This is a genomic window from Paenibacillus sp. FSL R7-0273, from assembly GCF_000758625.1.
Classification (GTDB): domain Bacteria; phylum Bacillota; class Bacilli; order Paenibacillales; family Paenibacillaceae; genus Paenibacillus_AQ.
This window is the reverse complement of record NZ_CP009283.1, coordinates 7,229,215-7,286,885: the sequence shown is the minus strand read 5'-3', so window position 1 is coordinate 7,286,885 and position 57,671 is coordinate 7,229,215. Positions and strand designations below refer to the sequence as shown.

Annotated in this window: 56 protein-coding genes and 1 tRNA gene (2 of these 57 only partly in view); 52 read left to right on the top strand and 5 right to left on the bottom strand. The window is 50.0% G+C overall.

Translation table 11 applies throughout. From position 1 onward, the window contains the following. The 10 genes from R70723_RS31330 to R70723_RS31285 form a co-directional block, all read left to right on the top strand. Positions 1-388, top strand: partial view of a YidC/Oxa1 family membrane protein insertase gene (locus tag R70723_RS31330; protein WP_039878049.1) — the 3' end only. Its footprint begins 515 nt before the window's first position; 388 of the gene's 903 nt are visible here — the last part of the coding sequence; its start codon lies off the left edge, out of view; the stop codon is at positions 386-388. After that, the gene (gene jag / locus R70723_RS31325) at positions 385-1,119 is read left to right on the top strand and encodes an RNA-binding cell elongation regulator Jag/EloR (protein WP_039878048.1); all 735 of its coding nucleotides are present in this window, start codon (positions 385-387) and stop codon (positions 1,117-1,119) included. The genes R70723_RS31330 and jag overlap by 4 nt, the downstream gene beginning before the upstream one ends. A 114-nt stretch (positions 1,120-1,233) precedes the next feature. Continuing rightward, positions 1,234-2,610, top strand: coding sequence for a tRNA uridine-5-carboxymethylaminomethyl(34) synthesis GTPase MnmE (mnmE, locus tag R70723_RS31320; RefSeq protein ID WP_039878047.1), 1,377 nt, complete (start codon positions 1,234-1,236; stop codon positions 2,608-2,610). 55 nt (positions 2,611-2,665) lie between these two features. Beyond that, on the top strand, positions 2,666-4,552 hold the full coding sequence (gene mnmG, locus R70723_RS31315; RefSeq protein ID WP_039878046.1) for a tRNA uridine-5-carboxymethylaminomethyl(34) synthesis enzyme MnmG: 1,887 nt from the start codon (positions 2,666-2,668) through the stop codon (positions 4,550-4,552). A 3-nt stretch (positions 4,553-4,555) separates the two neighbouring features. Next, positions 4,556-5,278: a 16S rRNA (guanine(527)-N(7))-methyltransferase RsmG gene (rsmG, locus tag R70723_RS31310; RefSeq protein WP_039878044.1), complete on the top strand. Its 723-nt coding sequence runs from the start codon at positions 4,556-4,558 to the stop codon at positions 5,276-5,278. A 273-nt stretch (positions 5,279-5,551) separates the two neighbouring features. After that, positions 5,552-6,370 carry a nucleoid occlusion protein gene (gene noc / locus R70723_RS31305; protein WP_039879581.1) on the top strand — a complete coding sequence of 273 codons (819 nt, stop codon included), beginning with the start codon at positions 5,552-5,554 and terminating at the stop codon, positions 6,368-6,370. A 198-nt stretch (positions 6,371-6,568) separates the two neighbouring features. Beyond that, positions 6,569-7,330: a ParA family protein gene (locus R70723_RS31300; protein WP_039878043.1), complete on the top strand. Its 762-nt coding sequence runs from the start codon at positions 6,569-6,571 to the stop codon at positions 7,328-7,330. Next, a complete protein-coding gene (locus R70723_RS31295) occupies positions 7,323-8,165 on the top strand; it encodes a ParB/RepB/Spo0J family partition protein (RefSeq protein WP_039878041.1) in 843 nt (280 codons plus the stop codon). The genes R70723_RS31300 and R70723_RS31295 overlap by 8 nt, the downstream gene beginning before the upstream one ends. 92 nt (positions 8,166-8,257) lie before the next feature. After that, on the top strand, positions 8,258-9,424 hold the full coding sequence (locus R70723_RS31290; protein WP_039878039.1) for an aminotransferase class V-fold PLP-dependent enzyme: 1,167 nt from the start codon (positions 8,258-8,260) through the stop codon (positions 9,422-9,424). Between the two features lie 21 nt (positions 9,425-9,445). Beyond that, positions 9,446-9,946 carry a DUF4446 family protein gene (locus R70723_RS31285; protein WP_039878038.1) on the top strand — a complete coding sequence of 167 codons (501 nt, stop codon included), beginning with the start codon at positions 9,446-9,448 and terminating at the stop codon, positions 9,944-9,946. Here the strand turns inward: R70723_RS31285 and yyaC are convergent. After that, positions 9,918-10,526 (bottom strand): spore protease YyaC, encoded by a 609-nt coding sequence (gene yyaC / locus R70723_RS31280; protein ID WP_039878037.1) that lies wholly within the window; start codon positions 10,524-10,526, stop codon positions 9,918-9,920. The two genes, R70723_RS31285 and yyaC, sit on opposite strands and share 29 nt — an antisense overlap. A 161-nt stretch (positions 10,527-10,687) precedes the next feature. On the opposite strand from yyaC, the gene R70723_RS31275 reads away from it, so the two are divergent. The 4 genes from R70723_RS31275 to R70723_RS31260 all read left to right on the top strand — a co-directional run bounded on the left by R70723_RS31275 (position 10,688) and on the right by R70723_RS31260 (position 12,351). Beyond that, positions 10,688-10,945 carry a putative Se/S carrier protein gene (locus R70723_RS31275; RefSeq protein ID WP_039878036.1) on the top strand — a complete coding sequence of 86 codons (258 nt, stop codon included), beginning with the start codon at positions 10,688-10,690 and terminating at the stop codon, positions 10,943-10,945. A gap of 19 nt (positions 10,946-10,964) precedes the next feature. Then, positions 10,965-11,993 (top strand): mechanosensitive ion channel family protein, encoded by a 1,029-nt coding sequence (locus R70723_RS31270; RefSeq protein ID WP_039878035.1) that lies wholly within the window; start codon positions 10,965-10,967, stop codon positions 11,991-11,993. After that, the gene (locus tag R70723_RS31265) at positions 11,993-12,217 is read left to right on the top strand and encodes a DUF951 domain-containing protein (RefSeq protein WP_039878034.1); all 225 of its coding nucleotides are present in this window, start codon (positions 11,993-11,995) and stop codon (positions 12,215-12,217) included. Before R70723_RS31270 ends, R70723_RS31265 begins: the two co-directional genes overlap by 1 nt. Positions 12,218-12,260: 43 nt before the next feature. Continuing rightward, positions 12,261-12,351 (top strand) — tRNA-Ser (locus R70723_RS31260). Between the two features lie 471 nt (positions 12,352-12,822). Here the strand turns inward: R70723_RS31260 and R70723_RS31255 are convergent. Further along, entirely contained in the window at positions 12,823-13,020 is a 198-nt protein-coding gene (locus tag R70723_RS31255; protein ID WP_039878033.1) for a YjzC family protein, read from the bottom strand. A 216-nt stretch (positions 13,021-13,236) separates the two neighbouring features. Between R70723_RS31255 and rpsF the strand changes: the two genes are divergently transcribed. The 21 genes from rpsF (at position 13,237) to R70723_RS31150 (ending at position 36,419) form a co-directional block, all read left to right on the top strand. Continuing rightward, positions 13,237-13,521 carry a 30S ribosomal protein S6 gene (rpsF, locus tag R70723_RS31250; RefSeq protein WP_025706808.1) on the top strand — a complete coding sequence of 95 codons (285 nt, stop codon included), beginning with the start codon at positions 13,237-13,239 and terminating at the stop codon, positions 13,519-13,521. 48 nt (positions 13,522-13,569) lie between these two features. Beyond that, positions 13,570-14,076, top strand: a complete 507-nt coding sequence (gene ssb, locus R70723_RS31245) for a single-stranded DNA-binding protein (protein ID WP_039878032.1) — start codon at positions 13,570-13,572, stop codon at positions 14,074-14,076. A gap of 21 nt (positions 14,077-14,097) precedes the next feature. Beyond that, positions 14,098-14,370, top strand: coding sequence for a 30S ribosomal protein S18 (gene rpsR, locus R70723_RS31240; RefSeq protein WP_019914552.1), 273 nt, complete (start codon positions 14,098-14,100; stop codon positions 14,368-14,370). 126 nt (positions 14,371-14,496) lie between these two features. Beyond that, positions 14,497-14,871, top strand: coding sequence for a VOC family protein (locus tag R70723_RS31235; RefSeq protein ID WP_039878031.1), 375 nt, complete (start codon positions 14,497-14,499; stop codon positions 14,869-14,871). A gap of 442 nt (positions 14,872-15,313) precedes the next feature. Beyond that, the gene (locus R70723_RS31230) at positions 15,314-17,272 is read left to right on the top strand and encodes an endonuclease MutS2 (protein WP_039878030.1); all 1,959 of its coding nucleotides are present in this window, start codon (positions 15,314-15,316) and stop codon (positions 17,270-17,272) included. Positions 17,273-17,553: 281 nt separating this feature from the next. Next, the gene (gene opp4A / locus R70723_RS31225; RefSeq protein ID WP_039878029.1) at positions 17,554-19,272 is read left to right on the top strand and encodes an oligopeptide ABC transporter substrate-binding protein; all 1,719 of its coding nucleotides are present in this window, start codon (positions 17,554-17,556) and stop codon (positions 19,270-19,272) included. Positions 19,273-19,670: 398 nt separating this feature from the next. Continuing rightward, positions 19,671-20,708, top strand: coding sequence for an LCP family protein (locus R70723_RS31220; protein WP_047171284.1), 1,038 nt, complete (start codon positions 19,671-19,673; stop codon positions 20,706-20,708). A 176-nt stretch (positions 20,709-20,884) separates the two neighbouring features. Next, positions 20,885-21,316 carry a CBS domain-containing protein gene (locus R70723_RS31215; RefSeq protein ID WP_039878028.1) on the top strand — a complete coding sequence of 144 codons (432 nt, stop codon included), beginning with the start codon at positions 20,885-20,887 and terminating at the stop codon, positions 21,314-21,316. Between the two features lie 201 nt (positions 21,317-21,517). Further along, positions 21,518-21,829 (top strand): MazG-like family protein, encoded by a 312-nt coding sequence (locus R70723_RS31210; protein ID WP_039878027.1) that lies wholly within the window; start codon positions 21,518-21,520, stop codon positions 21,827-21,829. Positions 21,830-21,835: 6 nt separating this feature from the next. Beyond that, positions 21,836-22,753, top strand: a complete 918-nt coding sequence (locus tag R70723_RS31205) for a DUF2232 domain-containing protein (protein ID WP_039878026.1) — start codon at positions 21,836-21,838, stop codon at positions 22,751-22,753. Between the two features lie 11 nt (positions 22,754-22,764). Then, the gene (locus R70723_RS31200; RefSeq protein WP_039878025.1) at positions 22,765-24,774 is read left to right on the top strand and encodes a DHH family phosphoesterase; all 2,010 of its coding nucleotides are present in this window, start codon (positions 22,765-22,767) and stop codon (positions 24,772-24,774) included. Continuing rightward, positions 24,771-25,217 (top strand): 50S ribosomal protein L9, encoded by a 447-nt coding sequence (gene rplI, locus R70723_RS31195; RefSeq protein ID WP_039878024.1) that lies wholly within the window; start codon positions 24,771-24,773, stop codon positions 25,215-25,217. The genes R70723_RS31200 and rplI overlap by 4 nt, the downstream gene beginning before the upstream one ends. Before the next feature lies 1 nt (position 25,218). Continuing rightward, on the top strand, positions 25,219-26,580 hold the full coding sequence (gene dnaB, locus R70723_RS31190; protein WP_039878022.1) for a replicative DNA helicase: 1,362 nt from the start codon (positions 25,219-25,221) through the stop codon (positions 26,578-26,580). 213 nt (positions 26,581-26,793) lie between these two features. After that, on the top strand, positions 26,794-28,080 hold the full coding sequence (locus R70723_RS31185) for an adenylosuccinate synthase (protein ID WP_039878020.1): 1,287 nt from the start codon (positions 26,794-26,796) through the stop codon (positions 28,078-28,080). A 219-nt stretch (positions 28,081-28,299) separates the two neighbouring features. Further along, positions 28,300-28,932 carry a hypothetical protein gene (locus tag R70723_RS31180; RefSeq protein WP_039878019.1) on the top strand — a complete coding sequence of 211 codons (633 nt, stop codon included), beginning with the start codon at positions 28,300-28,302 and terminating at the stop codon, positions 28,930-28,932. Between the two features lie 340 nt (positions 28,933-29,272). Further along, a complete protein-coding gene (locus tag R70723_RS31175) occupies positions 29,273-30,820 on the top strand; it encodes a peptidoglycan DD-metalloendopeptidase family protein (protein WP_039878018.1) in 1,548 nt (515 codons plus the stop codon). Between the two features lie 137 nt (positions 30,821-30,957). Beyond that, positions 30,958-31,689 (top strand): response regulator YycF, encoded by a 732-nt coding sequence (gene yycF, locus R70723_RS31170; protein WP_039878017.1) that lies wholly within the window; start codon positions 30,958-30,960, stop codon positions 31,687-31,689. Further along, positions 31,689-33,527 carry a cell wall metabolism sensor histidine kinase WalK gene (gene walK, locus R70723_RS31165; protein ID WP_039878016.1) on the top strand — a complete coding sequence of 613 codons (1,839 nt, stop codon included), beginning with the start codon at positions 31,689-31,691 and terminating at the stop codon, positions 33,525-33,527. Before yycF ends, walK begins: the two co-directional genes overlap by 1 nt. After that, the gene (locus R70723_RS31160; protein WP_039878015.1) at positions 33,524-34,801 is read left to right on the top strand and encodes a YycH family regulatory protein; all 1,278 of its coding nucleotides are present in this window, start codon (positions 33,524-33,526) and stop codon (positions 34,799-34,801) included. The genes walK and R70723_RS31160 overlap by 4 nt, the downstream gene beginning before the upstream one ends. Positions 34,802-34,842: 41 nt before the next feature. Then, positions 34,843-35,598 (top strand): two-component system regulatory protein YycI, encoded by a 756-nt coding sequence (gene yycI, locus R70723_RS31155; protein ID WP_039878014.1) that lies wholly within the window; start codon positions 34,843-34,845, stop codon positions 35,596-35,598. Between the two features lie 14 nt (positions 35,599-35,612). Continuing rightward, complete coding sequence (locus tag R70723_RS31150; protein ID WP_039878013.1) at positions 35,613-36,419, top strand: MBL fold metallo-hydrolase; 807 nt, start codon at positions 35,613-35,615, stop codon at positions 36,417-36,419. Here R70723_RS31150 and R70723_RS31145 read toward each other — a convergent pair. After that, positions 36,388-36,594, bottom strand: a complete 207-nt coding sequence (locus tag R70723_RS31145) for a hypothetical protein (protein WP_039878012.1) — start codon at positions 36,592-36,594, stop codon at positions 36,388-36,390. The two genes, R70723_RS31150 and R70723_RS31145, sit on opposite strands and share 32 nt — an antisense overlap. 377 nt (positions 36,595-36,971) lie before the next feature. Here R70723_RS31145 and R70723_RS31140 point away from each other — a divergent pair, with 377 nt between their 5' ends. The 7 genes from R70723_RS31140 (at position 36,972) to cydC (ending at position 45,452) form a co-directional block, all read left to right on the top strand. Continuing rightward, positions 36,972-38,222, top strand: coding sequence for a S1C family serine protease (locus R70723_RS31140; RefSeq protein WP_039878011.1), 1,251 nt, complete (start codon positions 36,972-36,974; stop codon positions 38,220-38,222). Positions 38,223-38,622: 400 nt separating this feature from the next. Further along, the gene (locus R70723_RS31135; protein WP_039878010.1) at positions 38,623-38,823 is read left to right on the top strand and encodes a cold-shock protein; all 201 of its coding nucleotides are present in this window, start codon (positions 38,623-38,625) and stop codon (positions 38,821-38,823) included. 218 nt (positions 38,824-39,041) lie between these two features. Further along, entirely contained in the window at positions 39,042-39,272 is a 231-nt protein-coding gene (locus tag R70723_RS31130) for a cold-shock protein (protein WP_039878009.1), read from the top strand. Positions 39,273-39,495: 223 nt separating this feature from the next. Beyond that, a complete protein-coding gene (locus R70723_RS31125; protein WP_039878008.1) occupies positions 39,496-40,902 on the top strand; it encodes a cytochrome ubiquinol oxidase subunit I in 1,407 nt (468 codons plus the stop codon). Further along, complete coding sequence (gene cydB / locus R70723_RS31120; RefSeq protein ID WP_039878007.1) at positions 40,889-41,905, top strand: cytochrome d ubiquinol oxidase subunit II; 1,017 nt, start codon at positions 40,889-40,891, stop codon at positions 41,903-41,905. Before R70723_RS31125 ends, cydB begins: the two co-directional genes overlap by 14 nt. Further along, entirely contained in the window at positions 41,905-43,662 is a 1,758-nt protein-coding gene (gene cydD / locus R70723_RS31115; protein WP_039878006.1) for a thiol reductant ABC exporter subunit CydD, read from the top strand. The genes cydB and cydD overlap by 1 nt, the downstream gene beginning before the upstream one ends. After that, complete coding sequence (cydC, locus tag R70723_RS31110) at positions 43,659-45,452, top strand: thiol reductant ABC exporter subunit CydC (RefSeq protein WP_039878005.1); 1,794 nt, start codon at positions 43,659-43,661, stop codon at positions 45,450-45,452. The genes cydD and cydC overlap by 4 nt, the downstream gene beginning before the upstream one ends. A gap of 73 nt (positions 45,453-45,525) precedes the next feature. On the opposite strand, the gene R70723_RS31105 is transcribed toward cydC, so the two are convergent. Then, on the bottom strand, positions 45,526-46,863 hold the full coding sequence (locus R70723_RS31105) for a DUF2252 domain-containing protein (protein ID WP_039878004.1): 1,338 nt from the start codon (positions 46,861-46,863) through the stop codon (positions 45,526-45,528). Positions 46,864-47,032: 169 nt separating this feature from the next. On the opposite strand from R70723_RS31105, the gene R70723_RS31100 reads away from it, so the two are divergent. Further along, complete coding sequence (locus tag R70723_RS31100; RefSeq protein WP_039878003.1) at positions 47,033-48,811, top strand: M3 family oligoendopeptidase; 1,779 nt, start codon at positions 47,033-47,035, stop codon at positions 48,809-48,811. Between the two features lie 103 nt (positions 48,812-48,914). After that, complete coding sequence (locus tag R70723_RS32665; protein ID WP_063837781.1) at positions 48,915-49,082, top strand: CxxH/CxxC protein; 168 nt, start codon at positions 48,915-48,917, stop codon at positions 49,080-49,082. A 117-nt stretch (positions 49,083-49,199) separates the two neighbouring features. On the opposite strand, the gene R70723_RS31095 is transcribed toward R70723_RS32665, so the two are convergent. Then, positions 49,200-50,639, bottom strand: coding sequence for an MFS transporter (locus tag R70723_RS31095; protein WP_081957540.1), 1,440 nt, complete (start codon positions 50,637-50,639; stop codon positions 49,200-49,202). A gap of 137 nt (positions 50,640-50,776) precedes the next feature. Here R70723_RS31095 and R70723_RS31090 point away from each other — a divergent pair, with 137 nt between their 5' ends. The 8 genes from R70723_RS31090 to R70723_RS32660 form a co-directional block, all read left to right on the top strand. Then, positions 50,777-51,121, top strand: coding sequence for an ArsR/SmtB family transcription factor (locus tag R70723_RS31090; protein ID WP_039878001.1), 345 nt, complete (start codon positions 50,777-50,779; stop codon positions 51,119-51,121). Positions 51,122-51,968: 847 nt separating this feature from the next. Beyond that, the gene (rlmH, locus tag R70723_RS31085; RefSeq protein ID WP_039878000.1) at positions 51,969-52,448 is read left to right on the top strand and encodes a 23S rRNA (pseudouridine(1915)-N(3))-methyltransferase RlmH; all 480 of its coding nucleotides are present in this window, start codon (positions 51,969-51,971) and stop codon (positions 52,446-52,448) included. A 91-nt stretch (positions 52,449-52,539) separates the two neighbouring features. Then, positions 52,540-54,294, top strand: a complete 1,755-nt coding sequence (locus R70723_RS31080) for a sensor histidine kinase (protein WP_039877998.1) — start codon at positions 52,540-52,542, stop codon at positions 54,292-54,294. Between the two features lie 8 nt (positions 54,295-54,302). After that, positions 54,303-54,740: a response regulator gene (locus tag R70723_RS32495; RefSeq protein ID WP_052421535.1), complete on the top strand. Its 438-nt coding sequence runs from the start codon at positions 54,303-54,305 to the stop codon at positions 54,738-54,740. Positions 54,741-54,746: 6 nt separating this feature from the next. Continuing rightward, complete coding sequence (locus R70723_RS31070; protein ID WP_039877997.1) at positions 54,747-55,367, top strand: hypothetical protein; 621 nt, start codon at positions 54,747-54,749, stop codon at positions 55,365-55,367. 219 nt (positions 55,368-55,586) lie between these two features. Beyond that, positions 55,587-56,366, top strand: coding sequence for a hypothetical protein (locus R70723_RS31065; protein WP_039877995.1), 780 nt, complete (start codon positions 55,587-55,589; stop codon positions 56,364-56,366). Between the two features lie 13 nt (positions 56,367-56,379). Then, entirely contained in the window at positions 56,380-56,913 is a 534-nt protein-coding gene (locus R70723_RS31060) for a P-loop nucleotide/nucleoside kinase family protein (protein ID WP_039877994.1), read from the top strand. Between the two features lie 37 nt (positions 56,914-56,950). Then, positions 56,951-57,671, top strand: the beginning of a protein-coding gene (locus R70723_RS32660) for a copper amine oxidase N-terminal domain-containing protein (protein WP_063837780.1). The gene runs 944 nt beyond the window's last position; 721 of the gene's 1,665 nt are visible here — the first part of the coding sequence; its start codon is at positions 56,951-56,953; the stop codon falls past the right edge of the window.

The following is a 57,671-nucleotide window of genomic DNA, read 5'->3' as shown; positions in this document are numbered from 1 at the left end:
CGGGGAACCGGACAAGCTGTTTATCCTGCCGCTGCTAGCTGCGGCTACAACGTTCCTTCAGACCCGGATGATGACCAAGATGAACCCGATTCAGCAGCAGGGTCCGATGCAGTTCATGATGATGGTGTACCCGGTTCTGATTTTCATCATGTCTTACAATTTCCCGGCAGCACTGCCTCTATACTGGGTTTACAGTAACGTGTACACTATCATTCAGAACTACTTCTTATACCGCAACAACGATAAGACCAAATTGGCTGTCGCAGGTGCCGGTACCAGCAAAGAAGTCAATCTTGTGAAGGGCAAGGATTCAGGCGCTCGCAAGGATGTTACTCCCGCTGCAAAAGGCAATAGCGGCAAAGCGAAGGGAGCCAAAAAGTCAAAATGAGCAAAGTCGTCGCAACAGGGAAAACTATTGAAGAAGCTGTAGAACGTGGCCTGAGCCAGCTTGGAGTTCAAAAGGACCGGGTAACGGTCAACGTACTGGAACAGCCGTCAAAAGGATTCCTTGGATTGATCGGTGCGAAAGGCGCCAAGGTAGAGCTTACCTTGATTCCTGAAGCCGCACCGGCATCAGCGGCGAGTGCTCCGTCACTGCCTCAGCAGTCAACACGAGAGAGCAAGCAGGAGGCTGGCGGCGGTGTGCCGCGCCAAGATTCCGGACAACCGGCAGAGGAAGCTTACCAACAGGCCGTTCATTTCATTATCGATGTCGCCAAAAGCATGGGGCTTACAGTAGAAGTGGAAATCGTTCATACCAAGGAATCGACCATTCTGCAAATTTCCGGTCCGGATCTGGGACTTCTGATTGGCAGAAGAGGACAAACTCTCGATGCTTTGCAGTACTTGGCTAATATTGTGGCCAACCGTTATTCTGACAGCTTTGTCCGTCTGGTGCTGGATGCGGAGAATTTCCGTGAGCGCCGTAAGAAGACACTGGAGGAGCTGGCAGACCGTCTGGCCGGCCGTGTGGTCAGAACCCGCAAGGAGGTTGTGCTTGAACCGATGTCCCCGCAGGAGCGTAAGATCATTCACTCCAGGCTGCAGGATCATCGTCAGGTTAATACACTCAGCAAGGGCGAAGAACCAAACCGGCGTGTTGTTATAACATTGAAGTAGACATTAAATAGGCTGCAATGACTCCTTGTCCAATGTAAGGGGTCATTGCTTTTTTTTGAAAGAGAATAAGTTCTTTCTTGAGATATTAAACATTATATTGAGGTGAGAAACAGCATGCTTAGTGATACCATTGCTGCCGTATCGACGGCACTGGGTGAGGGAGGAATTGCGATTGTCCGGGTAAGCGGACCGGAGGCGATTTCCGAGGTTGCCCCTTTATTCCGCGGCGCCAAGCCGCTTATAGAGGTTGCTTCCCATACCGTCCACTACGGTCATATAATAAATCCTGCGGACGGGGAACGGATGGAGGAGGTACTGGTCACAGTAATGAAAGGCCCCCGCTCTTTTACTACAGAGGATGTGGTGGAGATCAGCGCCCACGGAGGGGTTATATCAGTCAGAAGAGTAATGGATCTGCTGCTGCAGCAGGATATCCGTCTGGCCGAGCCGGGGGAATTCACCAAGCGCGCCTTTTTGGGCGGCCGGATTGATCTTTCCCAGGCGGAGGCGGTTATCGATCTGATCCGCTCCAAGTCTGACCGTGCCTTCTCTGTTGCCCTTAAGCAGGTCAGCGGCTCATTATCAGAGCGGATCAAGTCCTTGCGGCACACTCTGATTGAAACACTGGCGCATATTGAAGTGAATATTGATTATCCCGAGCATGACGTTGAAGCACTGACTGCAGAGTTTATTAAAAAGAAAAGCAGTGAGGTTATGTCAGGCATTGATAAGCTGCTGAAGACTGCCAATGAGGGTAAGATTCTGCGTGAGGGTATTACGACAGCGATTGTCGGCCGGCCCAATGTGGGTAAATCCTCCTTGCTTAATGCGCTTGCCCGTGACAATAAAGCGATTGTAACCGATATTCCGGGAACAACGCGTGATGTAATAGAGGAGTATGTAACCATTAATAATATTCCGCTGAAGCTGCTCGATACCGCCGGTATCCGGGAAACAATGGATGTGGTTGAGCGGATCGGTGTTGAGCGGTCCAAGGCTGCATTCAGCGATGCTGACCTGATTTTGCTTGTTCTGAATGCAAATGAAGAGCTGCATGAGGACGAGCTGGCACTAATGGAACAAATCCACGGTAGACAAGCTTTGGTTATCATGAATAAAATGGACTTACCGCCGCATCTGGATAAAGGCAAGCTGCTTACCTTTTTTGAAGAGTCCAGCATTGTGCCGATGTCCGTACTGGAGGAAGAGGGACTCGATAAGCTGGAGGAGGCTATCTCGGAGCTGTTCTTCGGCGGCAAGCTGGAATCCGGCGATTTGACCTACGTTAGTAATGTACGGCATATTGCCCTGCTCAAAAAAGCGCACAGATCACTGCAGGATGCCTATGAGGCTGCCGACATGCTGGTGCCGATTGATATGATTCAGATTGATGTGCGTCTGGCCTGGGAACAGCTTGGTGAGATCATCGGAGATACAGCTGCCGATTCCCTGCTTGATCAGATTTTCTCGCAATTCTGTCTTGGTAAATAAACGGTTCATCATTATATAATAACTGCTTTTGGATTAGCAGTGAGGAGGAGTAGAAATGGGTTATGAAGGAGGCAGCTATGACGTAGTGGTCATAGGCGCCGGACATGCCGGCTGCGAAGCTGCACTGGCTGCAGCCCGGATGGGCTGCAATACTTTAATGATTACGATCAACCTGGATATGGTGGCATTTATGCCGTGTAATCCTTCGATTGGCGGCCCCGCTAAGGGACATGTCGTCCGTGAAATTGATGCGCTGGGTGGAGAAATGGGACGGAATATTGATAAGACCTTTATCCAGCTGCGTATGCTTAATACAGGCAAAGGACCGGCGGTTCATGCACTGCGCGCTCAGGCGGATAAATTTCTCTATCAGCACGCTATGAAAGAAACAATGGAGAAGACGCCTAACCTGACGCTTCGCCAGGGTATGGTTGAAGAGCTGATTGTGGAGGACGGAAAATGCGCAGGCGTAATTACTAAGACAGGCACAATCTACCGCAGTAAAACGGTTATCCTGACTACAGGCACCTATCTGCGCGGTAAGGTTATCATGGGTGAGCTGACGTATGAGAGCGGCCCGAATAATCAGCAGCCTTCCGTTCGTCTGTCCGAAAACCTGCGTGAGCTCGGCTTTGAGCTGGTCCGCTTTAAGACAGGAACACCTCCGCGTGTACACAGGGATACTATTGATTTCTCCAAAACAGAGATTCAGCCGGGTGATGATAAGCCTAAGTTCTTCTCGTTTGAAACCAAGTCATCGGACAATGAGCAGCTGCCTTGCTGGCTGACCTATACACAGCCGGTTACTCATCAGATTATTAACGACAACCTGCACCGTGCCCCGATGTTTACCGGAATTATTGAAGGAACAGGCCCGCGATATTGCCCGTCTATTGAAGACAAGGTAGTGCGGTTCAGTGACAAGTCCCAGCACCAGATTTTTCTTGAACCGGAAGGAAAAAACACTTCCGAGTATTACGTACAGGGTCTTTCCACCAGTCTGCCGGAAGATGTACAGTTAGCCGTGCTGCGCTCCATTCCCGGGATGGAGAAGGTTGAAATGATGCGTAACGGCTATGCAATTGAATATGATGCCATGGTGCCTACCCAGCTCTGGCCTTCACTTGAAACCAAGCGTCTGCCTGGGCTGTTTACCGCCGGACAGATTAATGGTACCTCTGGATACGAGGAAGCAGCAGGACAGGGTGTAATGGCTGGCATCAATGCAGCCCGTAAGGTACAGGATAAAGAGCCTGTAGTGCTTGACCGTTCCCAGGGGTATATCGGTGTATTAATCGATGACTTGGTGACTAAGGGTACGAATGAGCCTTACCGTCTGCTTACCTCACGTGCCGAGTACCGTCTGCTGCTCCGCCATGACAATGCTGATCTGCGCCTTACTCCTATCGGCTATGACATTGGGCTTATTCCGCAGCAGCGTTATGATGCATTTATGCATAAAAAGGAAACGGTTGACCGTGAGATTGTCCGCCTTCAGGAAACAAAGGTTAAGCCTGTAGAGGTTAATGAAGCTCTGGCTGCTTATTCTTCAGCTCCTATTGTTGATGGATCTAATCTGCTTGTGCTGATGCGCCGCCCTGAGGTCGCCTATAGCTTCGTGGATCAGATTTCTCCTTCTCCTGATGAGCTGGATGAAGAAATGAAAGAGCAGGTAGAGATTCAGATCAAATATGCCGGCTATATCGAAAAGCAGCTTGCCCATGTAGAGAAGCTGCAGAAGATGGAAAAGAAAAAGATTCCTGACGACATTGATTATAATCAAATTCACGGACTTGCAATGGAGGCCCGTCAGAAGCTGACGAAGATTGCTCCGATCTCTATTGGTCAGGCTTCACGGATTGCCGGAGTTACCCCGGCTGATATTTCGATTCTGCTTGTACACTTAGAGCATTATAACCGTGTGACGGCGGCGAAAGGATAATATATGGACAGCACAACAGCACAGTTTGTTGCTCTATTGCAGGAGAAGGGGATTGAGCTTGCACCCCGTCAGCTGGAGCAGTTTGAGCTTTACTACCAGGAGCTGGTATCGTGGAATGAGAAGATGAACCTGACAGGCATTACCGAGCGCGACCAGGTTTATACCAAGCATTTTTACGATTCGTTATCACTTGCCTTCTATATTAATATTAATGAAGTGAACAGTCTCGCTGATATCGGATCCGGTGCAGGGTTTCCTGGTATTCCATTAAAAATATGCTTTCCGCACATCAAGCTGACTATCGTCGATTCTTTAAGTAAAAGAATAACTTTTCTGCAGCACATCTGCGATACACTGGGGCTAAGCGGAGTACAGCTGATCCATGGACGAGCAGAAGATATTTCCAGACAGTTTGTGCACCGTGATGCTTATGATGTAGTTACTGCCCGTGCAGTTGCCCGTCTATCACTGCTGAATGAGTTCTGCCTGCCGTTTACCCGTAAGGATGGCATCTTCGCAGCCATGAAGGGAAATGACCCGGGTGAAGAACTGGCGGAGGCAGGCCGTAGCTTTAAGGAATTACGGGCCGAGCTAAATAAAGTAGAATCCTTTAGTCTGCCGGTAGAGGAATCAGCCCGGCACATTGTTTTGATCCGCAAGACAGGTGCCACACCTGCCAAGTATCCGCGCAAGGCGGGAATGCCTGCAAAGGCGCCGCTGATTTAAATGTTTCACGTGAAACATTTTTATCCATTTTAGATTACCGAATCAATAAAAAGCCCTTAGCTGCTAAGGGCTTTTTATTTTGCGGATAAGGCCAATATCATTTCAATTATTTTAAAAGGCAGGAAAAATAGGTCTTTATGGAGAATAGGATTATCAGCGGAAAAGTGATAGAATGATATAGTATCGCTTATTAGCGAAGGCTGTACGATGGGCTTTTTGCCAGGTCAGGTTAAGAGGATCGTACTATATTGAAACTAGGTGGTTATGAACGGAATGAAAGAACAATTCACCAAGCTTTTTGGATTTAGCGAGCGGAGCAGCGGAGAAGAGGTCAAACAAATCCCGGTTCATGAGGTTATCAGCAGTCCTTATCAGCCCCGGACGATTTTTGATGATGAGAAGATAGACGAGCTCTGTCAGACTATCAAAACTCACGGAGTGATTCAACCGATTGTTGTACGCATGCGTGATTCCCAGTATGAAATCATTGCTGGAGAACGCCGTTGGCGTGCAGTTAAGAAGCTCGGATTGGATACGGTTCCGGCTATCGTTCGTGAGTTTAATGACTCTCAGGCTGCATCTATTGCGTTAATCGAAAATTTGCAGCGGGAAGGCCTGACTTCCATTGAAGAAGCTATTGCCTATCAGAAGCTAATTGATCTTCATCAATTAACCCAGGAGAGCCTGGCACAGCGTCTTGGCAAAAGCCAGTCTACTATCGCTAACAAGATCCGCCTCCTGCAGCTGCCCGAAGAGGTAAAAACAGCGCTGATGGAGCGCCAAATTACAGAACGGCACGCACGGTCCCTGCTTTCTTTGGATAGTGTGGAAATGCAGCTAAAGGTACTTGCTGAGATTATTTCCAAGGAACTTAATGTTAAGCAGACTGAGGCACGCATTGCATTCTACAAGGCACTTAGCCAGACTGCCAAAAAATCAAAACGGGTTTCCTACACTAAGGATGTTCGTCTAGCTCTTAATACAATTCGTCAATCGATTGATATGGTAACAGGCTCAGGAATGGAGATTAAAACCTCGGAGAATGACCGCGGTGACCATTATGAGATTGTGATTCAGATCCCTAAACGATAAATTGTTTCAAAAGCTGAAGGCGGCCCTGAGGTGATCGGCCGCCTTTTCTGTGACTACAGGCGGAATCTGTCGCTATAAGCCATTAGATTAACTTTCACTTGTATATTTGTCTATTTTCTCGCAAACATTGATGCCGTTCTAACGTTACAACTTCACGAACTACAAGATGATTCTTTCTAACAATTCGAGGTGAAATAAGTGTCCAAGATTATTGCCATAGCAAATCAAAAAGGCGGAGTCGGAAAAACGACAACCTCTGTCAACCTGGGTGCCAGCATGGCTACAATGGGGAAGAGAGTGCTTCTTGTCGATATTGACCCGCAAGGCAACACTACAAGCGGCGTTGGCGTCAACAAAGCGGATGTAGCAAATTGCATTTATGATATTCTTATTAATGAGGTAAATCCGCAGGATACTATTCAGCATACCCAGATTGACGGGTTGGATATTATTCCGGCTACAATTCAGCTGGCAGGTGCCGAGATCGAATTGGTATCGACAATCTCCAGAGAGCTTAAGCTGAAGAAGGCGCTCAACACGGTTAAAGGCAATTACGATTACATCATTATTGATTGCCCGCCGTCACTCGGAATTCTTACTATTAATTCACTGACTGCAGCTGACTCGGTGATTATTCCAATTCAATGTGAATATTATGCGCTTGAAGGATTAAGCCAGCTGCTCAACACTGTGCGTCTTGTTCAAAAAAATCTCAACCCCCACTTAAGCATTGAAGGAGTTCTTCTGACTATGTTGGATGCCCGCACCAATCTGGGGATTCAAGTTATTGAAGAGGTTAAAAAGTATTTTCAGGAAAAGGTATACCGGACGATTATTCCGCGTAACGTCCGCTTGAGTGAAGCACCTTCCCATGGACAATCCATTATTACGTATGATTCCCGTTCCAAAGGAGCGGAAGTGTATTTAGAGTTGGCAAAGGAAGTGATCTCTTATGAGTAAGCGTTTAGGGAAAGGTCTAGATGCTCTGATTCCATCCTTATCAATTAATGAAGATGATAAGGTTGTCGAGATACCTTTAGGCCAGCTGCGGGCTAACCCTTATCAGCCGCGCAAGGACTTTAATGAGGAAGCGATTCAGGAGCTGGCCGAGTCTATCAGACAGCATGGAGTCATTCAGCCGATTATTGTCCGCAGTGTATTGAAAGGCTTTGAAATCATTGCCGGTGAACGCAGATTCCGGGCTTCTCAGTATTGCGGAAAAGCAACCATTCCCGCTGTTGTAAGAAGTCTGAGTGATCAGCAGGTAATGGAAATTGCTTTGATCGAGAACCTGCAGCGTGAAAATCTCAACGCAATGGAGATTGCAGTAGCTTATCAAGGTCTGATGGACCAGTTCTCGCTTACCCAGGAAGAGCTCTCGCTAAAGGTTGGTAAATCCAGATCACACATCGCTAACTTTTTACGGCTGCTGACCTTACCGGAAGAAGTGAAGGAATATGTTTCACGTGGAACAATTTCAATGGGGCATGCGCGGGCGATAGTTGGACTCAAAGACCCTGAACTAGTAAAACAGCTTGCAGAACAATGTGTAGAGCAGCAGTGGAGCGTAAGACAGCTGGAAGAGGTAGTTAAGAATCTTGACCGTAAGCCTGCGGCCGGTGATAAGACGAAGGTAGTGAAGCGCGACCCTTACATTGATAATGTGGAAGAAGGCTTGCGTGAAAGATTTAAAACAACAGTGAAAATCAAACAGGGCAAGGATAAAGGGAAGATTGAAATCAATTATTACAGCGCCCAGGACCTGGAAAGATTGTTGGAACTGCTTGGGAACTGATCTTCATAGTTGTGAGCAAAACATATCCTGAGGTATCCCTAACACGGATATGGAGGGGTATGTTTTTTACACTAAAAAAGTGGGGTTAGAGAATGGAGCAGCTTGTATATTTGGATCACGCAGCCACCTCCTGGCCAAAGCCGCCTGAGGTGGCTGCAGCGATGATGGAAGCCCTGGAGCGGTCAGGTGCGAATGCCGGTCGCGGCACCCACTCGCTTGCGATAGGGACAGGCAGGGTGCTTGTGAGGGCGCGCAGCATGCTCGCTGAGCTGTTTGGTGTGAGTAACGCCCAGGATATTGCTTTTACTCATAACACGACAATGGGGCTCAATATGGCGATCAAGGGGACTCTTCATGCAGGGGATCATGTTATCTCTACAATGACTGAACATAATTCCGTGCGTCGCCCGCTGGAGTATCTGCGCCGCACAATCGGAATAGAGGTTGATTATCTGCTGGTGGACGAAGAGGGACAGATCAGCCTGGCGGAGTTGAAGCAGCTCTTTAGATCAGCTACCAAAATGGTGATTTGTAATCACAGCTCCAATCTGCTGGGAAGCATCCTTCCGGTCAGTGAAATCGGTAAGATTGCCAAAGCACATAATGCAGTTTATCTGGTTGACGCTGCCCAGAGTGCGGGGGTGCTGGAGATTGATGTGAAGGAAATGAATATTGATCTGCTTGCTTTTCCGGGGCATAAAGGTCTGCTGGGTCCGCAGGGGACCGGAGGGCTGTACATTTCGCCTGAGCTTGAGCTGGAGCCGTTAATGCATGGAGGTACCGGAAGCCAGTCTGAGAGCAGTGAGCAGCCCGATGTACGTCCTGACCGGTATGAGGCAGGCACCCAGAATTCAGTAGGTATCGCCGGTTTGCTGGCCGGTGTGCGCAGGGTTAAAGCTACAGGAATTAATCAAATACATCAGCAGGAGTGGCTGCTTACGCAACAATTGATGGAGGGTCTGTCAGTCATTCCGGGGTTAAGGCTGCTTGGGCCAAAAATCGGCGCTCCGCGGAGCGGAATCGTATCCTTTACAATTGACGGTGAGGAGTCAGCCGCCATTGCCCATCGTCTGGACCGTGAGTACCATATTGCTGTAAGGGCCGGTATGCATTGTACACCGCTGGCCCATAAGGCTGCTGCAACATTGGAGAGCGGAGCTGTCAGAGCAAGTGTAGGGGTGAGCTCAACTGAGCATGATATAAAAAGAATGCTGGATGCCATGATGGAGCTATACGGCCCGGCCCGCAGCAGCAGATAAAGATAAAAGGATGGTCCATACATGTTAGAGCTAAATCAGATGATTAATGAACAGATTTCGTTGGTTATATTTGCGGCTGCAGTCATAATCTTAATACTGGTGATTGTCCAGCTGGTCCAAGGCAGCAAGCTCCGCCGGATGCGTCGTAAATATGATGCAATGATGAACGGGAACGGTGTTGAGGATCTGGAAAGCTTGCTGATCGATCTGAAAAATCAGAGTGAGCGCCTGGACGAGGGCCAACGTGAGCATAAGGCGCTGATTGAAGCAGCACAAAGCAAAATGCGCGGCATGAAATCTAAAGTAGCAGTGAAGCGGTATAATGCCTTCGGAGAAAGAGGGAGCGACCTGAGCTTCTCGATAGCCATCGTAGATGACAATAGTAACGGTGTAGTCTTAACGAGCCTGCACAACCGGGAAAATTCTTATATTTATGCCAAGCCGCTTGAAAACGGAGCTTCACAGTACCCGCTGTCACCTGAAGAAAAGGAAGTCATTGCTCAAGCGCAGCAGCAGAGTTAGCATGAAGATTCCATTGCTTCAAGGCCGAGAATAGACTGACGGCAATTATATCTGATAAACGCATGACGAGGCTCAAACGTGTATTCTGCAGCACAAAATACTCCATGAATCCGCCCACATTAACGATTCCGGTTAAATGTATATCTCCTACAGGAGGAAGCTGCTTGTTAACACCGGCACCGGGACGGAGAGGGCCGTCAACAACCTGGATGCAGCCGACACTGGCGGAATGCCCCAGGCAGGCATCGATCCCGATAATAAAAGGGTCATTGTGCTTGTTATAAATGAGTGTGAGTGTCTCCTCCAGGTTAACGGCATGCACAGGCTCGTCCAGTGTTCCGTACAGGTGAAATAACGGACTGTGAAAGCGGGATAAGGCTGTACCTACAAGCGGACCAAGAGAGTCACCGGTAGAACGGTCTGTACCGACACAGACAATGACAATAGGCGTGTCAGGACGTGTACGTGAAAAATGAAACAGCAACCGGTGGGTAATGCTTGAGTAAATATTCGGGTCGGTATGCAGCATCTTGAGGCAGGTCGGCTCATTAAGCGGAGCAGCTTTTGAGGTTAAGTTCATATAACCTTCCTTTCTTAAAACGGAGCTTCTACGAAAATAGCGGCAGGCATACATTGGTGATTCAAAGATTGTGTTTTGATGTTCCTAGTATATGGATGGAAGAGATTTTTTATACTACAGGCGCAAGAGATAGGACCATAAGCCCAGAGGGAGGCAAGGAGTTGAAGGAAGAGCTGCTGATTGCATTTGACTCTACGCAGCAGGCACTGCGTGCTGAAATGCTGCTGGAGTATGCAGAAATTGAAATCGATATCTTCCCGACTCCCAAGGAGATTACGGCAGGCTGTGCGATGTCCATTCAGTTTTTTCGAGAAGACCTTGCCGGAGTAAGGGAGATCATCACCGGGCAGAACGTTGAAATCCGCGGTATCTTCAGTAAGGATGAAGAGGGAAGCGGGTATATAGAGTTAAGTGCTTAGTGAGGGAGGAAGAAACGGGATGCAGGTTTGGAGGCTGGAAGCAACGGCAGCTGAGGCACTGGATGAAGCTGTCCGGTTCAAGGACAAAGTATGGAACTGGGTAACAGATGCTGATATGTGGGCAAGTGTTTTATTTTCGGGACTGAGAATCCTTGTAATCTTTCTCTTGACCCGGCTGATTATTAAGGTGGTTTATAAGATCATTGACCGTTCGATGGAAAAGGAAATGACCGGAAGCCGGATTTTGGCCAGCAGCCGGCGCTTTTCTACAGTGGGCGGCCTGCTGAAAAATGTGGTCACGGTTATCTGCAATTTTGTCATGATTATGCTGATTCTTTCCGAGTTTAATTTCGATCTCGGGCCGCTCCTGGCAGGTGCGGGGGTTGTTGGCCTGGCCATCGGTTTTGGAGCACAGAGTTTGGTCAAGGATGTTATTACCGGGTTCTTTATCATTTTTGAGGATCAGTTCGCAGTCGGTGATGTGATTCAGACCGGTACTTATAAAGGAACCGTGGAAATGATCGGGCTCAGAACGACCAGACTGCTAAGCTTCACAGGCGAGGTTCACATTATTCCTAACGGGTCCATTATCAATGTAACGAACTACTCACTGGCTAATGCAATGGCTGTTGTAGATGTGCCGGTGAAGATTGAACGGGGCCTGGAGCATACGCTTGCCTTGATCGGCGAGGCAATGAAGGGAATTGAGGAGCGGAGTGACAACATTATCGCGTACCCGACTATTCTCGGTGTTCAGTCGATGAGCACATCAGAGTTTGTTATCCGGATAGCTGCCAATTGCCAGCCTAATGCCCGGGATGCGGCGCAGCGCCAGATTCAGAGTGACATCAAGCAGGCACTGGAGAAGCAGACTGCACTGGAGGAGGCTGAAGCTGCGCGTAAGGCCCTTGAACAGGAAGAACAGGCGGCAAGGGTGGCACTCGATGCTGGGCTTGTAAAACCAGCCAGGGAAGCCAATGAGGCGGCAGGAGCAATTCCCAGACGGCAGATCGCAGCAGCGCAAGAGGGAGAAGAGGGGGAGAACTGATGGAACGGAAGGTTTTTGAGCTGGGTGATATTGTGCTGATGAAAAAGCCTCATCCCTGCGGCACGAATGAGATGGAGATCATCCGGATGGGGATGGATATCCGGATTAAATGCACCGGTTGCCAGCACAGCGTGCTGATCCCCCGTGCTAAATTTGAGAAGAACCTCAAGAAGGTACTCCGCTCAAAAGGCGCCGGAACAGGAACAGAGGGCTCTGATAATTAAGCTTGCAAAAGTAAAATCACCGTGATACAATAGGTCTTGCTGCGGAGAGGTACCCAAGAGGCCCAAGGGGGCTGACTCGAAATCAGTTAGGCGTGTCAAAGCGTGCGTGGGTTCGAATCCCACCCTCTCCGCCACCACAGCTATCTATAATATGACTAATCAGGCCTCCGCTGCTGCGGAGGTTTTTTTGTGCATAATTCTGTGGCTCAGGGGAAGCAGCGATGCTGTTTTAACGCATGCAAAAAGAGAGATCCTTGCGGATCTCTCTCCAGAGGCAGTACATCAATGATGTTCGGATATTTCTGTCTAAAGCCGCTAAAGTGCTGGGTATTGCAAAAGCTGATGCCTTTTTTAAAAGATAAGAAAGTATAAGCTGCCCTATACTTTATCCTTACCTTTCCCGCAGAAACGAATACCGCCCTTTGAGAACGGCTAAGCATTTCTACTTGAGGGCCAGCTTCACGGTTCCCGGATTACAATAGTTGCTGAATCAGAATCCCAGTGATTGTGTTCGTCATCGACGTACAACGGAACCACACCTCTCTTTTGTACTGCCTGAGTTTATTATGTGCCTTAGTCAGCTTTTTATACATGCCTGCACAAAATTAATGGACACGCGCTTTCTCAACCTTTTTCCACTTGCGGTCCTTGTTGGTGGTCTCAGGAAAAATATCGCCCTTCTCCATTGTAATCCGCTTCGGGTTCTGGATCTGGGTGTGGAAGCTGCGCGCTTCACCTACCTCGGTGTAAACACCAGGATTGGGTGCCCGGTCGCCTTTTTCATACTCTGTCTGCTCGCCCATTATAAATCCTCCTCTATAAAGGTGATAAATACAGGTCTATTGTGTGCAGCGCCGCCGGGCTTCATGTAGCTAAAAAGTACCTGCAAGCTGCTGTGTATGAATATGCTTGCAATCAGCTTCACAATTTGGTAAACTGATTTGGTGCGAGTCTATGTTTGTGCTCGCTCCTTGCTCCTGACATGATCAGGGGCCGAAGACCATAAGGAGGTGAAATTTATGCGCAAATACGAAGTGATGTACATTATTCGTCCTGATATTGAACAAGAAGCCGTTCAAGCAGCAGTCGAAAAATTCCAAGGCATCATCTCCAACGGCGGGGAAATTACAAAGCACGATGTGCAGGGTAAACGCCGTCTTGCGTATGAGATCAAGAAATTCCGTGATGGCGTTTATGTATTGGTTAACTTCACTGCAGAACCTGCAGTAGTTACTGAGCTTGAGCGTATCATGAAGATTTCCGACGAAGTTATTCGTTATCTCATTACGAACGACGTTGCCTAAGATCGAGACAAGCTTTGTAACAAATCGCGCTATAAGGAGGGGATTGAATTGTTGAACCGTATCATTCTGATCGGTCGGTTGACCCGTGACCCGGAACTTCGTTATACTCCTGCTGGTGTTGCCGTAACACAGTTTACGCTTGCCGTAGACCGTAACTTTACGGGCCAGAACGGTGAACGCGAAGCGGACTTCATCCCGGTAGTAACCTGGAGACAGCTGGCTGAGACCTGTGCCAATTATTTGCGCAAAGGACGTCTGGCAGCCGTAGAAGGACGCATCCAAGTACGGAACTATGAGAATAACGAAGGTAAACGTGTATACGTAACTGAAGTTATTGCTGATAATGTCCGTTTCCTGGAATCCTCGCAGAACCGTGAAGGCGGAAATGCACCGAGTGGCGGTAGTATGCCTGAAGAGCCTGCCTATGGCGGCGGTAACGGCGGTAACAGTGCACGCGGAAATAACAATAATTTCTCGCGCAGCAACAATAATCAAGATCCTTTTTCGGGCGATGGAAAACCGATCGATATATCGGATGATGATTTGCCATTTTAATAAGGAAGGACTGAAAAGAACATGGCTTTCAAACAAAGAGAAGGCGGAGACAACGACAAAAGACCGGCACGTCGTGGTGGACGCAACAAGCGCAAAAAAGTGTGCTACTTCACTGTGAACAAAATTACTCACATTGACTATAAAGACACTGAGCTTCTCAAGAAGTTCATCAGCGAACGCGGAAAGATTTTGCCGCGTCGTGTAACAGGTACAAGTGCAAAATACCAACGCGCTCTGACCATTGCTGTAAAACGCTCGCGTCAAATCGCGCTGCTGCCTTACACAACGGAATAGGACGTTTTACGAAGCAGCCGGCTATGCCGGCTGCTTTTTTGCTGCATTCTTGAGCAGATAAACTCTCGCTTAGTAGCGGCCGCTGCAATTGTATATAATAAAAAGAAAATCTCTGGAGGCATGATTATGATCAGTGCAAGCCCTTATGTAATCATTGAAAATGTACGGGAGTCAGTTGAGTATTACCAGAGTGTGTTCGGCGGGGAAATCAAAGTGCTGAACGAGCACAACGGAAAGCTTCTGCATGCTGATCTGCAGCTGGGCCAGAGCCTGATCCATTTCTCCGATGATTACGGCCGCGGTGCCAAGACAGAGAACGTAAGCATAATTATGGCGCTGGAGAGCGAAGAGGAGCTGCGCGGCATCTACGGAAGACTGGCGGATGACGGCGGTAAGGTCCAGGTCGAGCTGCAGAACACTTTTTTTGGCGCGCTGCACGGCCAGGTATCCGATTATAAGAACGGAATTACCTGGGTGTTCAATTATTTTGCCGGGAATTGACGTGCGCAACAGAATGTAGTAAATTACAGGTATCCTATAATAAAGGGGAAATTTTGATGTCGGTGAGCGTTCTTAACTAAGCAATTTCATATCACTTTAAGATAAGCGGCAGCAGGACCAGCATGTGCTGAGGGCCTGCTCTATTCAGGTATGCGCTATTGTGCGCTTACTGCTTATTTTAGGTGGATGATTTAGTTAAGAACACGCGAAGCGTCAACATTGCCTCTTTAACGGCGAATGTTCCTTTGTGATAAACCGTGCTCTTGAGCACGGTTTTTTCTGTTTTCCGGGCATGTTTTGCGGTACCGCCGCAGGCCGGGGCATACAAGGGACATTACCGTTTTAGTGAGGGCAAGGACTGCATAGTGCAGTCTTTGCCCTTTTTTTGTTACCCGGAAAAGGTGCGGGCTAATTACAGGAATATTTTAGAGGAGGATTATCAATGAATCTTGAAAGCTTACACACACTCGGTTATGAAGAAATTAAACAGGAGGTTGTACGGTACGCAGTCTCTTATGAAGGTAAAAGGCTGGCCGGAGAGCTTGAGCCGATGGTTTATATGCCAGCCATACAGCGTGCACTGGAGGAGACAGAGGAGGCTATGGAGTTGCTTGTGCGCGGTGCCAGTGTGCCTCTGCCGTCCCTGGAGGGGATTGAGTGGGTTATGTCGCTGATGGGGACCGGCTATTTGTTCAACGAACAGGATTTGACGGCGGTTGCCGTCTATTTGAACAGCTGCGGGCAGCTGCGCAAATATATGGTCTCCAAAGCGCAGAGCGCGCCGCGGATAGCTGCTTACGGGTCATCATTACAGGAGCTGCCGCAGCTCCGGGAAGAGATTGAGCGCTGTATCCGCTTCGGTGTAATCGAGACCCAGGCCAGCAAAGGGCTGGAGCGGGTACGTAAGCAGCTGGCAGTAGCCAAGGACCGGCTGCAGCGCAAGCTGGACAGCATTATGTCGAGGCATCAGCCGATCCTTCAGGAGAATCTGGTCAGTATGCGGGGCGGGCGGTATGTGATCCCTGTGAAGCGGGAGTATCACAAGCAGGTGAAGGGGGCTGTGCTGGACCAGTCGACCAGCGGGCAGACAGTATTCGTGGAGCCGTATGAAATTGCCGCTCTGCAGGGTGAGCTGGAGCTGCTTGCAGCAGATGAGGCAAGGGAGGAGGGGATCATCCTCAGTATGCTGAGCGGCCTTGTGGAGCGGGAGCAGGAATCACTGCGCATGAATATCGAGGTGACGGGTACCTATGACTTTATCTTTGCTAAAGCCAAGTATGCCCGGTCTCTGAATGCGCGCAAGGTTGCGCTCAATGAACAGGGAATCCTGCGGATGAATGGCGGCAGGCACCCCGAGCTGAAGGACATGGTACCGGTCAGCCTGGAATTTGGCCGCAGCTACAAGTCCCTGATCGTCACCGGCCCGAATACCGGCGGTAAAACGGTTATCCTCAAGACACTTGGCCTATTGAGTGCCATGGTCCAATCCGGCCTGCTGATCCCGGTAGAGGAGCAAAGTGAATTCGCAGTGTTCTCAGATATTATCAGTGTAATCGGAGACGGACAGAGCCTGACACAGTCGCTCAGCACCTTCTCCGCCCAGATGAAGAGCATTGAAGGGATGCTGCGCTCCGCTGGAAGAGGCGTGCTGCTGCTGATCGATGAGCTGGCCGCAGGGACAGACCCGGGCGAGGGTGTTGCTCTTTCAATCGCCATACTGGAGGAGCTAAGCCGCAAGGGTGCCAATATTGTTGTTACTACCCATTTCAATGAGTTAAAATCATTCGCTGCTGCAGCCCCGGGATTTGAGAACGCGCGGATGGAGTTCGATAAGCATACACTGCGCCCGCTTTATAAGCTTACGATTGGGGAGGCAGGCGAAAGCTATGCCCTGCAGATTGCAGAAAAGCTGGGGATTCCGGCAGAGGTGATCCGGCGTTCCCATGAGCTGGCAGGCCAGCAGGGCAGGCCACAAGGCAGGATTAGCTTCCCGGGGAAGGAGAGCGGAATAAAGGCGTACAGCCGGCACAAGCATCACCAGGGCAGCGGAGAGGGGCCCGTTCAGGAGGGTCGGCTGTCAGGGGCTTCGGCTAAGGACAGCAAGGCTCCGGTCTCCGGCTTTGAGATCGGGGATGCTGTGTTTATCAGCTCACTCAACCGGACAGGAATCGTATATGCCAGGATGGACAGCATGGGAATCGTCGGCGTAATGGTTCAGAAGGAGAAGCTGCGGATTAATCATAAGCGGCTGAAGCCGTATTTATCGAAGGAGGAGCTGTACCCTGAGGATTATGATATGGATATCATCTTCGAGAGCAAGGAGAACCGTAAGAAGCGCAAGCTGATGGGAAAAAGGCATGTCGATGGACTAAGCATTATCCAGCCGGAAGAGGAGGGATAAACCGTACGGAAAATGTGGAGGTCTGCCTGAAAAGGCAGGCCTTTTTCGTCTCAAAGGGCTGGGTTATTGCTGCCTTCTCCAATTATTGCCTTCCCATTCTGCTGATTTTTCGTTATTCTCTAAGTTGGAGCTGATAAAATTCAGAATTTAAAAATTTACGCATTACATGATATATAACTTAGTGTGGAATGTATATGAGCCTGGTATACAACGTGTTTTACAATAATAAAGTGTAGAAAACGCTTTCATTAGTAGGTTGTACCTCAGAAAGGAAGAACTACATGCATAAAATCAAAATCGGCACGCTGCTGCTGCTGGCAACCTTTATTGTAACGGCATGCAACGGTGCAGGAGGCAAAAGCAGCGATTCCTACGCGGTACGCTACAACAAGGCTGAGGACAAGGCGGTTCCCGGCGGTACCGTTACCTATGCTTATACCTCTCCGTTTCAGGGGATGTTCGATCCGGCTTTTTTTGAAGGGGAGGATGATTCCAATGTGCTTGATTTCATTACCGAAGGGATGTTCACAGTAAGGGATGATCTTACGACTGTACCTAATATTGCGTCCTGGAAGGAATCCGAGGATCATACCGAATTTACATTTAAAATAAGACCGGGTGTGCGCTGGCATAACGGCGATGAGCTGACGGTTGAGGACTGGAAGTTCGCTTTGGAGACTATCGCCAGCCCGGATTACACAGGTCCCCGGTATTACAGCGTAGAAATGATCAAGGGTGCTGAGGCCTATCACCGGGGGGAAGCGGAGGAGCTATCCGGAATTAAGGTCATTGATCCGTATACTTTGAAGATTACGGTTAATTCTCCAAGGGTGAATACCATCGACAATCTGTGGCCTTATCCGATGAATAAAAAGTATTTTGAGGGAGTAGCCGTAAAGGATATGGCGGACAGTGACCAGGTGCGCAAGCGGCCGATCGGAATTGGACCCTTTGAGGTGGAGGAAATTCAGCCCGGCCAGCTTGTCCGGATGAAGCGGTTCGACCATTACTACAAAGGCAAGGCGCTGCTGGATGGAGTCAACTATACCGTTGTCGGGGATGGAGAGCTGACAGGCTTACTGGAAGAGGGCAGTCTGGACATCGGAACGGTGCCAAGGGATACGTATACTGCTGTAAAAGAGCTTGATAATATAACACTGCTGCAGTCAGCGGAATTATCATACGAATACATAGGCTTCAAATTCGGGCGCTGGGACGAGACGGCACAGCAGAACATAATGGACAATCCGAAGTTTGCCGATAAACGGCTGCGGCAGGCGATGTATTATGCACTGGACCGGGAAGGGATTATCAACCGCTTCTCCTACGGGCTGGGTGAGCTGATAGAGACGCCGGTTCCCAGTACAAGCTGGGCCAAAATCCCTGATACTGAAATCAATACCTATCCGTTTGATCCGCAAAAGGCAGAAGCGCTGCTTGAGGAAGCCGGGTATACCGATATTAACGGTGACGGCATGCGCGAGGATCCCCGGGGACAGAAGCTTATCATCCATTATGATGCGATGAGCGGCAGCAAAACAGCGGAGGAGCGGACAAAGGCAATTATGCAGGACTGGCGGGATGTCGGCCTTGATGTGCGGCTTAACGGCGGGCAGCTGAAGGAGCTGAACCTCTTTTATGAAGCGGTGGAGAACGATGATCCTACGGTTGAATTATTCAACGGGGTCTGGGGGCTTGCCAGTGATCCTGATCCCTCCGGCCTGTGGCGGGCAGCTGACCTGTGGAATTATCCCCGCTGGTCCTCTGAGCGGAGCGAGGAGCTCATTCGTGAAGGTGTTGAGGGCAAGGCGTATGACAGGGAATTCCGGAAGCAGACTTATTATGAATGGCAGCAACTGATTAATGAAGAGGTGCCGATGCTCTTTTTTGCAGAGCGGACGAACATTACGGCTGTGAACAAGCGTCTGCAGGGCGTGAGAGTTAATTCAATAAGCAATATAGTTGAGCCGGAAAAGTGGTGGATCAGGGAAGCTGACTGAGCATCCGGCGGGAACCTTTAAGTCACAGCAGCGGTTATGCAGCGGACTTAACGGTTCTTTTTTTTGTAAAAAATGAATCAAAACCTCATTTCCAGCGTCATATACTTTAGGAACAACCGGCTGCTGACCAATAAAAATGTCGTTTTTTGTTATTTCTTTTTGAGGGCTAAGTGATTACAATAGAAATATTGTCTGTGTCAAAGCCGATTTCCAGGTTTATTCTACTTTTAGAACGACCCTAATTCCTGAAAGGGGGAACACTAAGACCGAACGAATGGGGCAGAACGCAACAGCAGCTGAGAGAAGTCCAGACATGAGTGCCCGCTAAGAGCCGGGGCAGGCATTGTAAATAGATAGCAAGCCATCATTATATTCCACCATAAAGAAGGAAACCATTTATGAATAAGAAAAAATTTAAAAAAAGGTATATAGCCCTTATAACCCTTGCCGTTATCCTTCTTGGAGGCTTTTTGTTCCAGAAGCCGCTTGCGGTGCTGGCCTTTGACCTGTTCCTCTCGGACCAGGTGGAGGCGAAGCTGGAGGAGGAATCCTACGTACCGCTTGTTAAGGACAATACAACTACTGTCAAACCGGAGCCTGTGGCCTTTAAAAGTGACCCGTTTTCGCTGATGCTGCTCGGGACGGACCAGCGCGGTAACGAAACGGCCCGCTCGGATACGATGATTTATGCGGTTGTCCGCCCGGAAGACTACAAGCTTCTGCTGATATCCATTCCCCGTGATACGTATACGGAGATCATCGGGCACAGGGATAATAAAAAGGATAAAATTACGCATGCGTATGCCTTCGGCGGTCAGCAAATGGCTAAGGATACACTGGAGGCGCTGCTCGGCCATGATATTCAATATTATGCCACAATTAACTTTCAGGGGCTGAAGAATGCGGTGGATGCGATTGACGGAGTTCCGCTGCCGATCAAAAAGGATATCGTTAACAAAGGCGCCGATCACGAAAAGTTCACCATTAAAGGCGGCAAGTCCAGCTATAACGGTGAAGAGGCGCTTAACTATACCCGCTACCGGGAGGACAGTGATTTCAACCGGACCAAGCGTCAGCAGGTCTTTATTGACGTCGTAGCGAATAAAATGTTATCAATCAGCCAGATCGGTAAAATTCCTGAGCTGCTTGATATCATGGGCGAGAATTTCAAGACGGACATGGAGCCGTCGCTGATTATCAGCCTGGCCAAAAAATTCATGGGCGGCAAGGACATGGATATTTCCAGCTTCACGGTCATGGGTGAGGGACAAAGAATCGATGGGGTCTATTATGACATCGTTGATGAGGAAGACCTTAGTGAGGCACAGGCGATGATCGACAACTGGATGAGTGCAAGCACACCTGTCAGCCAGTTGATAGAGCCCGGAAAAGCCGAAGATGCGCTGAAGCCAAAGGCTACAGCAGCAGCAGAGTAACTGCCCGGAAGTTCACAGCCTTTATAAAAACAGCAGCCATGTGTAATGTTAGTGGCTGCTGTTTACTGTCTTCATGGTATAATGAAGTGGAACTACTTGCCGGGTAATGCGTATTATTACGGGTGCCCTTAGAAGCAGGGTTAATTCCTTCGGAATTCTTTGAGGAGGATCAGGAGATGAATATTGCGTTTTTTTTACTTCCTAAGCAGGAGGTGGCCTGCGTTACACTGGATTCTACGCTGCGCCAGACTCTGGAGAGGATGGAATTTCACCGCTATACGGCAGTTCCGATTCTGAACAGAAACGGAGAATATGCCGGGACCGTGACAGAGGGTGATCTGCTATGGTACATGAAGGATTCGGGTGGTACGGTCACTTTTGAGAATGCTTCCAAATTTCTGCTTAAGGATGTTCCGCTGCGGATGAATAATCTGCCGGTCTCCATTGATGCGGATATGGAAGATCTGATTAATTTGGCTAAGGTGCAAAACTTTGTGCCGGTGGTCGACGATATGAACCGGTTTATCGGCATTGTCCGCCGGAGCCAGATTATTGAATACTGCGAGAAGGTTGTCTCACGGCAGTCGCAGGCACAGGAATCATTGTAACTTTCCGGCAGTCCGGCAGTATTAAAAGCAAACGGTGCACCAAGGCCTGTATTTCCGGCGGTAACGGAATGCGGGCCTTTTTTGAAGAGGCTGTTTTGAAGGGCTGCAGGGCAGTAGGCCTTAAGGGGCGGGGGCCTTGTGTGACCGCGAAATATTTATGCTATAATGGAGAATAATGCTTTTTGCCGGAGGTAGAGAGATATGCCCAATGTGCCGAAGGATCTGGATGTGGCCAAACGCGCCAAGGTAATTGAGTGGTTAAAGACCGAAGTGATTGACCAGGTGTCACGGCTGTTTAAGGCACTCTGGGAAGGCAGTACCGCCCGGGTCGGCGACAGTCTGGCCAGTCTGATTATGAGCTCTTATATACTGGGGCGCCGGCTGGGTCTCCCTTACCGTGAGCTTGATGACCTGCTGCTGGAGAAGCTGAGGAAGCACAAGCAGGAGGGGCATCAGCTTGAAGAATGGTACCAGGATATATCTGCACTAGAAGAACATATGCGTAAGAGGTGAAAACTGTTGAAATTCCGCTGGACATCTGTGGCATGGAGCGTTGCATACTTACTGCTGCTGCTATCTTTATCGACTCCGCTGCTAATCATTACTACATTGTTTCTGACTATTCCGGCTGTAGTGCTGTTCACAACCCTGAACACTAAACAGTTTATTCTGCATCTGTTGCCCGTTTTACTGATTGTAGGCCTGATTACACCCGTTTATGTACTGTTAGCGCTCTATTTTCTGATCCCTGCGCTCGTTATGGGACGCTGGTACAAGAAACGCGCCTCGGCGCTGTCCACCATCCTTGCCGGAACTGTAACCATCCTGGGTGAGTTTTTGCTGCTGCTGGTTGTAGGAGTGGCGCTGTTCAATTTCGACCTGTCCAGCTATATAACCGATACAGTGGAAATGGTTGCGGCCATGTTCGCTGACCTGGGCACAGGCAATCCGCTGGCAAGCGAGTTTGTTCTTACCTCCAAGGACATAAGTGATATCAGCTTCCGGACCATTCAGGTCATTCCTATCACACTGATTATAAGCTCCTTTATCATGGCCGTTATTACCCACTCCATTGTCCGGCCTATTCTGAACAGTATGGAATATGCGGTCCCAAGGCTGAAGCCTGCACGGGACTGGAGACTTTCGAGATCGTTTATCTGGTATTATCTGATTGGTGTTGTGATTACCTTTATCTTCGGGAACTCAGACAGCGGCTTTATGCCGATGATCAGCGCGAACCTGCTTCCGCTGCTTCAGGCTGTGTTTATCATTCAGACTATCGGATTCATGTTCTATATTGTCCATGAGCTCAAGTGGAGCAAGGTTGTGGCGATCCTGCTGTCGCTGCTGGTGCTATGGGTGCCGGGGCTCTGGATTATCGGGGTTATCGACATCGCGTTCCCGCTGCGGGAGCTTGTGAAGAAATCGAAACGATAGGGTGAGAGGTCATGCCTAAATTTCTGCAAAGACGCTGGCACGGCTATCATACCGTATGGGCGTTCCTGCTGATGCTGGTCCTTATTATCATCGTCAGCAGCTATAACTGGGTTCTGGGTGTAGCCAGCCTGTTTCTGGCAGGCACACTGTGCTTCTCTATGCTGCAGGCGGAGCTCTCCTTCCGGCGCAATCTGGTTGAGTATATCAACGGGCTGTCCTTCCGGATTAAGCGGGTCGAGGGTGAGGCAGTCAGCCAGCTTCCGCTGGGTATCATCCTGTACAGTGAAGACCGTACTGTAGAGTGGCATAACCGCAACGCCAGTGAAATCTTCAGCCGTAAGACGCTGGTGGGTGAGGAGCTCCAGGAGCTGCTTCCGGACATCGTGCCTGCACTGGCCGGCGGGGGACCTGTTAAGCGCGAGGCCGCCAGGGATGCCGGCACACTGAAGGATATCAGACAGGAGATCAGTGTAGATGACCGGTATTATCAGGCTGTAATGATCCCCAGTGAGCGGATGCTGTACCTGTACGATATTACGGAGCTTGTTGTGCTTCGTGAGCGTTATGAGGAAGAGAAGCTGGCTATCGGCATTGTCATGATGGACAATCTTGATGAGGCAGCCCAGGGCATGGATGACCAGCAGCGCACCTCGCTGATTGCCAAGGTAGCCAGTGAGATTACAGAGTGGAGCAAGCAGTTCGAGGTGTATTTGCGGAGACTGTCTTCGGAGCGGTATCTTATGCTGCTCAATCACCGCAGTCTGCAGGCGCTGGAGGAGAGCCGTTTTGTGATCCTTGATGAGGTGCGCGAAATGACAGCTGATCTTAAGGTGCCGATGACATTAAGCATCGGCCTGGCGTACGGCTCAGAATCCGCCAGTGAGCTGGGGGCATTGGCGCAGTCCAGCCTGGATATGGCGCTTGGACGCGGCGGTGACCAGGCTGCAGTAAAGGCCGGGCAGCGGCTGTCCTTCTACGGGGGCAAGAGCAATGCCGCCGAGAAGCGGACCAGAGTCCGGGCCAGAGTCATTGCCCATGCACTGCGCGATCTGATGCAGGAGAGCGACAAGGTGCTGATTATGGGCCACCGCACGCCGGACATCGATGCGATCGGTGCTTCAATCGGCCTGCTTAAGGCGGCGCAGATGTACAATGTGGAAGCGAGTATCGTCCTGGAGGGGCCGAATCCCTCCATTACCCGGATGATGGAGCAGATTAAGCGGGATGAGGATCTGCACCGGAGCTTTATCAGTACAGAGCAGGCACTGCAGATTATGACTGAGCATACCCTGCTGATCGTTGTAGATACCCATAAAGCTTCTATGACGATGGAGCCGAGGCTTGTGCAGTATGCCAGCCGGATCGTTGTGGTCGACCATCACCGGAGGGGTGAGGAGTTCATTAATGATGCGGTGCTGGTCTATCTGGAGCCGTATGCTTCCTCGACCTGTGAGCTGGTAACAGAGCTGCTGCAGTATATCCACGACAAAATCAAGCTGACCCCGCTGGAGGCAACAATGCTGCTGGCCGGAATAACGGTCGATACAAAGCATTTTGCTCTCCATACGGGATCACGCACGTTTGAGGCGGCAGGCTTCCTGCGGCGGATCGGAGCAGACACCATCCTGATTCAGCGTATGCTGAAGGAGGATCTGCAGGAGTATATCTCCAAAGCTGAAATTATCAAGCATGCGCGGATGGTATATGATCACATAGCGCTGGTTGTAACTGCACCGGGGATGAAAATTCCCCAGCTGCTCATTGCCCAAACTGCCGATACTCTGCTCGGCATGACGAATGTGGTGGCATCCTTTGTCATCAGCGAGCGGCCTGACGGCCTGATCGGCATCAGTGCCCGTTCACTCGGCAGAATGAATGTGCAGGTTGTGATGGAAAAGCTGGGCGGCGGGGGGCATCTGTCCAACGCGGCTGTGCAGCTTGAAGGAACCTGTAAGGAAGCAGAGGCCAGACTGCTGGAAGTGCTGGCTGAAATTGAAGCGAAAGAGGGGCTGTTCGAATGAAGGTCATTTTCTTAAAGGATGTTAAGGGTCAAGGCAAAAAAGGACAGGTTAAAGAGGTATCGGAAGGCTATGCAACTAACTTCCTGCTGCCGCGCGGACTCGTGCGTCCGGCTACGGAGGGTAATGTAAAGACCCTGGAGAACCAGGCTGCTGCAGAGCTGCGCAAGAAGGAGCAGGAGAAAGAGGAGGCTGTACAGCTTGGCAAGAAGCTGGACGAGCTGACACTGACGTTAAAAGCGAAATCCGGTGAAGGCGGCCGTCTGTTCGGGGCTATTACCAGCAAGCAGATTGCTGAGACACTGGCAGCCACCCAGGGTATCGTAATTGACAAGCGCAAGATTGAGCTGAATGATCCGATCCGCCATGTCGGTAAATTCCAGATTCATGTGAAGCTGCACACTGAAGTAAAGGCTAACCTCACGGTTCAGGTAACGGAGGAGTAAAATGGGCGGAGATCTCTTTTTCGATCGGATTCCCCCGCAGAACCTGGAAGCGGAGCAGGCTGTATTAGGCGCTGTTCTGCTGAATGATGAAGCGCTGATTACGGCGATGGAGCGGGTGAACACCGAAGACTTCTACGACAAACCGCATCAGATGATCTTTGAGGCGATGGTGCAGCTCGGAGAAGAGAGCCAGCCGATTGACCTGATTACACTGACCTCCCGGCTGCAGGATAAGGGGGAGCTTGAGGATATCGGCGGTGTCAGCTATTTGGCTAAGCTGGCCCATGCAGTGCCGACCGCAGCCAATGTGGACTACTATGCCCAGATCATTGAAGAAAAGGCGATGCTGCGGCGGCTTATCCGCACAGCGACGCAGATTGTCAGCGAGGGCTATACCGGCGGCGAGGATGTAGGCATCATGCTGAGTGATGCCGAGCGGCGCATCCTGGAAATCTCCAACCGCCGGAGCGGCAGCGGCTTCATTGCTATCCGTGATGTAGTAATGGAAGTATTCGACCGGGTGGAATTGCTCCATCAGAATAAGGGTGGCACCTCGGGGATTCCGAGCGGCTTCGTGGATCTTGACCATATGACTAACGGCTTTCAGCGCAATGACCTGATCATTGTTGCTGCCCGCCCTTCTGTCGGCAAGACGGCGTTTGCACTGAATATATGCCAGAATGTAGCGGTCCGGGCCAAAGAGACTGTAGCGATCTTCAGTCTGGAAATGTCGGCGGCGCAGCTGGTCCAGCGTATGATCTGCGCCGAAGCTAATCTGGATGCCAACATTATGCGTACGGGTGAATTCAAGAATGATGATGACTGGTCCAAGCTGACGATGGGCATCCAGGCCCTGGGTGAGTCGGAAATTTACATTGATGATACGCCCGGAATTACAGTTACCGATATCCGCGCCAAATGCCGCAGGCTGAAGAAGGAAAAAGGTCTCGGCATGATCGTCATTGACTATCTGCAGCTGATTCAGGGCCGCGGTAAAGCCGGCGAGAACCGCCAGCAGGAGGTCTCTGAGATCTCCCGTACCCTGAAGCAGATAGCCCGTGAGCTGGATGTGCCGGTCATTGCCCTGTCCCAGCTCAGCCGCGGTGTGGAGCAGCGCCAGGATAAGCGCCCGATGATGAGTGACCTTCGTGAATCCGGTTCGATCGAGCAGGATGCGGATATCGTAGCCTTCCTGTACCGTGATGATTACTATAACCAGGACACGGAGAAGAAGAATATCATTGAAATTATTATTGCCAAGCAGCGTAACGGCCCCGTAGGCACCGTGGAGCTTGTATTCCTGAAGAACTTTAACAAGTTCGTCAACTACGAGCGGGCGCACTCCGAACCGTTTGCAGGCTAGGGAATTATGCGCAATATCCGAACGATCATACATTTCTTTGTGTGATCGTTCGTTTTTATTTGACTTTAAAAAGTACCGCTGTTACACTGGTTATTGTGCTTTAGCGGGTTAAACCCGCATAGCGTCCGGAGGGCAGCGTACATAAGAAAGCTGTACAGAGCCCATATTATTATAAATAATGGTGCTAAAGCTGGCACCAACGGAGGAATGAATATGTCAACGGTAGTCGTCGTGGGAACACAATGGGGAGACGAAGGCAAAGGGAAGATCACAGACTTTCTGGCAGAGAGCGCAGACGTGGTCGCCCGTTATCAGGGGGGCAACAATGCCGGTCACACGATTCTGATTGACGGTAAGAAATTTAAGCTGAGCCTGATTCCATCTGGTGTATTTTATAAAGAGAAAACTTGCGTAATCGGTAACGGGATGGTTATTAACCCGGAAGCCCTGATTCAGGAAATTAATTATATTCATGAGAACGGCTTCGACACCAAGAATCTGGTCATCAGTGACCGTGCCCATGTCATTATGCCATATCATATGCTGCTGGATGCGCTGGAAGAAGACCGCAAAGGCCCGAACAAAATCGGCACCACCCGCAAAGGAATCGGCCCTGCCTACATGGATAAGGCTGCCCGTAACGGGATCCGGATCGCTGATCTGATGGACGCGGAGGAGTTCGAGCTGAGACTGCGTCATCTGGTGGAAGAGAAGAACCAGGTAATTACCCAGGTCTACGGAGCAGAAGCGCTGAATGTTGAAGAGATTCTGGCTAAATACCTGGAATATGCAGAAGTACTCCGCGGATATGTTACAGACACCTCGGTTATTCTGAACGATGCCATTGATGCTGAGTCCAAAGTATTGTTTGAAGGCGCACAGGGCGTAATGCTGGATATTGACCAGGGAACGTATCCGTATGTAACCTCCTCTAACCCGTCTGCCGGCGGTGTGTGCATCGGTTCCGGTGTAGGTCCGTCCAAGATCAAGCAGGTTATCGGTGTTGCTAAGGCTTATACTACACGTGTTGGTGATGGCCCGTTCCCTACAGAGCTGGGGGATGCAACCGGTGATTACATCCGTGAGACCGGACATGAGTACGGTACAGTAACCGGACGCCCGCGCCGTGTAGGCTGGTTCGATAGCGTAGTCGTTCGTCATGCCCGCCGCGTAAGCGGAATTACCGGTTTGTCGCTTAACTCGCTGGACGTGCTGAGCGGTCTGGAAACCGTTAAAATCTGCACAGGCTACAAGTACCGCGGAGAGATCATTACCCACTATCCGGCAAGCCTCAAAATGCTGGCTGAATGCGAAGCGGTATATGAAGAGCTTCCGGGCTGGAGCGAGGATATTACCGCAGCCAAGACGCTGGAGGACCTGCCGGCCAACACCCGCCGTTATGTTGAACGCGTGGCTGAGCTGACAGGTATTCCAATTGCTATTTTCTCGGTGGGACGCAACCGTGAGCAGACTAACCAGGTACTGCCGATCTACATTTAATAGCTGTTTACGTTTACCATTAAAGGACCCCTGCGGGGGTCTTTTTTGATATGTTTTTTAAATATCAGGAATGAATAGACCTACCGGGGCCCCGCTTTGCTGGGCTGTTTGGTATGCCCTTTTTCGGCCAATTAATCCTTCCCGGCTATACATTTCATGTTTCTCCCCGCATTTTATGGTCAATACTGGAAGTGAGAGAGTGCAAGGGGAGAGATGAAGATGAAAATCGTTAAATATGCAACCGGTGTGTGCCTGATCGTTGTCCTGGCCAGTGCATTGTCGGTATTGACCACTGCCTATGTAGTGAACACCTATATTCAGTCTGTTCTGGCAAGCTTTGATATTAAGCTGGACAGCCCGGCGCCGGGCATCGGCGGGTTCGTCAAAAGTCTGACCGGAATGAACGCAAAGACTGACCCGGGCAGTACCGCAGGCCAGACTAAGGAGCCTGCTGCAGATAGCGACAAAGAGAACAAGGAAGGTACTCCTGCTCCAGACAGTGACAAGCCGGTAGAGGAGAAAGTGCCTGAGGATGCATTAGCTGTTATGGGACAGCCGGCAGCTGAAGAGGATACTGATACAGGCAATTTGGACGGGCAGCTTGTAATGACACCCGGTGACATGAGTGAGATGAAGGATAACATACCGGAAGAGGATAAGGTGGGCATCTTTAATATTTTGATGACTAAGCTTCCGCAGGAGGAGATGCAGTCGATCTCTACAGCTATGGAGGATGGTTTAACGGAAACAGAGGTTAAGGAAATACAGGAGGTTATTGCCAAATACGTAAATCAGGATGAATATGAGCTGCTAATGAAAATGCTTACACCGGATCCTGCCGGCAATCCATAATATCAAAAATTGTCACTTTTTGGACACAGCAGACCTGTTTAAACCGCATAATATCGATAAAAACCCGCGATAAAGGCGGGTTTTGCCATGTACACAAAGTTGAAATTTTTCTCCCGGCTATGGTACAGTAAAAAAGGACTAGAAGGGGTTAATTTTTTGTAACCTTTTTAGGGACAAAATGATTAAGTTTCACGGCATTATTTATAACCAACAACAACGATCATTCACACTAACGTACAAATAGAGAACTGGATGCAGCAGAATATATAAAAGGGGTCGCATAACAAGCTTGACCGCTTCTAGAAGCGGACTGAACGGGCGGATTGAAAGGGAGAGTTTCATGAATGGATTTAAGTTCATGCGCCGGATGGGGAAGCTGCGGGGCAGCGATAAGACATCCGCAGTATCCGGAGCAGAGAGTCAACAGGGCATCCGTGCCACCGGCGAAGCTAATGTCTTTCATCAGGAACCGAAGCCGCGCAGATTACGGCGTTCCTGGATTGCGGCATCTGCCGGACTGGTGCTGCTGTCCGCCTTCCTGATCGGGGCGGAGAAGAAGTATGTAACCGCAAATACAGTAACTTATTACAAGGTCATGGTAAAGGGCGAGGAAATCGGAAAGATCAGCCAGCAATCTGAGCTGAACCAGCTGTTCGATCAGAAGCGTGAGGAATACCAAACCAAGTATCCTGATTCCGTAATGGTGCTGCAGACAGAGGGCATCACTACCGAAGAGGAGCAGGCTTATAAGCCTGAAGTGGATAGTGCAGCTACACTGGACAAGCTGGACGGCATGCTCAAGGCTTATGCCGTTGGCGTACAATTGACTGTGGACGGCAAGTCTATCGGGATTGTGAAAGACCAGGAGACGGCAAGTGCCGTACTGCAGGGCGTTAAGGCTCATTATCTGCCGGAGGCAGCAGAGCCGGCAGGCGCACAGCTGAAGAGAACGGCAGCCACCAGCAAGACAGCAGCCCCGACCAATGCGGGGCAGGCAGATTCAGCCTCCATTGAGGAGGACGTGACTATCGTTCCGGTCAAGGCTGATCCGAACAAGGTGCTGACAGTGGACGAAGCCGTTAAGGCGCTGACTGAAGGCAAGGAAGAGCCGCTGGTCTATACCGTACAGGAAGGCGATACGGTTTCCGGAATTGCCAAGCGGTTCAGTATTACGCAGGCTGATATTTTCCGTAATAACCCTGCGGTAAAAGAGCTCACTTTGCAGATCGGGGATGAGCTGCAGCTGACGGTACCGCAGCCCGAGCTTACCGTTGTAACCGTTGAGCAGGTAACAGAGCAGGTGGTTACCGAGCCTGAGGTTATCGTGCGTACAAGCGATCAGCTGGTTGCCGGGAAGCGGAAGGTTGTGCGTCCAGGCCAAACCGGGCTTAAGGAGATGCAGTACCGGCTGACGAAGGAGAACGGCCTGGTTGTCAAAGAAGAGTGGCTGGGACAGACGGTGCTGCAGGCATCGCTGCCGGAGGTCGTCTATCAGGGAACCAAGGTTGTCGGTGAGGGAACAGGGATGTTTGCCTGGCCGGTCAGCGGTGCAACGTTATCCAGCAGCTTCGGAGAGCGGTGGGGGCGTGCCCATAAAGGGATCGACCTTGTATCCGGTAACCGTACGATCAAAGCGGCTGATGCCGGAACTGTAACCTTTGCAGGTGTGCAGAGCGGATACGGCAATGTCGTAATTGTAGATCACAAGAACGGGTACGTAACCTATTACGGCCATCTGCGCAGTATCTCGGTATCTGCGGGACAGCGACTTGAGCAGGGCGGCAAAATCGGGATTATGGGCAACACGGGGCGTTCGACCGGAACCCACCTGCATTTTGAAATCCGCAAGAATGGTACAGCAGTTAATCCGTTGAAATACCTGAAATAATTCATTCCTTCTATCCAGCCGTCCGAAGCCGTTTCGGGCGGCTTTATATTTACCTGAAGTAGGATGTGGCGCCAGGACAGGTATGTTAAAATAAAGGAATCAATGAAAAGTATGGCGAGAAAGGTGAAGCTGAGCATATGCAGATGGGAACGATTCTGGTAGTTGATGATGAACAGCCTATTGCTGATATTTTAAAATTCAATCTTGAAAAAGAAGGCTACGAGGTAATCTGCGCTTTTGACGGCAACAGTGCAGTGGAGCTGGCACTATCCAAACGGCCTGATCTGATGCTGCTCGATCTGATGCTTCCCGGCAAGGACGGAATGGATGTATGCCGCGAGGTGCGCCAGGCGCATCTCGATATTCCGATTATTATGCTGACCGCCAAGGACGGGGAGATCGATAAGGTGCTGGGTCTGGAGCTGGGTGCGGATGATTATGTGACCAAGCCCTTCAGCACACGTGAGCTGCTGGCCAGAGTCAAGGCGCAGATGCGCCGCCAGCATAAGCCGGCTAATGCAGGAACGCTGAATGAGGCGGCTGAGAGCAAGCAGGGCGTGCAGCATTTCGGGCTGTTCGTCGATACGGATATGTACATGGTCTATAAGGACGGTGAACCGCTGGACCTGACCCACCGTGAGTATGAGCTGCTCTATTATATGATCCGCCACGCCGGCAAGGTGATGACACGGGAGCATCTGCTGCAGGCAGTATGGGGATTTGAATATTTCGGTGATGTGCGGACCGTGGATGTTACGATCCGGCGCCTGAGAGAGAAAATTGAGGAGAATCCAAGCAAGCCGGAATATATCTTTACCCGGCGGGGGCTCGGCTATTTGATGCATAGTCCCAAAAGCGGGGTCCTGTGATGAAGAGAGGGCTGTCCTTTTTCCGGACAATTCAGGCCAGGCTGACCATCATTTATGTTCTGCTGATTCTGGTGGCGATGCAGCTGATCGGGGTTTATTTTGTCAGCTCGATGAAGAATTCCCTGACCGAGAATTTCACTAAGGATCTGAAGGCACGGGCTGAGATGCTGTCTATCCTGACTGCGGACAAGCTTGGCAGTGAAACCGGAACGGCAGATGAAGAGACGGCAGTAGAGAGCCTGCGCGGCATGGTCAACAACCTGTACATCAACGGTGCCGAAATTCAGGTGCTGGATGCCAGCGGCAAGATCATTACAACCTCTGTTCCCTCACAGAATGATTATGTCGGACAGCGCAATACCCAGACCGTGGTCAGCCGTGCGCTTCAGGGTATCAGTGACAACGAGGAATATATTATTGCCGATGACAATGTGCGCAAGAAGGTAGTGGCGAAGCCTGTGCTCTCCGGTGACAAGGTCGTTGGAGCCATCTATATTGCGGCTGATATGAAGGACCTCTATGCCACGATGAGCCGGATTAACAGCGTATTTCTTTCGGGGCTGCTGCTTGCCCTGGCGCTGACGGCGGTATTATGCGTCATTCTGGCCCATACGATTACCCAGCCGATCAAAGAGATGACCCGGCATGCCACTGCGCTTGCCGAAGGCAAGTTCAACCGCAAGATGCCTGAATTCGGCAATGATGAAATCGGCCAGCTGAGCCAGGCCTTTAATTATATGACAGGCCGGTTAAAGGAAGCCTTGTCGCAGAATGAGGAGGAGAAGGAGAAGCTTGCCTCTATTCTGACTAATATGAGTGACGGCGTGGTGGCTACTGACGAGAGCGGTATGGTGATCCTGATGAATACCCGCGCCGCTGATATGCTGGGATCGGAAGGGCCGCTGCCGGAGGGCGCACCGCTTGACGAGTTGCTGGGACTGGACCATGAGCAGACAGGCTCACTGGCTGAAGGCAATGCCCAGTCAGCATTAATTCATCTGTCGCCGATGGGCGGCGGAGATCCGAACATTGTACGGGTGACATTTACCCCGATCCACCGCCGCGAGGGCGGCGGAATTTCCGGAACGATCGCCGTACTGCAGGATGTTACCGAGCAGGAGAATCTGGAGGAATCGCGGCGCGAGTTCGTAGCGAATGTCTCGCATGAGCTGCGGACCCCGCTAACGACGATCAAGAGCTATGTTGAGGCACTGGATGACGGGGCGCTGGATGATCAGCAGCTGGCCGTACGGTTCGTCGGCGTTATACGCAATGAAACAGAGCGGATGATCCGGCTTGTCACCGATCTGCTGCACCTGTCGCGGCTTGATTCCAAGGAGTCCAGCCTGCGCATCCAGCAGACCGATATTTCCGAGATGCTGGAGGATGTTGCCGACCGCTTCTCCTTCCAGATCCGCCAGAAGCGGATTCATATCAGCACCATCGTGCATAAAGAGGTCGCCATAGCCTGGCTGGACCGTGATCAGATTGATCAGGTGCTGGGCAATCTGGTCTCCAATGCGCTGAAATATACGCCGGAGGGCGGGACAATCACCCTGCAGGCCGTCAAAACTGATGACGGAATGCTGGCCGTCTCCGTCCGCGATTCCGGGATCGGGATTCCGAAGAAGGATATTGAGCGGATCTTTGAACGCTTTTACCGGGTGGATAAGGCACGTTCACGCAATATGGGCGGCACGGGTCTCGGGCTGTCCATTGCCCGGGAAATTGTCAAAGCGCATGGCGGCTCTATTTCCCTGCAGTCGGAGCTTAACGAGGGCTCATTAGTGACATTCACGCTGCCTCTGCTGCATCAGCAAAGGGGGAGTGAAGGATGAAGGAGAAGCTGAAAACGTGGATTCTGGGCATTCTGGTGCTCGGCAGCCTGGTAGAAAGCTATTATCTGATCTACCGGCTGCCGGGCAGCGATTCTGCGGTAATGTCTGAGAACCTGTACGTAAAAACAGATAATATGGGCCCGGAGGAAAAGGTTGAGAACCTGCTCTATCCTGACCGGATGATTATTCATATGGGCGGGGACCGGCACACGCTGTTCTATCCGGACTCGACCTTTTATGATCTGATCTTTAACCGGCTCAAGGGCCGGAGCTTCGAAAGCTTTCAGCGGCGCCCGGTAGAGGACTTTGACTGGGACAAAATCCGCAGCGAAAATGCCGGGATTGAGCTGAGCTTCGGGGCAGGCATCCCGGTTACCCTGCTGCAGCGGGTGATGCAGCTGTCACCGGATTCGCTGTTTGCGGGCGAGAGCATCGACCGGGTCTGGATTTATAACGTCAAAAATGACTCCAAGGCGCATGCTGTTTTTTTCAGCACCAGAGGAGACATTGTGTATGAAGCGGCCAAGGCGGACCTTACCGTACAGGACGTGCAGCAGCATGTTGATTTCGGTATGAACTGGACGCCGTATACGGTAGTCAACGGTGATTACTATGTGCCGGAGGAGAAGCTGGATGCCGTTGAGGCGGAGATCCCCTCCGGAATGTATACCATTGAACAGATGCAGAGCAATCTTTTCTTTGACGCGGGAAGTACACGGTACATTCCGGAAAAAGACGGCTCCAAAATCTACACCGACAGCAAGCGCAGCCTGCAGGTGGATCAGGAGCTGAACTGGATGAGCTACAGTGACCCTGCGGCCCTGCCGGCCGGCGAGAGCACGCCTGCCAAGGATGCCCTGGAGGCCGTCGAGTTTGTTAATGAGCACGGAGGCTGGAACGGGACCTACCGGCTGGCTTCCACGGAAGAGGAGAAGCAGGAGCGCGTGGTATCCTTCCAGCAGTATTACGGCTCTTATCCGATCATGAGCCGGCCGCAGCTGCAGTATGGGGTTATTAATCTGGAGCTGCAGCAGGGCACGGTCTCCTCCTATGAACGCTCGCTGATGTATATGAAGGAGGAGCAGGCCGTAAAACGGGTCGTAGAGCTTCCCGGAGGCGAGGAGCTAAAGGCCAAGCTGGCCCGGATCAGCTCAGGCTCCGCAGTGAAGGAGCTCATCCCGGCTTACATTCCGGTATTGCAGAGGGATACCCTGCGCCTTACGCCGGTATGGCGGGTAACCCTAAATGATGGAAGTGTGCTTACCATCAGCTAGGCAGTATAATAGAGTCTTGCGAAACATTAAGGAGGGAAGGTATGGACTGGGGCAGAGCAAAAAGTGTGCTGATATTCGCCTTTCTGGTATTGAATCTGCTGCTGTGCTACCAGCTGTGGATGGATCTGCGCGATCAGGCCAGCGCCAGCCTGGACTTTACCTCCCTCTCGGCAGAGACGCAGGCGGTTATGGAGCAGAAGGGTATCCGGGTGCTCAGCCCGATTCCGGCGGCTACGCCGCAGCTGCCTGATATCACTTACATCTACTCCGGTGAAGAGCAGACTGCTCCGCCGGTGCTGCTTACAGAGCCGGTAGACAGCGGGCTGATGTATTCTTCGTTCTCTGAGCTCAGCAATGCGCTGCAGGGACAGATCCCGGATATTGCGAACTACCGTTTAGATGCCCAGGAGAGCGAGGTCGGCAAGTTCGTCCTTCATCCGCTGGTAGACCAGAAGTACTCCTTGTTCCGGGTAAGGCTGGAGCTGATTAACAACAACCAGAAGATCGTGGCCTACCGCTCACCGGAGATTGAGATTATCGCAGCACCGGATGACGAAGACGGAAAAGGTGATGTGCAGAAGGTGCTTCCTGCATCCCAGGCGCTAAGCAGTCTGATAGAGAAGTATTTTCCGGCGGATGCGGTAGTGAAGGAGATTGAGCTGGGCTATTACGGGGAATTGTTCAATTCCGAGAGTCAGGTGGCTTCGCCGATGTGGAGGTTCTGGCTGGAGGATGGCAGTGCGTACTACGTAGACGCCATCAGTGCGGACATAATCAGTCCGAAGACAACAGAGTAGAGGGAGCAGGAGAGATGGGAATTTCATTTACAGTGCTGTCCAGCGGTTCTACCGGCAATGCGACAGTGGTACGCAACGGGGAAACAACACTTATGATCGACGCGGGGTTCAGTGCCAAGCGGATTGATGAGCTGCTGGCGATGCGTGAGCTGACAGGCAGGGATATAGACGGAATCTTAGTTACACATGAGCACTCCGATCATATAAAGGGGCTGGGGGCGGTAGCGCGTAAATACGATCTGCCGATCTACGCCAATACCAAGACCTGGGGAGCGATAGAAAAAGGAATCGGCAATATCGCCGAGCATAACCGGATTATTCTGGAGACCGGCACGCACCGTGACTTTGGCGGCATGAGAGTAGAATCCTTTGCAATCTCCCATGATGCAGCGGAGCCGGTAGGGTATAACTTCTATGACGGTAATGAGAAGCTGTGCGTGGCGACGGATCTCGGGTATGTCAGCGATAAAGTCAGAATGGCGCTCGAAGGCTCGGATGTGCTGGTACTGGAGGCCAATCATGATATCGAGATGCTGCGGATGGGGCGTTACCCGTGGAATACGAAGCGGCGGATCCTCGGCGATATGGGTCATCTGTCCAATGAGGCAGCCGGGGCAGCCTTGAGTGAGATTCTGACCGGACGGACCAAACGGACGTATCTGGCGCATCTCAGCCTGGACCATAACATGATAGACCTGGCGAGAATGTCAGTGCGCGGGGCAATGGAGGACCGGGGCTGCTTTTATAAAGACAGCGAATTTAAATTATGCGACACCTACTATGACCGGCCTACGCCATGGGATAAGGTGAGCCAGTCATAAGATGGTCGAGCTCCGCCATTTTACGGTCAAGCTCCTGCCGCGAGAATAAGCCCTTTTCTATCATGAGCTCAATTAAGGCGCTTTGCACCAGCAGGATATGATAGTGTTCGTCCTTCAAATCACCAAGCTTACCGATAAACTGGACCAGATCCATACTGGTTGAAAAAGATTCCATAGCGTTTCCTCCCTTTCCGGGTGAGCAGAGATTATTTCAGTAAAATATTTCAAGAAAATTGCCTGAGAAAAAAGTCAGGCGGCAAGCCTACTTATGGTACAATTATAAGGCGCAGACTGACATGACGGCGTTAACGCAGTACTTCTATTATTGTAGTCTGTTAAGCTGCAAAATATTCCTGAGACTCTCGGTGCTTTTTGTAGTTATTTGCAAGAATCAGAGGCCCTGGCGCTTATAAACTGCAGATTTGGCGGTATATAGAATAAAGTGAAACCTTTTAGTGCTCAGAGGAGTCTAAGAGAAAGCGAGAGGTTCGGGGCTGGTTGCTTGGCGTTCAGACTTGAATGCAGTAGCAATAGAGGGGAGAGGATGTACCCGTGGGATTGTTCGATGACGATTTCTATTCAACCAAGGTACCGCGCCGTAAAAGAAATGAGCTGGAGAAAAGCAAAGTGCTTACCAGCCGGAAATGGACGGTGCACAAATCCCGGCGTACTATGGCCACATGGCAAGTGTCTGTAATCAGCTCAGCAGTCAGTGCAGTAGTTGCCGTACTGCTGTTCAGTCTCGTTACAGGACCGTTTACCGCCGAGAGGGAGGCCTACGTGCCGCCGGTAGGGCAGAAGGTTACAGCGAGCAGCGGTGATCCGTATGACCGGATTATTCAGGCAGCTGCACTTGCGAGTCCGGCAGTCGTGAGCATTATTAATCATAAAGAAGATAACGAGGAACTTAATATTCTCGACGAGTCAGCACTGGGATCGGGAGTTATCTATAAAAAAGACGATGATAAGGCCTTTATTATTACCAATAACCATGTCATTGAAGGCTCGGGTAAGCTTGAAGTAGTAACGGTAGACGGTGTGACACACAAGGCTACGCTGGTAGGGGCAGACAAGGTTACGGATATCGCCGTGCTGTCCATGGATGCTAAGGGTGTAACTACGGTGGCCCAGATCGGTGATTCCTCCAAGCTGCGGCTCGGGGAGACTGTGATTGCAATCGGCAACCCGCTCGGACTCGGGGATAGCCTGACCTCCGGGATTATAAGCTATCCCCAGCGGACCATTCCGGTATCGCTGAACCAGGACGGGGTGTATGACTGGGAGCAGGAGGTCATCCAGACTGACGCCGCAATTAACGAGGGCAACAGCGGAGGTGCGCTTGTAGATCTGGACGGCAAGGTGATTGGCATCAATACGATGAAGATCTCCGATACCGGCGTGGAAGGACTCGGGTTCGCCATTCCGGCCAACCATGTAATCCAGACCGCAGATGAGCTGGCAGCTAAGGGCAAAATATCCCGTTCCTACCTGGGCGTGTATTCTGTCGATTTGAACAATCCTTATGTTCCGCTTGCTGAGGATCAGGTGAAGGAGCTTAATCTGCCTACCTCAGTCAAAGAAGGGGTTGTTGTGCTCGATGCTGTAGGTCCGGCAGAGGAGGCAGGCCTCCAGTTCAACGATGTCATTACACGGTTTAACGATCAGCCGATTACCTCCACCCTGTCCCTGCGCAAGTATCTGTATGAGCAGACAAAGATCGGTGACGAGCTGAAGATCACTTATTACCGGAACGGAGAAGTGAAGCAGGCTACTGTAAAACTTCTTGAGAAGCCGGAGGAATAAAAGCAGCATAGCCTGTATATAATGAAGAGGCAGTCATGAAGCAGTGAAGCGGCCCGGCCGTCCTGAATAAAAAACTTTTCTGGGCGGCCCCGTTTCATACGTTTCAAAGCTAAATATCCGGGGTAATAATAAGTGTCCTTGTGGAATTGAGAATTTTATCCTTCTGAGAGCCCTTACATTGGAAAGTAAACCTTATAAGGGAAAAAACGGAGGAAATCGGATACAACAGCTTGCCTTTGTTCCGCTGGTGTGGTAACATGAGAATATTAATACATCTGATACCTAATTCTCGTATTGAAAAGGGCTGTCATATGGAATACAACCCTTTTCAATGTGTGAATTTTTTCTTTGTTTGAAGATAAAAAGAACATATTAATTTAAATTTGTGGAGGTAACACACATGCAAACAGGTACAGTTAAATGGTTCAACGCAGAAAAAGGATTCGGATTCATCGAAGTTGAAGGCGGAAGCGACGTATTCGTACACTTCTCCGCTATCACTGGCGAAGGATTCAAAACTTTGGACGAAGGCCAACGCGTTGAATTCAACGTTGTTCAAGGCAACCGTGGACCACAAGCCGAAAACGTTGTAAAACTGTAATAATAGAAGCGCCGTCCCTGCTTACGTAAGTCGGGGCGGTCTTTTTTTATAAGATCAGATGTAAGCTCAACCTTGTCTAGTCACCCTGATCTAGCAGAATACGCTGGGCACACGTTCTGTAATAAAGGATTTGTCAGTCAGCAACCTGTAAGGGCATCGTCAGATGCTTTTTTACTTGTTGTTCAGGCATGTGGCATATAAGGAAGGGAGGAACGGCAATGAACTACCGGAAGAAGCCTGTCGAGGAAGTACCGGAAGAGAATACCGCAATTTGGGCCTGTACCAATGATGATTGTAATGGATGGATGAGGGACAATTTCGCATTTGAACATGCGCCTTCTTGCCCCCTCTGTCATGCACCGATGGCTCGTAATATGAAGATGCTGCCGCAGCTGGTGAATTCCAACGGCGATCTGAAATCACTGAAGAAGGGTATTTCCATTACCTAACCATCACCTTATATAAGTCAACCTACAATAGAATGATGAACAAATCCAAGACGGTGAAACCGTCTTATTTTTTTTGTTTTCTAAGCGTAACATTGTGATATTTGTCACAAATTTATTGAAAATTAGCGTGAAACAAGCTGAAAAGTGTGACATATGTCACACTTTAATTTTTGCATTTTTGACAGAATAGACGTATTGAATGGGGAGAAGGAAGGGGAGAAATATGGATATAGTAATGCTGTCGCGCATACAGTTTGCGTCGACGACGATCTTTCATTATTTCTTTGTACCGGTATCGATTGGCCTGGCTCTGATGATCGCGATTATGGAGACAATGTATGTCAGAAAGGGCAACGAAGAGTACAAAAGAATGGCACAGTTTTGGGGGAAGCTTTTCCTGATTAACTTTGCAGTTGGGGTAGTAACAGGAATTCTACAGGAGTTTCAGTTCGGAATGAACTGGTCGGACTATTCCCGTTTTGTCGGTGATGTGTTCGGGGCACCGCTGGCTATTGAAGCGCTGCTTGCCTTCTTCCTGGAATCGACCTTTATCGGAATCTGGATCTTCGGCTGGGATAAAGTATCCAAGAAGATTCATTTGCTGTCCATCTGGATGGTGGCGCTGGGAACAACGCTGTCGGCGTTCTGGATTCTCACGGCCAACTCGTTCATGCAGCATCCGGTCGGGTTCGAAATCAATAACGGACGGGCTGAAATGAATGATTTTCTGGCTCTGATTACTAACGGACAGCTGCTTGTTGAATTGCCGCATACCCTGCTGGCTGCTTATGCAACAGGCGCATTCCTGGTAACCGGGATCAGTGCTTATAAAATGCTCAAGAAGCAGGATGTCCAGTTCTTCAGAAAATCCTTTGAGATCGCAGCCATCGTCGGGATCGTATCCTCTGTCGGTGTAGCTGTTGCCGGTCATGCCCAGGCGCAGTATCTGGTGGAGACACAGCCGATGAAGATGGCGGCTTCCGAAGGACTATGGGAGGATAGCGGCGATCCTGCAGCATGGACGGTGTCTGCTTTTATCGATCCGGTCAACAAGGTGAATTCTGCCGAGATTAAAATTCCATATATGCTCAGCTTCCTGTCCTACAGCAAGTTCTCCGGTGAAGTTAAAGGGATGAATACGCTGCAGGCTGAATATGAAGAGGCATATGGACCCGGTAATTATATTCCGCCTGTGCGGACCACGTTCTGGAGCTTCCGGATCATGGTTGCCGCCGGCTCTTTAATGGTTGTGTTTGGATTATATGCGATGTACCTGATGTGGCGTAAAAAGATGGAGCGGCCGAACACCTGGTTCCTGCGCTTTATGTTCTGGGGTCTCCTGCTTCCGCCTATTGCAAATACGGCAGGCTGGATTATGACAGAAATCGGACGTCAGCCTTGGACTGTATTTGGCCTGATGACGACGGAAGACAGTGTATCGCCTAACGTTTCTGCAGGCTCTGTTCTGTTCTCGGTTATTACATTTAACGCAATTTATGCTGTTCTGGGTGTCGTTCTGGTTGGATTGTTCATTAAAGTGATCAAAAAGGGACCTTATCACATGGATAACGATCACGGCGTTGACCATGACCCGTATAGCAAGGAGGGAACCACGCATGCTTTCTCTTAATGAATTATGGTTTGTGCTGATTGCGGTTCTTTTTATCGGTTTCTTCTTCCTTGAGGGCTTCGACTTTGGAGTAGGCATGGAAACGCAGATTCTGGCCAAAAATGATACAGAGCGCCGGCTGCTGATCAATTCAATCGGGCCGTTCTGGGATGCTAACGAAGTATGGCTGCTGACGGGAGCCGGTGCGATGTTCGCCGCCTTCCCGAACTGGTATGCGACCTTGTTCAGCGGATTCTATATTCCGTTCGTGTTCGCGCTGCTGGCGCTGATTGCCCGCGGTGTCGCCTTTGAATTCAGAGGCAAACGGGATTCACAAGCCTGGAAAAAAACCTGGGATGTCTGCATTTTCTTCGGCAGCTTCCTGCCGCCGTTCCTGCTGGCTGTTGTCTTCGCAAGCTTCATCAAGGGGCTGCCGATTGACGGCGACATGCAGATGTATGCCGGATTCTTCGATATCGTTAATCCTTATACAGTAGTAGCGGGTATTACAGTGGTTATGCTCTGCCTGGTGCATGGACTGATGTTCACTACCCTCCGCACAGTTGGCGATCTGCAATTGCGGGCCCGTAAGCTGGGCCGGACACTGCTGATTCCGCTGGCAGTATTGCTGGCAGCCTTCGTTGTTATGACTTATTTCATGACCGATATCTTCGAGCAACGCGGGACGGTGCTGATGATTCTGGTCGTTGCAGGAATTGCTGCTTTTGTACTGGCCGGTTATTTCATGAGCAAAAAGAAAGACAGCTGGGCGTTCGGTATGACGGGGGCCGTAATGGCCTTGTCTGTACTGTCTATCTTTGTAGGACTGTTCCCGCGTGTCATGATCAGTTCAATTGATGAAGCGTTCAGCCTGACGATCACCAATGCCGCATCCGGCCAGTATTCGCTGAAGGTGATGACCATTGTGGCGCTTACCCTGCTGCCGTTCGTGCTTGGTTATCAGATCTGGAGCTATTTTATTTTCCACAAACGGGTTCACGAGAAGGAGCATCTTGAATACTAATGGATAAAAATTTGCTTGGGTACAAAGGAGTTAAGCCGGTCTTTCTGATCGTTGGCTTCCTTACCCTGGTGCAAAGCCTTTCCATTCTTCTGCTGGCGAAATCGCTGGCAGAGGCTGTCTCGGCGCTGTTTGCGGGAGAACCGCTGAAGGAACAAGGGGCAAGAATGCTCTTGTTCCTTCTTGCGTTTCTTGTGCGTCATGCCTGTGCCATGCTGATGAGCCGTGTCTCCTACCGCTTCGCGGAGGCTACCGGCAGCAGCATGCGGAGACAAATGATGGATAAGCTGTTCCAGCTGGGACCAAGGCTGGCAGGCGACCGGGGAACAGGAACACTGGTTACAATTGTGCTGGAGGGAGTGACCAAGTTCCGTACCTATCTGGAGCTGATTATTCCGCGGATGGTTGGAATGGGGATTACACCATGGTTGCTGTTGGTTTATATCTTCATGCTTGATACATCAAGCGGGATCATCCTTACCTTAACAATGCCAATTATTATTATCTTCATGATCCTGATCGGAATGACCGCGCGCAAGCAGATGGACCGGCAGCTGAAGTCCTACCGGACGCTGTCCAATCACTTCGTTGATTCCTTGCGCGGGCTGGAGACACTGAAATTCCTCGGACGCAGCCGCAGCCACAGCGGGAGCATCGCTACAGTCAGCGACCGTTACCGCTCAGCAACGATGCGTACGCTGCGTGTAGCATTCTTGTCTTCGTTTGCGCTTGATTTCTTTACCATGTTATCTGTAGCCTCAGTTGCTGTAAGCCTCGGACTGCGGCTAATCAATGAAGAGATGACTCTGGTTACAGGTCTGACGATTCTGATATTGGCACCGGAATATTTCCTGCCGGTCCGGCTGGTCGGTGCCGACTTCCACGCTACATTAGACGGCAAGGAAGCTGGCGAAGCGATGAAGGATATCATTGACCGCGAGACCGTGAAGGCAGAGCCGATTTCAGCTGATGGACAGACCGCTGCGAAGCCGCTGCAAGCAGGGGCATTCAGCTGGAAGCCGGATAGTGACCTTACGCTTGAAGGAATCGGTGTTCAATATGAAGCGGATGGGATATCATCGCTGGCAGAGGTGAACCTTGCATTTACCGGCGCTGCCAAGATCGGCATTATCGGGGAAAGCGGGGCCGGCAAATCGACGCTGGTCGATATTCTGGGCGGTTTCCTGCACCCGACCTCAGGCAGCCTGGTTATTAACGGAAACCGTGTCAGTTCGCTTACGGACGAGGAGTGGCGTAAACAGACTGCATATATTCCGCAGCGGCCTTATATCTTCAGCGGGACTCTGGCTGATAATGTGCGGTTCTATTATCCGGAGGCAACGCTCGAAGAGGTTGCTGCAGCAGTGAAGGCTGCAGGGCTATCGCAGCTTGCCGCATCTTTCCCGGACGGATTAAACGAAATGATCGGCGGCGGCGGACGGCCGGTTAGCGGCGGGCAGGAGCAGCGCATTGCGCTGGCCCGGGCGCTGCTTAGCAGCCGTCCGGTCATGCTGCTCGATGAGCCTACCGCTCATCTGGACATTGAGACAGAATATGAGCTTAAGGAAACGATGCTTCCGCTGTTTGAAGGAAAGCTGGTATTCCTGGCAACCCACCGGCTGCACTGGATGATTGATATGGACCTGATTGTTGTTATGCAGAACGGCCGGGTGGCGGAGGCCGGCACACACCTTGAGCTGATCCGGCGCAGGGGTGCCTATTATGGGCTTATTCAAAGCCAACTGGAGGGAATCCATTGAAACGTGAAGGATGGTTTGCTCCTTATGCCTCCAGCTACTTCTGGCGGTTCTTGCTGATTATTGTCCTGGGGTCGCTGACGATCTTCTCAGCCTCGTCCCTGATGTATACCTCGGGCCTCCTGATCTCCAAGTCTTCTATTCCGCCCGAAAATATCCTGATGGTCTATGTGCCGATTGTCGGTGTGCGCACCTTCGGTACAAGCCGCGCTGTTATCCACTATGTGGAGCGGCTGATCGGCCACGATACCATTCTGCGCATACTGTCCAAAATGCGCACCCGTCTCTACAACATCCTGGAGCCGCAGGCATTGTTCCTGTCCTCCCGTTTCCGTACCGGGGATATTCTGGGTATGCTGGCTGATGATATTGAATACCTGCAGAACGTGTATCTCCGTACGGTATTCCCGAGCATTATTGCGCTGCTGATCTATGCAGCAGCAATCATTGCGCTGGGCACATTTGATCTGGCATTTGCTCTATTGATGGGGCTGTACATGCTGGTGCTGGTAGTTGTTCTTCCGCTGCTCTCGCTGCTGTTCACGCAAAGACGGCAGCGGCAGGTCAAGCAGGAGCGCAACCGGCTCTATCAGAAGCTGACCGATGCCGTTCTTGGTATGGGCGACTGGATGATCAGCGGACGGCAGGCCCAGTTCGTAGCCACCTATGAGGCAGATGAGCGGGAGGTTGCCCGCACGGACGGGGCACTGCGCAGCTGGGCACGCCTGCGGCTGTTCATTGGTCAGGCTGTAGTCGGGCTGGCAGTACTGTCGATGCTGTACTGGTCAGCTGGAGAATTCGCAGAAGGCGGCATTGCCGGAACGCTGATTGCTGCCTTTGTGCTGGTGGTGTTCCCGGTAGCGGATGCCTTTCTGCCGGTATCGGAGGCTGTCGAGAAGATTCCGCAATACCGCAATTCACTGGAGCGGCTGAACGGTGTGGAGGCTGTTGAGGAGACCGTGTCCCGGACGGCTGTTGAATCTGGCAGTACAGCGGTTGCAGCTCAGGTCCGGAGTATTCAGTCCGCAGGGCAGGCCCGCATTGAATTGAAGTCCGCCGGCTACCGCTATGCGGCAGATGCTGGCTGGTCTGTTCAGAATCTCAGCCTCGAGCTTCCGCAGGGCCGGAAAATTGCGGTTATCGGGCGCAGCGGAGCTGGCAAATCGACGCTGCTTAAGATGGTTCAGGGCGTGCTGGCTCCGGCTGCAGGCTCGGTTACAATCAACGGACTGGACGCTTCCGCCTACGGAGAGCAGATTCCGCAGATTATTGCTGTGCTGAACCAGAGCCCGCATCTGTTCGATACTACGGTAGCGAACAATATCCGGCTTGGCGATCCTGCTGCATCTGAGGAGGATATCCGCAAGGCGGCAGCGCTGGCGAAGCTGGATACGCTGATCTCTTCGCTGCCGGAAGGGTACAACACTCCGGTACGCGAAGCCGGGCAGCGCTTCTCCGGCGGTGAGCGCCAGCGGATGGCCCTGGCCCGGATTCTGCTGCAGAATACGCCGGTGGTTGTGCTCGATGAGCCGACGGTAGGCCTGGATCCGCGGACAGAACGCGAGCTGCTGGCGACGATGTTCGAGACGATGGCCGGCAAGACGCTGATCTGGGTTACCCATCATCTGGTCGGTGCAGAGCAGATGGATGAGGTTATCTTTATGGAAGACGGCCGGGTGGAGATGCGCGGCACTCATGCTGAGCTAATGGACCGTGAACCGCGTTACCGTAAGCTGTATGAGCTGGACCGGCCGGTTCAGTTCACGGATGGAGACGTTCCGGAACAGGCATAGCATGATAGTATGATACAAAAAGAAGCTCCTCCTGCCTGGTCCGGGCGGTGAGAGCTTCTTTTTTTGTACAAATCTATAGGCCGAATTCTGCGGTAACCCAATCCTTAAACATGGCGTAGTCCTTCTCAACCTGATTGGCATAGCCAAAGGCCCATTCAGCAATATACCGGGCAAAAGCTTCTGTATCGGAGCCCATAGCTCTGGCAATTTCCTGCTCGCTGTGATAATCGAGAATTCCTTTGTCCACATCCGCATCAGCGCGGGCGTGCATTTTGGCGGTCAGGCTGCCCATCAGCTCCAGCACTTTGGTCAGTTCGTCCGCGTCGGTGATGTCCTCCAGCTTCAGTCTTTTTTTGTAGGGAGAGCGTTCTCTGACATAGAATTCGCGCCCGCCCATAGTCAGGAACCCTAGGTAAGGATCGGCTTTGTGATGCATCGCCTGCTGGGTAGCGGTCACCCGCTTGCCCTGATGGGCAAAGGCCTCCCAGAAGGATTCTGAATACGGCATGAAGTAGGCCGGGACGGGAGCGCGGACCTCTTTTAACTCAAGCACGGGATCATCTGTCCCTTCCTGCTCTAGGCCGCCCTCAATAAGGATGTAATAGCGGTCGAGACCGATGGAAGCCGTTCCTGATCCGCGCTTGACGGCAATATCCTTAATCTGATAATGCTCTTCCTGCAGCTTGCGCGCTACTACCGTCTGCTTGTAGAAGCTCCAGGACTGCTCCAGTTGGGCCTGCTCGTCAGCATCAGGAATCAGCAGCTCGGCATTCTCCAGAAACACCCTGCTGCTCTGCATGTGGGCGGTAACCTTCTCCAGAAAGTGGCTCTGCCGGCGTTTTTCCAGCTTGCGCAGCAGCTTTTTGACCGGGCCCCTGGCGTTATTCTCATCCACTGTGTAATCAGCGGGATCATCCTTACCCTGGCAGAAGCGGCGGATTTGCCGCGCATAGGCTTTTGCATAACCGGCAATAAAGCTCTGCTGCTCCGCCCCGCCGTAACCAAGCTGCCTGCCCACAAGAGCAATACTGACCGCCATGCGCAGCAGATCATAGAGATAAGACCCGACATACCCCTCGTCAAAATCATTCACATCATAGACAATATCCCCGTCCTCGCTGCGGAAAGCGCCAAAATTCTCAAAATGCAAATCCCCCTGAATCCAGGTCGGACGCTCCGGTGCGCTGTGGTAGGGGAAATACTGCCTGGTCGTATCAAAATAAAACAGATAGGCGCTGCCCCGGTAAAAGGAAAAGGCGCTCTGCGCCATTTTGCCGTATTTCTCAGCCCGGTCGATGTGACTCAAAGCCATGATACTTCCGTCAAATTCATCTAAAATAGAAATCAGCAGGTCTCTGCGCAGCTTCGTGCGTGTGCGGATAACCCCTTCGGTAATCGTCTGGTTAACCATGGGTATGGCTCCTTTCGGGCTAATCTAACTAAATCTATTATTTCCATAGACTAGCAATTTGGCAAGCGTGATATACTTAAAGCAACTTAATCCGTGAAAATAGGAAGAATGAGGTGGAAGCATGTGAGGAGCAGCGGTTACTGCAGCTACATATAAGGAGAGGTTAAAAATGCAGTTAACATGGGATTTGAGCAGCATCTATCCCGGCTTTCAGTCGGAGCCTTTGCGGCAGGACCGCAGGCTTGTGGAGACAATGGCCGGGAAGCTTGCAGCTTGGGCAGCCTCACAGCTACCGGATGGACAGGATACCTCCGGAATAATGGAGCAGTTCCTTAAACAATATAACGCTTATAAAAGCATTTACCTCCGCTTGTTCAGCTATGCGGAGCTGATCTTCAGCGCCGACAGCAGCAATGAGCAAGCCGTCAATCTGATGGATGAGCTGGAGGAGCTCAGCATCGGGGCGGAGGAAGCCCGGGTGAGCTTCAGCAAGTGGCTGGCCGGAGTTAGTGCGGAGGATCTGGAGGCGAGCCTGGGAGACAATGCTTACCTTGCGGAGCATAGCTTTTATCTGCGTGAGCTGCAGGGGAAGTCGCAGCATCTGCTGAGTGCAGAGGGCGAGGCGGTCATTGCCCGGATGCAGGCTAACGGCTCAAAGGCGTGGGAGCGGCTATATATGCGGACGCTGTCTACGCTGCGGACAGAGCTGGAGCTGGATGGAAAAAGCCAGAGTGTGTCGCTGTCAGAGCTGCGGAATCTGGTCTATGATTTGGATGCAGCGGTACGGAAGGCAGCGGCAGCGGCCGAGGGTGAAGCGTGCCGGAGTGTAGCGGAGCAGAGTGCGGCCTGTATTAATGCCGTCGCCGGTGAAGCGGCGGCAGTATATGGGCTGCGGGGATATAGATCGCCGCTGCATAAGGTGCTGGAGGCTTCGCGGATGGATGAAGCCACGCTTGCAGTAATGCTGCAGGCGATCCGGGAGAGCCTACCGGTGTTCCACCGGTATTATAAGAAGAAAGCAGAGCTGCTGGGACACTCCGGAGCGCTTCCGTTCTATGATATATTCGCCCCTGCCTGCGGGGAATCATCAGGTATGATCACCTATGAGCAGGCGCAGACGATGATCGTCTCCGGCTTCAGCAGGTTTAGTGCGGAGCTGGGCGCTTTTACACAAAAGGTGTTCGATCAGCGCTGGATCGATGCCGAGCCGCGCAGCGGTAAGGGAAGCTTCGGGATGTGTGTTGATATCTTCCCGGTTGGGGAGAGCCGGATGATTACCAGCTTCCACGGCAATTATATAGATGTGAGCGTGCTGGCGCATGAGATCGGGCATGCTTACCACAGCAGCCGGCTTGCCGGGCAGAGTATGGTCAATTCGGATTATCCGGTGCCGGTTGCCGAGACGGCCTCGATCTTTTGCGAGAGTCTGATCAGCAGTGAGCTGCTGCAGAGTGCCCCTGCCGGTGAAGCAGATGCTATTCTGGAGCGGAGTCTGGCGGATGCCGGATATTATATCGTTGATTTCTATGCACGGTATTGCTTCGAGAGCAGTCTATATGAGCGCAGACAAACCGGTAATCTTTCCGTGGATGAGCTAAATGAACTTATGCTGGAGTCGATGACCGCTGCTTACGGTGAGAGCGTGCTGCCGGACTCCATCCATCCCTACCAGTGGATCAGCAAGGCCGGATACTATATGGCAGGCAATGAGTTCCTCAACTTCCCGTACTCGTTCGGGCTGCTGTTCTCCAAGGGGCTATATGCGCAGTATAAAAAGCAGGGGCAGGCTTTTGTCAGCCGGTATGAGCAGTTTCTCTCAGCCTCCAGCACACGGAATGTTGCCGAGGCCGCCGGGCTGATGGATATTGATGTACATTCTCCGGCTTTTTGGCGGGATGCGCTCCAGGTGATTGCCGGGGATGTTGAGAAATTTTTGGAAGCTGAGTAAGACAGGACTTTTGCGCCGCGGAAGGTTCCTTTTTACGTGGAAGTGTGGTAGAACAATAGTAGAAGTATACACCGCAGCGGCACAGAAAGGGATGCTTGATTGAATGTATGTAGTATGTAAAGAACACGTTGAGCTGGCCATCGACAGATTTGTGGACGAGTACGAGGATGCACCGGATGTTGTGGATCTGAAGGAGACGGAGTTCTCGGACTGGGACCCGCCGGCGAAATGTGCGGAATGTGAAAAGAATGGGGAATATCTGGTGGTCTAAGGACTGCTGTCATTTATTCAAAAGAACACCCTGCAGCCGCGGAAGCGGTCTGGAGGGTGTTTTGGTATGTGAAGAGGTAGCGCCGAAATCGGCCGATCAGCAGCAAATAATGCAGATTTAGGCGTCTGCTGCATCCGCCATTGGAGTAAGCCGGCCGCCCCGGCTGCTGCGGTGGTAGGCAAATGCGGACACGATTGCGATGATTGCGGCAACCGACAGTCCCCAGTAAATGTTGGAGTATGCCGTAGAGAGCGGCAGACTCTTTTGCCATTCCAGGGCGCTGGCAGCCATAGCCACGCTGAATGCTCCGCTGAAGAACTGCAGCAGCTGGAACAGTCCCATGCCTGAGCCGATCTGCGAGGATGGCAGGATGCGTGAAATCTCATTGGAAACGCTGCTCGATAGCACAGTAAAGGACAGGCTCATAATCATATAAACGAGCATAACAGCGACCCAGGACTGTCCAGCCAGGAAAGCGAACAGCACAGTAGCCAGCAGCACCAGCAGCGGTGCGTAGCGCAGGATCCCGGCATTGCCGTAGCGGTCAATGACCCGGCCGACAGCACGGGAGACGAAGATCGCCAGCAGGGAGCCAGGGAAAATCACCAGCCCGGCATGGCTGGCCGTGAACCCGAAGCGGTGGGTCAGAATCTGCGGCAGCAGGAACAGGGTAGCGAAGCTGCACAGGTAAGAGGCGACTCCGACCAGGGCAAGCACGAGATAGGAACGGTTAGCAAATAGCGCCGGCATCACGAACGGATCAGGGGTGCTGCGGATGCGGCCAACGAACAGGACAATCGCAATGATTCCGGCAATTAGCGCAACCCACAGGCCGCTAGTCAGGAACAGCAGTAAACCGGTCGTTCCGATCCCGAGGAAAAGCCCGCCCAGGATGTCGAATGAGCCGCGTGCGGGTATTTCCTTAGGAAGCAGCACCATAAACAGCGGCACCAGCAGCAGAATTGCGGCCGTAACCGCGAACAGCCAGTGCCAGCCCAGATACTCGACGATCGAGCCGCCCGCTACCGGACCAAGCCCCAGTCCGAGCGAAACGGCAGACATGATGGTTGCCATGGCTTTGCCGCGGCGGGCCTGCGGGACATAACGGGTGAACAGGACGAGCGACAGCGACATAACGGCTCCCGCACCGGATGCCTGCAGAATCCGTACGATCAGCAGGAAGATGAAGTTCGTGCTGAAGAAGCCGGCTACAGCGGACAGCCCCAGTGTCAGCAGGCCGATAATCAGCAGCCGTCGGATCGGCAGGAAATCAGACAGCCTGCTGTACGTAATAGAAGCAATCGAGAACATAATGGAATATCCGGTCACAATCCAGGATGCCGATGCTGCCGTAATGCCGAAGGCTTCAGTCACATCCGGCAGCGCCAGATTGAACATCGCCGTGTTCATAATGACCAGTACGACAGCTACGCTGAACAGCAGGGTCAGCAGGCCCTCGCGGGGGAGCATGGGTTCTGGGGCGGGGGGATTGAGCGATCCATTGAGCGAACCGCTGTTTTTGCCGGCAGTATCCCCGGATGTATGTAATGAGTTCATGGTGGGTGTGCCACTCCTTTGTTTCTGAATGTTTAATAGTTCGATTACTTACGAACAATTGAAATATAGCATGCGAAGTTGTAAAATGCAATTAGGAAGATGCAAATAATCATCTCTATTATAAAGGGGTCTTATATATGAAGCTGCTCCATCATCCGGACCGCAAGGACATACAGCTTGCCTCTGTTTTGTATGCGCTTAGCGATCCTATCCGTTTATATGTTGTGTCGGAAATCCGCAAGCACGGCGAGCAGGCCTGCAACAGCTTTAAGGTACCGATTGCCAAATCTACCTTGTCCCATCACGCCCGCACCCTGCGCGAATCAGGCGTTGTTCATACACGGGCACAGGGCACCCAGCGCATTTTGTCGCTGCGGGAAGAGGATCTGAATGAGCGGTTTCCGGGGGTGCTGGATTCGATATTAGAGGCGTATGAGGCTGCCGGTGGGGCGGTGGAGTTTGGGGAGCGGATGGAAGAGTGAAGAGTACAGAGTGAGGGGTAAAGAGTGCAGAGTAAAAGCGTGGTAATAATAGTTGCTCTAGGATGCAGGGATAGTTTGTTGTAGAGTGTGACGCCGAAAGCCGGGCTTTATGTCTGGAGTAACATAGATTTGGGAGACTCTGCGGTAGCAGGGTCTTTTTGTGCGTGGTTGTATGTTTGGCGGTATAAGTTGCACAATGTAATTGGCGAAGGATATGGGGGTTTCGGGCAGAAAGGTAGCTGAGAGTGCGGAGTTATGGTGACTATCTACTTAACGAATGAATGAAAGTAACCTTACAGGCTACCAGTGACTAATCTAAGTGGAAAAAGGTAAACTATTTCTTGTTCTGGCCAGGGTGAGAGGGTGTTAGTTGGAAAAACGACACTTAATTTCTCGGATTTTACTCTACTCAAGGATTTTGGCCAAAATAAGTGACTATTTTCCACCTAATAGATGAAAATTCAAAGAAACAGCGGAATTAGGTGGCGAAAATCGAACTAAATGCTGTACGCCTACCGCTCAGACGGAATCTAGGAAAAATTACACTAACTCATTTTGGAAATGTGAGCATTTAAAGTGTACGTAGTAATAAACAGCTGCATCGGGATATGGTAAGCTTGGTCATAGGGAGCTTGGAGAGCGTGTTTATGCAGCCTGGATGCTTCAGCGGAAGATGTAGAGAAACGGGGAGCAGAAGGACTGGCCTAAGAGTTATCCGGCAGAACGTTTATGGAATTAGAGATTACAGGACAAATTAAGGCGGAGCAGGCAGTTACAATCTGCCTTCTTATTATACATTCACATTAACGAGCAACAGCCGGCTTCCGGCCGGCATATGGAGGATATCATGTTCATTCAAATTATTGGCGTAGGCAAATTAAAGGAAAAATATTTGGTCAGCGGCATCGCAGAGTATGCCAAGCGGCTGACGCCATACCTCAAGTTCCAGGTGATTGAGGTGGCGGATGAAAAAGCACCGGACAATCTCAGCGATGCTGAAGTGGTCCAGGTCAAAACGCGCGAGGGAGAGCGCATCCTCGCGCACATCAAGAGCGATGCACATGTCATTGCGCTCGCGATCGACGGCAAGCTCTGGAGCTCCGAGGAGCTTGCCGCGGAAATCGACCGGCTCGGCACCTACGGGACGAGCCATGTCGTGTTCGTCATCGGAGGCAGCCATGGCCTCTCCGATGACGTGATGCGCCGCGCCCAGCAGCGCATGAGCTTCGGCCGCATGACGCTGCCCCATCAGCTCATGCGGCTGGTGCTGGTGGAGCAGATTTATCGCGCGGTGAAGATAAATCGGGGGGAGCCGTATCATAAGTAGTTAATTTTTTTAAATTCAGAAGGGAATCATTATTTAATGAAGAATACCTTTATTGAGTTGGTGTAAATTACCAAGAAAAGGACGGGGCTTAATGATAGAAGCAGATACAAATAAATATATGTTAGGAAATAAAATCAAAGAAAGTAGACAAATTGGTGATTTGACTGAAGCGACAAATTTATGTTTAAAAGCAATATATCAATTTCCTGAAGAAAATTTTTTTTATTTAATTCTTGGTGACATATATAATCAAAATCACCTTTATGACCAAAGTATAAAAGCATATTTAGAGTATTTAAAAAGAATTGATAATAAAATGTCCATGAAAAATTTTTTGAAGCGCTACACTAGACTTAAAACTGTCCTAAACTCCCAACAACTACTAGCATTTCAGCAAAAGATATTAGATATTTGTCATTTACCAGGAGCTAATTTGAGCTTGTTTGGCGGAATAGAAGAAGCTATAAAATATGATTTTGACACCTTAGAGTTAAATGATGAAATAGAAATGATAAAGGCTATACTCAATAAAAAAAACTTTGTATTTCAAGAATTTGTGGACTCATTAAATCTTGTTGAGACAACAGATAAAAAGAAGGTAGCTTTTATTCTTGATAAGGTCATTTTAGATAAACCAAGAATACAAAAGACCTTAGCTGCCGATAAATATTCTGTTTCTATTTATGAAAAAATAGGAGAGTTTGAGAAAGCTATTCAAGTAGCCACATCAATCTTAGATTTACAAAAAGATCCTGTAATTATCAGATCTCTTTTTAGGATATGTCGTAAATCGAGTAATTATTTAGCAGCAGATATTGTTTTATCAAAATACCCAGACATTTTAAAACTAAATGATTTTAACATTTTGTATGAACTCGTTTATTATTTTGAAAGTCAAAATGATCTAGAGCAAGTTAATAATATACTTTCAAAAATGGAGAGAAGTGGCTCAGATAGTCTACCAATCAATAAAACTATTATTAACTTTTACTTGAAATTCGGTATGCTTGAAAAAGCTAATGCATTAAAAGAAAAAATTAAAAATTTTGGGATTTTAAATCATCAAACGACCGTAATTCATGAGACAAAGTTTTCACAAGCACTTAAAGAGTCGGAAGAAGGAATATGGTCAAAAATACAAGAATTATACTCCGAACTAGACCATCAAAAGCAACTCGCAGCAATAAGCGAATTAACAACTGGAATCTCTCATGAACTCGGACAGCCTATTACAAATATTAGATATACAATCCAATTCTATCGGGAGTTATTAAAAGTTAACAATGACCTGCTAGTGGTATACAAGGTATTTGATTCTGTATTAGAAGAAACAGAGCGTATGGGAAATCTAATAAAAAGACTTTCACCGTTAACCTCAAGTAAAAGTCTAGTGCAGGAATTCAACTTAATACAATTGATCAAAAAGAGAATAAATGCAGAGGAAGCTCGATTAAAAAAGGAAAAAATAAATGTAAATATTCTTGCTGAAGAAACTATATTAATGGTGTTTGACCCAGTTAAATTTGAACAAGTAATTAGTAATATGCTAATTAACTCAATTTACTCAATAAAAGAACAAATCAAAGTGACAGAAAAAAATATTAATATCAGAGTTAGTCAAAATAAAAAACGTACATCAATAATATTTGAGGATACTGGTAAAGGCGTGCCATTTGAAGCAAGAAGGAAGATATTTGAGCCTTTCTTCTCCACAAAACCTCCTGGCGAAGGCGAGGGCTTAGGGTTATTTATAATTTGGAATATATTAAAAATGCAAGGTGGAACTATTACTCTTGACCCTAATTACACGTCAGGTGCAAGATTTATAATTAATATACCGAGGTGAAAGCGAAAATGAAATATAGAGTATTATTAGTAGAAGACGAAATAAAAACGGGCGAGATGTTGAAGAAAGCATTAGAATTACAAGAAATAACGGTGGATTGGGTAGTTGATGGAACTGAAGCTATTACTGTATTTAATAATAATATGTATGATTTAGTTGTACTTGATTTAAAGTTACCAGGACTTACAGGTGACCAAGTGTTGGAGGAAATTAGAAAAAAAGATCAATATACTGAGGTAATGGTATATACTAACTATCAGGATCCGCCAGTAATGAAAAAGTTAATTAATCTTGGCGTTGATGCCTACATTAATAAGGGAGCAGATGCAGATCTTTGGGACACAGTTGAACAAATTAAGGAAAAATTAGAGCCTTTTTCAAAAGAAAAAGTAGAACAAATCCTTTATGCATTACCTACTCAAATTATTAAAGAAGATAAGGAGTAGAGTAATTTGAAATATCTACTGGATACAAATGCATATTGTTTATTATTTAACGTTGAAAAAAACAGTTCCTTTTTGAATTTAGAAAGCAAAATAATGGATGATCAGGTGTACTCTTTTTATATTTCCGAAGTTACTTCTCTAGAAATATATTCAGTCATTGGAAAAATGCAAAGGGGTTCTCAACCACAAGAACAAAAGTGTAGTAAAGTATTAAGAATGGGAGACCAATACACAACATGCAGCCATACCTGGTACATTGAGGGCAATAAAAAGTTAAATAAAAACCTTTTTAGAGATATAACCAAGTTATTGAGTGATATTGAAAACCAGCGAGGTTATATAAAGGCTAATGTGCTATCTTATTCAGTCGCCTCAAGTAATAAGGGAAAACAGTTTTTAAGAAAATATTCTTCAAAGTATAAATTCGGATCACAAGACGCCATTATAGTAGGAAATCTAATGCAAGCAAAAGAAGAAGGGTTGGATGATTTGGTTCTAGTTACCTCTGATAAGAGTTTAATTGCAGCTTTGAAAGAGGAGGATATCTCTTACTATGATCCCAATAAAAATGAACTTTATTTAGGTGCTGATGCGCGAAAAGAAACAACTGAATCAATAGTTAGTTAATTTTATAATTCTCGGCTTTGTTAAGTTATGTTACCTTATCTTTTAATTAAATTTATAAGGTGTTCCGTATCATAAGTCGCATCGCCCCATTTGACACCCACCCCCACCAAATGCTATTTTAACCCTAGAATATCAAAGGCAATGTAACCTTAGGGTTCAACCTCGCTGAGAAGTGTGGGTTGGGCCCTTTTTGCATTCCGACAGAGGAGGAATATTAGCGTGCTACGGACTGAATTGCTTTTACAAAGGCTGGATGAGATTGGGGAGACGCTCGGACGTAAGGGCGGGGCGCTGCTGCTGCTGGGTGTGGGGTCGGTGGGGGTAGAGCTGGAGCGGATGGATGAGTATTCGGATTTGGATTTTTTTGTTATTGTGGAAGCAGGGCAGAAGGACAGGTATATTGACCGGCTGGATTGGCTGGAGGAGACGTACCCGCTTGCCTATGCTTTTAAAAACTCTGATGCGGGCTGTAAAATCCTGTTCGAGGACGGGATTTACGGCGAATACGCGATATTTGAGGAGCAGGAGCTGATCGACGCCTCCTATACAGAGGGCCGGGTAGTGTGGAAGGCTCCACTGTACAACAACACGGCTATTGCCAAACCGAGCAGACCGCTGCCGAGTCAAAAGTGTGATTCCCTGGACTTTCCGCTGAACGAAGCGTTAACCAATCTGTACGTGGGGCTGGGCCGTTATGCCAGGGGAGAGCGCCTGTCGGCTGCACGGTTTATTCAGGGCCATGCGATCGACCGGGTTTTGTCGGTGCTTCATCTGCTGGAGCCGGAGGTGGATTACTTCCCCGATCCCTTCGGGAATGAGCGCCGTTTAGAGAAGCGGTACCCCGGTTTTGCCGACAAGCTTGGCGGTATGCTGCAGGGATATGATCGTGTACCGGAATCGGCACTATGCATTTTAGAGTTTATTGAAGCCGTCTATCCGGCCAATCCAAGACTAAGCACGGAGATACGAAACCTGGTTCATAAGCTTACTGCCAGATAAGGAGGAACACACAATGTTACAAAAAGCAGACCTGGAGCAGCTGCTCGGCCCAGACAGCAATTCTGACAAACCACTTGTTGTGCTGATGTGCGGGATAGCGGGCTCGGGCAAGACGACCTTTTCGCAAAAAATAGAGCCGTACGGCTTCACGCGCCTGTCTATTGATGAAGAGGTGTGGGCGGTTCATGGACGGTACGGGATCGATTATCCGGCCGAGAAGTACCGGGAGTATCTGAATGAGGCACATCTCAGTCTGCACAACCAGATTGCACAGTGCATTAAAGAGCGCAAACCGGCTGTGGTGGACTCCAGCTTCTGGAACAAGGCGGAACGGGATAAGTATAAGCGGCTGATCGAAGAGGCAGGGGGCCGGTGGAAGCTGATCTACTTGAAGGTGCATCCAGATGAGCTGCGGAGGCGGCTGAAGGTGCGGAGTGAGCGTTTTGATGCGAATGCTGCTTTTACGATTACAGAGAAGCTGTTAAATACCTTTCTTAGCGGCTTTGAAGAGCCAAAGGGCGAAGGCGAATGGGTTATCGAGAATTGAAAGACAGGTTCATCTTACATATTGGAGGCTGGAGGATTTGAAAAAGGGTCTGGCGTTATTATTAGGATTATCGTTGTGTTTACCGGCGATAAGTACAACCGCATTTGCGGATAGCATGGATATAAAGGTCAATGTTGAAGGGGACCGTGTCGTGTTTGATCAGCCCCCCGTTATTTTTGAAGGCCGGACACTGGTTCCAATACGTGCGGTTTGTGAGAAGATCGGTGCTACTATTAAATGGGATGTTAGTACCCGGACTACGACTGTAAGTAAAGGTAATAAAACACTAAGTCTGCAAATCGACAGCCAGCTAATGCAAGTCAGCGGAGGATCTCCGGTGCAATTGGATGTTCCGCCGCAAATTTATAATGGACGCACCTTATTGCCCATTCGTGCAGTCGTTGAGAATCTTGGTTATGAAGTCACATGGGACGCAGCTAAGCAGATCCTTTCCATTGAGCAAGAGGGCGCTATTATCGTCGATGATCTGGGGAATACACAAGCGTATGGAGTAGATAATTGGGCACAAATTTCCCCGGTTCATCAATTTCCTTATAAAAATGAAGGTCTCGCGTATGCCTATACCGACAGTAATCAGCTTAAGATAACAACTCCCGGCAAAACGATGACCTTAGAAGTGAAGTATCCTATTCTTGGGGATGTCATTTCAGATGACGACGGTAATTTTTATGTCGTTTGGGGAAAAGCAAATAATACACAAAATGCTTCAATTGAAACCGTCTTTATTTCAAAATACT

What these genes read in the sequence shown, in the direction of transcription:
- jag (WP_039878048.1), top strand. Translation starts at nt 385, where the DNA reads ATGAGCAAAGTCGTCGCAACAGGGAAAACTATTGAAGAAGCTGTAGAA.
- mnmE (WP_039878047.1), top strand. Translation starts at nt 1,234, where the DNA reads ATGCTTAGTGATACCATTGCTGCCGTATCGACGGCACTGGGTGAGGGA.
- mnmG (WP_039878046.1), top strand. Translation starts at nt 2,666, where the DNA reads ATGGGTTATGAAGGAGGCAGCTATGACGTAGTGGTCATAGGCGCCGGA.
- rsmG (WP_039878044.1), top strand. Translation starts at nt 4,556, where the DNA reads ATGGACAGCACAACAGCACAGTTTGTTGCTCTATTGCAGGAGAAGGGG.
- noc (WP_039879581.1), top strand. Translation starts at nt 5,552, where the DNA reads ATGAAAGAACAATTCACCAAGCTTTTTGGATTTAGCGAGCGGAGCAGC.
- R70723_RS31295 (WP_039878041.1), top strand. Translation starts at nt 7,323, where the DNA reads ATGAGTAAGCGTTTAGGGAAAGGTCTAGATGCTCTGATTCCATCCTTA.
- R70723_RS31290 (WP_039878039.1), top strand. Translation starts at nt 8,258, where the DNA reads ATGGAGCAGCTTGTATATTTGGATCACGCAGCCACCTCCTGGCCAAAG.
- R70723_RS31285 (WP_039878038.1), top strand. Translation starts at nt 9,446, where the DNA reads ATGTTAGAGCTAAATCAGATGATTAATGAACAGATTTCGTTGGTTATA.
- yyaC (WP_039878037.1), bottom strand. Translation starts at nt 10,526, where the DNA reads ATGAACTTAACCTCAAAAGCTGCTCCGCTTAATGAGCCGACCTGCCTC.
- R70723_RS31270 (WP_039878035.1), top strand. Translation starts at nt 10,965, where the DNA reads ATGCAGGTTTGGAGGCTGGAAGCAACGGCAGCTGAGGCACTGGATGAA.
- R70723_RS31265 (WP_039878034.1), top strand. Translation starts at nt 11,993, where the DNA reads ATGGAACGGAAGGTTTTTGAGCTGGGTGATATTGTGCTGATGAAAAAG.
- R70723_RS31255 (WP_039878033.1), bottom strand. Translation starts at nt 13,020, where the DNA reads ATGGGCGAGCAGACAGAGTATGAAAAAGGCGACCGGGCACCCAATCCT.
- rpsF (WP_025706808.1), top strand. Translation starts at nt 13,237, where the DNA reads ATGCGCAAATACGAAGTGATGTACATTATTCGTCCTGATATTGAACAA.
- rpsR (WP_019914552.1), top strand. Translation starts at nt 14,098, where the DNA reads ATGGCTTTCAAACAAAGAGAAGGCGGAGACAACGACAAAAGACCGGCA.
- R70723_RS31235 (WP_039878031.1), top strand. Translation starts at nt 14,497, where the DNA reads ATGATCAGTGCAAGCCCTTATGTAATCATTGAAAATGTACGGGAGTCA.
- R70723_RS31230 (WP_039878030.1), top strand. Translation starts at nt 15,314, where the DNA reads ATGAATCTTGAAAGCTTACACACACTCGGTTATGAAGAAATTAAACAG.
- opp4A (WP_039878029.1), top strand. Translation starts at nt 17,554, where the DNA reads ATGCATAAAATCAAAATCGGCACGCTGCTGCTGCTGGCAACCTTTATT.
- R70723_RS31220 (WP_047171284.1), top strand. Translation starts at nt 19,671, where the DNA reads ATGAATAAGAAAAAATTTAAAAAAAGGTATATAGCCCTTATAACCCTT.
- R70723_RS31215 (WP_039878028.1), top strand. Translation starts at nt 20,885, where the DNA reads ATGAATATTGCGTTTTTTTTACTTCCTAAGCAGGAGGTGGCCTGCGTT.
- R70723_RS31210 (WP_039878027.1), top strand. Translation starts at nt 21,518, where the DNA reads ATGCCCAATGTGCCGAAGGATCTGGATGTGGCCAAACGCGCCAAGGTA.
- R70723_RS31200 (WP_039878025.1), top strand. Translation starts at nt 22,765, where the DNA reads ATGCCTAAATTTCTGCAAAGACGCTGGCACGGCTATCATACCGTATGG.
- rplI (WP_039878024.1), top strand. Translation starts at nt 24,771, where the DNA reads ATGAAGGTCATTTTCTTAAAGGATGTTAAGGGTCAAGGCAAAAAAGGA.
- dnaB (WP_039878022.1), top strand. Translation starts at nt 25,219, where the DNA reads ATGGGCGGAGATCTCTTTTTCGATCGGATTCCCCCGCAGAACCTGGAA.
- R70723_RS31185 (WP_039878020.1), top strand. Translation starts at nt 26,794, where the DNA reads ATGTCAACGGTAGTCGTCGTGGGAACACAATGGGGAGACGAAGGCAAA.
- R70723_RS31180 (WP_039878019.1), top strand. Translation starts at nt 28,300, where the DNA reads ATGAAAATCGTTAAATATGCAACCGGTGTGTGCCTGATCGTTGTCCTG.
- R70723_RS31175 (WP_039878018.1), top strand. Translation starts at nt 29,273, where the DNA reads ATGAATGGATTTAAGTTCATGCGCCGGATGGGGAAGCTGCGGGGCAGC.
- yycF (WP_039878017.1), top strand. Translation starts at nt 30,958, where the DNA reads ATGCAGATGGGAACGATTCTGGTAGTTGATGATGAACAGCCTATTGCT.
- walK (WP_039878016.1), top strand. Translation starts at nt 31,689, where the DNA reads ATGAAGAGAGGGCTGTCCTTTTTCCGGACAATTCAGGCCAGGCTGACC.
- R70723_RS31160 (WP_039878015.1), top strand. Translation starts at nt 33,524, where the DNA reads ATGAAGGAGAAGCTGAAAACGTGGATTCTGGGCATTCTGGTGCTCGGC.
- yycI (WP_039878014.1), top strand. Translation starts at nt 34,843, where the DNA reads ATGGACTGGGGCAGAGCAAAAAGTGTGCTGATATTCGCCTTTCTGGTA.
- R70723_RS31150 (WP_039878013.1), top strand. Translation starts at nt 35,613, where the DNA reads ATGGGAATTTCATTTACAGTGCTGTCCAGCGGTTCTACCGGCAATGCG.
- R70723_RS31145 (WP_039878012.1), bottom strand. Translation starts at nt 36,594, where the DNA reads ATGGAATCTTTTTCAACCAGTATGGATCTGGTCCAGTTTATCGGTAAG.
- R70723_RS31135 (WP_039878010.1), top strand. Translation starts at nt 38,623, where the DNA reads ATGCAAACAGGTACAGTTAAATGGTTCAACGCAGAAAAAGGATTCGGA.
- R70723_RS31130 (WP_039878009.1), top strand. Translation starts at nt 39,042, where the DNA reads ATGAACTACCGGAAGAAGCCTGTCGAGGAAGTACCGGAAGAGAATACC.
- R70723_RS31125 (WP_039878008.1), top strand. Translation starts at nt 39,496, where the DNA reads ATGGATATAGTAATGCTGTCGCGCATACAGTTTGCGTCGACGACGATC.
- cydB (WP_039878007.1), top strand. Translation starts at nt 40,889, where the DNA reads ATGCTTTCTCTTAATGAATTATGGTTTGTGCTGATTGCGGTTCTTTTT.
- cydD (WP_039878006.1), top strand. Translation starts at nt 41,905, where the DNA reads ATGGATAAAAATTTGCTTGGGTACAAAGGAGTTAAGCCGGTCTTTCTG.
- R70723_RS31105 (WP_039878004.1), bottom strand. Translation starts at nt 46,863, where the DNA reads ATGGTTAACCAGACGATTACCGAAGGGGTTATCCGCACACGCACGAAG.
- R70723_RS31100 (WP_039878003.1), top strand. Translation starts at nt 47,033, where the DNA reads ATGCAGTTAACATGGGATTTGAGCAGCATCTATCCCGGCTTTCAGTCG.
- R70723_RS32665 (WP_063837781.1), top strand. Translation starts at nt 48,915, where the DNA reads ATGTATGTAGTATGTAAAGAACACGTTGAGCTGGCCATCGACAGATTT.
- R70723_RS31095 (WP_081957540.1), bottom strand. Translation starts at nt 50,639, where the DNA reads ATGAACTCATTACATACATCCGGGGATACTGCCGGCAAAAACAGCGGT.
- R70723_RS31090 (WP_039878001.1), top strand. Translation starts at nt 50,777, where the DNA reads ATGAAGCTGCTCCATCATCCGGACCGCAAGGACATACAGCTTGCCTCT.
- rlmH (WP_039878000.1), top strand. Translation starts at nt 51,969, where the DNA reads ATGTTCATTCAAATTATTGGCGTAGGCAAATTAAAGGAAAAATATTTG.
- R70723_RS31080 (WP_039877998.1), top strand. Translation starts at nt 52,540, where the DNA reads ATGATAGAAGCAGATACAAATAAATATATGTTAGGAAATAAAATCAAA.
- R70723_RS32495 (WP_052421535.1), top strand. Translation starts at nt 54,303, where the DNA reads ATGAAATATAGAGTATTATTAGTAGAAGACGAAATAAAAACGGGCGAG.
- R70723_RS31060 (WP_039877994.1), top strand. Translation starts at nt 56,380, where the DNA reads ATGTTACAAAAAGCAGACCTGGAGCAGCTGCTCGGCCCAGACAGCAAT.